The 45,577-nt window shown below is 39.5% G+C and carries 38 protein-coding genes and 1 pseudogene; 24 read left to right on the top strand and 15 right to left on the bottom strand.

All coding sequences use genetic code 11. The features are described from left to right. The first annotated feature begins 401 nt into the window (after positions 1-401). Together ACO1XM_RS18185 and ACO1XM_RS18180 are read left to right on the top strand one after the other, a co-directional pair. Entirely contained in the window at positions 402-1,793 is a 1,392-nt protein-coding gene (locus ACO1XM_RS18185; protein WP_486231634.1) for an alpha-amylase family glycosyl hydrolase, read from the top strand. A gap of 237 nt (positions 1,794-2,030) precedes the next feature. After that, positions 2,031-2,495 carry a GNAT family N-acetyltransferase gene (locus ACO1XM_RS18180; RefSeq protein WP_486231632.1) on the top strand — a complete coding sequence of 155 codons (465 nt, stop codon included), beginning with the start codon at positions 2,031-2,033 and terminating at the stop codon, positions 2,493-2,495. A 90-nt stretch (positions 2,496-2,585) separates the two neighbouring features. Here ACO1XM_RS18180 and ACO1XM_RS18175 read toward each other — a convergent pair whose 3' ends face one another. Then, positions 2,586-2,987 carry a hypothetical protein gene (locus ACO1XM_RS18175; protein WP_486231630.1) on the bottom strand — a complete coding sequence of 134 codons (402 nt, stop codon included), beginning with the start codon at positions 2,985-2,987 and terminating at the stop codon, positions 2,586-2,588. Positions 2,988-3,454: 467 nt separating this feature from the next. On the opposite strand from ACO1XM_RS18175, the gene ACO1XM_RS18170 reads away from it, so the two are divergent. After that, positions 3,455-4,069: an FISUMP domain-containing protein gene (locus ACO1XM_RS18170; protein ID WP_486231628.1), complete on the top strand. Its 615-nt coding sequence runs from the start codon at positions 3,455-3,457 to the stop codon at positions 4,067-4,069. Between the two features lie 118 nt (positions 4,070-4,187). Here the strand turns inward: ACO1XM_RS18170 and ACO1XM_RS18165 are convergent, their stop codons facing one another. Then, entirely contained in the window at positions 4,188-5,897 is a 1,710-nt protein-coding gene (locus ACO1XM_RS18165) for a hypothetical protein (RefSeq protein WP_486231626.1), read from the bottom strand. Between the two features lie 270 nt (positions 5,898-6,167). Then, positions 6,168-6,674: a GNAT family N-acetyltransferase gene (locus ACO1XM_RS18160; protein ID WP_486231624.1), complete on the bottom strand. Its 507-nt coding sequence runs from the start codon at positions 6,672-6,674 to the stop codon at positions 6,168-6,170. Positions 6,675-6,912: 238 nt separating this feature from the next. Here ACO1XM_RS18160 and ACO1XM_RS18155 point away from each other — a divergent pair, with 238 nt between their 5' ends. Beyond that, on the top strand, positions 6,913-7,308 hold the full coding sequence (locus ACO1XM_RS18155) for a DoxX family protein (protein ID WP_486231622.1): 396 nt from the start codon (positions 6,913-6,915) through the stop codon (positions 7,306-7,308). A 111-nt stretch (positions 7,309-7,419) separates the two neighbouring features. Here ACO1XM_RS18155 and mdh read toward each other — a convergent pair whose 3' ends face one another. Beyond that, the gene (mdh, locus tag ACO1XM_RS18150) at positions 7,420-8,349 is read right to left on the bottom strand and encodes a malate dehydrogenase (protein WP_486231620.1); all 930 of its coding nucleotides are present in this window, start codon (positions 8,347-8,349) and stop codon (positions 7,420-7,422) included. 123 nt (positions 8,350-8,472) lie between these two features. Then, entirely contained in the window at positions 8,473-9,798 is a 1,326-nt protein-coding gene (gene tilS / locus ACO1XM_RS18145) for a tRNA lysidine(34) synthetase TilS (RefSeq protein WP_486231618.1), read from the bottom strand. 49 nt (positions 9,799-9,847) lie between these two features. Between tilS and ACO1XM_RS18140 the strand changes: the two genes are divergently transcribed. The 7 genes from ACO1XM_RS18140 to porD all read left to right on the top strand — a co-directional run bounded on the left by ACO1XM_RS18140 (position 9,848) and on the right by porD (position 17,380). Then, positions 9,848-11,422: an OstA-like protein gene (locus tag ACO1XM_RS18140; RefSeq protein WP_486231616.1), complete on the top strand. Its 1,575-nt coding sequence runs from the start codon at positions 9,848-9,850 to the stop codon at positions 11,420-11,422. An 80-nt stretch (positions 11,423-11,502) separates the two neighbouring features. Then, positions 11,503-13,008, top strand: coding sequence for a M20/M25/M40 family metallo-hydrolase (locus ACO1XM_RS18135; RefSeq protein WP_486231614.1), 1,506 nt, complete (start codon positions 11,503-11,505; stop codon positions 13,006-13,008). A gap of 137 nt (positions 13,009-13,145) precedes the next feature. Beyond that, positions 13,146-13,838, top strand: coding sequence for a T9SS type A sorting domain-containing protein (locus ACO1XM_RS18130; protein WP_486231612.1), 693 nt, complete (start codon positions 13,146-13,148; stop codon positions 13,836-13,838). A 192-nt stretch (positions 13,839-14,030) separates the two neighbouring features. Continuing rightward, positions 14,031-14,843: an outer membrane protein assembly factor BamD gene (locus tag ACO1XM_RS18125; protein WP_486231610.1), complete on the top strand. Its 813-nt coding sequence runs from the start codon at positions 14,031-14,033 to the stop codon at positions 14,841-14,843. 4 nt (positions 14,844-14,847) lie between these two features. After that, on the top strand, positions 14,848-15,171 hold the full coding sequence (locus ACO1XM_RS18120; RefSeq protein ID WP_486231608.1) for a DNA-directed RNA polymerase subunit omega: 324 nt from the start codon (positions 14,848-14,850) through the stop codon (positions 15,169-15,171). A gap of 87 nt (positions 15,172-15,258) precedes the next feature. Then, positions 15,259-16,458: a bifunctional phosphopantothenoylcysteine decarboxylase/phosphopantothenate--cysteine ligase CoaBC gene (gene coaBC / locus ACO1XM_RS18115; protein ID WP_486231606.1), complete on the top strand. Its 1,200-nt coding sequence runs from the start codon at positions 15,259-15,261 to the stop codon at positions 16,456-16,458. After that, positions 16,451-17,380, top strand: a complete 930-nt coding sequence (gene porD / locus ACO1XM_RS18110) for a type IX secretion system protein PorD (protein ID WP_486231604.1) — start codon at positions 16,451-16,453, stop codon at positions 17,378-17,380. Before coaBC ends, porD begins: the two co-directional genes overlap by 8 nt. Positions 17,381-17,543: 163 nt before the next feature. On the opposite strand, the gene rseP is transcribed toward porD, so the two are convergent. The 4 genes from rseP to ACO1XM_RS18090 form a co-directional block, all read right to left on the bottom strand. After that, a complete protein-coding gene (gene rseP, locus ACO1XM_RS18105) occupies positions 17,544-18,863 on the bottom strand; it encodes an RIP metalloprotease RseP (protein ID WP_486231602.1) in 1,320 nt (439 codons plus the stop codon). 14 nt (positions 18,864-18,877) lie between these two features. Beyond that, positions 18,878-20,047 (bottom strand): 1-deoxy-D-xylulose-5-phosphate reductoisomerase, encoded by a 1,170-nt coding sequence (locus ACO1XM_RS18100; RefSeq protein ID WP_486231600.1) that lies wholly within the window; start codon positions 20,045-20,047, stop codon positions 18,878-18,880. Between the two features lie 559 nt (positions 20,048-20,606). After that, positions 20,607-21,605, bottom strand: coding sequence for a glycosyltransferase family 2 protein (locus ACO1XM_RS18095; protein WP_486231598.1), 999 nt, complete (start codon positions 21,603-21,605; stop codon positions 20,607-20,609). A gap of 32 nt (positions 21,606-21,637) precedes the next feature. Further along, positions 21,638-23,134 carry a GH3 auxin-responsive promoter family protein gene (locus ACO1XM_RS18090; protein ID WP_486231640.1) on the bottom strand — a complete coding sequence of 499 codons (1,497 nt, stop codon included), beginning with the start codon at positions 23,132-23,134 and terminating at the stop codon, positions 21,638-21,640. 112 nt (positions 23,135-23,246) lie between these two features. On the opposite strand from ACO1XM_RS18090, the gene ACO1XM_RS18085 reads away from it, so the two are divergent. Then, positions 23,247-24,701 carry a S1C family serine protease gene (locus ACO1XM_RS18085; protein WP_486231596.1) on the top strand — a complete coding sequence of 485 codons (1,455 nt, stop codon included), beginning with the start codon at positions 23,247-23,249 and terminating at the stop codon, positions 24,699-24,701. Positions 24,702-24,758: 57 nt separating this feature from the next. On the opposite strand, the gene ACO1XM_RS18080 is transcribed toward ACO1XM_RS18085, so the two are convergent. The 5 genes from ACO1XM_RS18080 to dnaA all read right to left on the bottom strand — a co-directional run bounded on the left by ACO1XM_RS18080 (position 24,759) and on the right by dnaA (position 31,665). After that, positions 24,759-26,111, bottom strand: coding sequence for an outer membrane beta-barrel protein (locus ACO1XM_RS18080; protein ID WP_486231594.1), 1,353 nt, complete (start codon positions 26,109-26,111; stop codon positions 24,759-24,761). Between the two features lie 34 nt (positions 26,112-26,145). Continuing rightward, entirely contained in the window at positions 26,146-28,083 is a 1,938-nt protein-coding gene (locus ACO1XM_RS18075; protein ID WP_486231592.1) for a KUP/HAK/KT family potassium transporter, read from the bottom strand. 24 nt (positions 28,084-28,107) lie between these two features. Continuing rightward, a complete protein-coding gene (locus ACO1XM_RS18070) occupies positions 28,108-28,791 on the bottom strand; it encodes a response regulator (RefSeq protein ID WP_486231590.1) in 684 nt (227 codons plus the stop codon). Then, positions 28,784-29,866 (bottom strand): sensor histidine kinase, encoded by a 1,083-nt coding sequence (locus ACO1XM_RS18065; RefSeq protein ID WP_486231587.1) that lies wholly within the window; start codon positions 29,864-29,866, stop codon positions 28,784-28,786. Before ACO1XM_RS18065 ends, ACO1XM_RS18070 begins: the two co-directional genes overlap by 8 nt. 383 nt (positions 29,867-30,249) lie before the next feature. Further along, entirely contained in the window at positions 30,250-31,665 is a 1,416-nt protein-coding gene (gene dnaA / locus ACO1XM_RS18060; protein WP_486231638.1) for a chromosomal replication initiator protein DnaA, read from the bottom strand. A gap of 194 nt (positions 31,666-31,859) precedes the next feature. Here dnaA and ACO1XM_RS18055 point away from each other — a divergent pair. From ACO1XM_RS18055 to ACO1XM_RS18040, 4 genes and pseudogenes are all read left to right on the top strand, one after another. Next, a pseudogene (locus tag ACO1XM_RS18055) lies at positions 31,860-32,909 on the top strand (methylmalonyl-CoA mutase family protein); the annotation flags it as partial. Continuing rightward, a complete protein-coding gene (gene scpA, locus ACO1XM_RS18050; protein ID WP_486231636.1) occupies positions 32,892-35,039 on the top strand; it encodes a methylmalonyl-CoA mutase in 2,148 nt (715 codons plus the stop codon). The pseudogene ACO1XM_RS18055 and the gene scpA, both read left to right, overlap by 18 nt. 80 nt (positions 35,040-35,119) lie before the next feature. Next, complete coding sequence (locus ACO1XM_RS18045) at positions 35,120-35,521, top strand: tellurite resistance TerB family protein (RefSeq protein WP_486231585.1); 402 nt, start codon at positions 35,120-35,122, stop codon at positions 35,519-35,521. 214 nt (positions 35,522-35,735) lie between these two features. Then, positions 35,736-36,944, top strand: coding sequence for a leucine-rich repeat domain-containing protein (locus ACO1XM_RS18040; RefSeq protein WP_486231583.1), 1,209 nt, complete (start codon positions 35,736-35,738; stop codon positions 36,942-36,944). A gap of 955 nt (positions 36,945-37,899) precedes the next feature. Here the strand turns inward: ACO1XM_RS18040 and ACO1XM_RS18035 are convergent. Continuing rightward, a complete protein-coding gene (locus ACO1XM_RS18035; RefSeq protein WP_486231581.1) occupies positions 37,900-38,193 on the bottom strand; it encodes a hypothetical protein in 294 nt (97 codons plus the stop codon). Positions 38,194-38,538: 345 nt separating this feature from the next. On the opposite strand from ACO1XM_RS18035, the gene ACO1XM_RS18030 reads away from it, so the two are divergent. From ACO1XM_RS18030 to ACO1XM_RS17995, 8 genes are all read left to right on the top strand, one after another. Then, positions 38,539-38,997 (top strand): hypothetical protein, encoded by a 459-nt coding sequence (locus tag ACO1XM_RS18030; RefSeq protein ID WP_486231579.1) that lies wholly within the window; start codon positions 38,539-38,541, stop codon positions 38,995-38,997. 2 nt (positions 38,998-38,999) lie between these two features. Further along, positions 39,000-39,149 (top strand): hypothetical protein, encoded by a 150-nt coding sequence (locus tag ACO1XM_RS18025; protein ID WP_486231577.1) that lies wholly within the window; start codon positions 39,000-39,002, stop codon positions 39,147-39,149. 161 nt (positions 39,150-39,310) lie between these two features. Then, positions 39,311-40,198, top strand: coding sequence for an Abi-alpha family protein (locus ACO1XM_RS18020; RefSeq protein WP_486231575.1), 888 nt, complete (start codon positions 39,311-39,313; stop codon positions 40,196-40,198). Positions 40,199-41,259: 1,061 nt separating this feature from the next. Further along, positions 41,260-42,279, top strand: coding sequence for a DUF5655 domain-containing protein (locus ACO1XM_RS18015; protein ID WP_486231573.1), 1,020 nt, complete (start codon positions 41,260-41,262; stop codon positions 42,277-42,279). 83 nt (positions 42,280-42,362) lie between these two features. Continuing rightward, entirely contained in the window at positions 42,363-42,995 is a 633-nt protein-coding gene (locus ACO1XM_RS18010) for a DKNYY domain-containing protein (RefSeq protein WP_486231571.1), read from the top strand. 301 nt (positions 42,996-43,296) lie between these two features. Beyond that, positions 43,297-43,815 (top strand): hypothetical protein, encoded by a 519-nt coding sequence (locus tag ACO1XM_RS18005; RefSeq protein WP_486231569.1) that lies wholly within the window; start codon positions 43,297-43,299, stop codon positions 43,813-43,815. 304 nt (positions 43,816-44,119) lie between these two features. Then, entirely contained in the window at positions 44,120-44,755 is a 636-nt protein-coding gene (locus tag ACO1XM_RS18000; protein ID WP_486231567.1) for a hypothetical protein, read from the top strand. A gap of 113 nt (positions 44,756-44,868) precedes the next feature. Next, on the top strand, positions 44,869-45,300 hold the full coding sequence (locus tag ACO1XM_RS17995) for a DUF1493 family protein (protein ID WP_486231565.1): 432 nt from the start codon (positions 44,869-44,871) through the stop codon (positions 45,298-45,300). The last annotated feature ends 277 nt before the right edge of the window (positions 45,301-45,577 follow it).

Here is a 45,577-nt window from a genome sequence, read left to right as displayed (position 1 = left end):
CGAAGATAGCATAATGCCTTGTCTGAGCATGCTGTGATGAAGCATGGGAAATTCAAATTTAACTATAAGAACATTTTTTTGATTTCTTCAATCAACGAATTAACACATCAGCACATCAACTCAGATTGCTTCGTCATGCCAACACATACCCCCATCCCAATTCCTTGCAATAAGGCGAATATTTTATTTACTTTTTGATTAAGGAATTAAAAACAGCTTTTATAGGAAATCACTGTGCCTTCGTATACGCTGAATGGATAGTCATTTCTAATTCATCGGCTCTAGAATTGTAAGCCTAAAAAGTTTATATTCGTAAAAGTCTCTGTATTATCAAGCCTCAAAAAAAATCTGTACAAGGGCTTCTCCTGCAACATTGATAAGTCTTAAATAAATGAAACAACATGAATAAAGCCTTAAACCTTCTCTGCATCTTGGTTTTACTTTTCGCTTGTAAGCCCCAGGCGAATCATGATCAGGAACAAGCTACTGACGATGCTTACCAGCCAGCAGCCTATGTAAAACTCATTCATCCGGAGTGGAGTAAGAATGCCAGCATCTATCAACTCAACACAAGGCAATTCTCGCAAGAAGGTACTTTTAAAGCTGCTCAACAACAACTGCCACGCCTCAAAGAATTGGGCGTGGATATTATCTGGTTAATGCCTATACATGCCATTGGTGAGAAAAACAGAAAGGGTAGTTTGGGTAGTCCCTATGCCGTAAAAGATTATTACAGTGTTAATCCTGAATTTGGAAACCTGCAAGACCTGAAAGATTTTGTAAATGAAGCACACAAGCTGAACATGCATGTAATACTGGATTGGGTTGCTAACCATACTGCCTGGGATAATGTGTTAGTCGCGGAACATCCGGAGTGGTACGATAAAGATTATAAGGGTAATTACAGGCCTACTCCGTGGTGGGATTGGGATGATATTATTGACCTGGACTACAACCAACCCGGATTAAGAAAATATATGACGGATGCCATGAAGTATTGGGTGAAGGAAGCAGACATCGATGGCTATCGTTGCGATGTAGCCGGTTTTGTTCCGCTTGATTTCTGGAATAATGTACGCAAGGAGTTAGATTCCATTAAACCTGTTTTTATGTTGGCCGAATGGGAAACACGCGACTTGCATGCCGAAGCTTTTGACATGACTTACGCGTGGAGCTGGAACGAAACCATGCATAAGATTTGTAAAGGTCAGGCAGATGTAAATGGTTTGTATATCTACTACTCCTGGAATGAATGTTCATTTCCAAAAAATAGCATGAGAATGACTTTTGTAAGCAACCACGATAAAAATGCCTGGGAAGGTACGATGTGGGAACAATTTGGAGAGGGTCTTGAGGCAGCCATTGTATTATCGGTAGTGGGAGAAGGTATGCCCTTAATTTACAACGGACAGGAAGCAGGAGAACCAAAGCGCTTAGCCTTTTTTGAAAAAGATACCATTCAATGGCAAGCGCATGCCATCGGAGCACTCTATCAAAAACTTTTTGCCTTGATGAAAAGTAATACAGCCTTGTGGCATGCACAATGGGGAGCTACTATGATAAAAGTTCCGAACAATGCAGAGAAACAAGTATTCAGCTTTGTTCGACAAAACGAGCAGGATAAAGTATTTGCCGTATTTAATTTTTCAAGTGAGAAAAAAACTGTTGTATTTAAAGAAACCCTATTTCATGGCAACTACCTGGATTTTGCCAGTAACAAGGCTATTGAACTGAATGAAAAAATAACAATCGATTTAGAACCCTGGGCATATAAAGTTTATATAAAGCCCTGACATCAAATGCTGTTGCATCAGCAGCGATGTAGGAGATGATAAAAGTGATGTTGTATCAGCAATCTACACCTGGTTTCAGTTGTCATTTGATTATCCTTAGTAAAAAGAACAATTAAAAATTTTCTTAATACATTCTTCGCAAAGAGAAACTCTATGTTAATCAGGTTTTAAATATAAAGCAGAAAGTAAGTATTACCTTTACTGCTACGAAGTCAAGAGTATCACAAATAAAAATCATTGTTAAAAGATATAAAAATAAGGAAACTGGAAAAACAGGATGAAATTCCTTACGATCTCTTATTGCTTGCAGATCCCTCTAAAAAGAATATTGATAAGTACATTATTGAAGCAGACATCTATACCATTGAAAAGGAAAAACAGACTATTGCCTGTTATGCACTTTGCAAGGTGGACAGTGAAACTGTAGAGATTAAAAATATTGCCGTTGCTTCTCATGAGCAAGGAAAGGGCATTGGCGCATGCCTGCTACAGCATGCCATCGATCAGGCTAAAGTAAATCGATTTAAAAGAATAATTATTGGTACCGGTAACTCGAGTACCGCACAACTCCACTTATATGAAAAAGTCGGTTTCAGCATTTATTCTATCCTGAAAGATTTTTTTATAATGAATTACGATGAAGCCATCTTTGAAAATGGTATTGCATGCACAGACATGATTATGCTCGAGAAGAAACTTTGAAGCAGGTAAGAAACAAACTCTAAGGATGTACATTTTAAATAAAAAAGCTATGGTGACCCATAGCTTTTACTTGATGCTTTCTTTGTCTTGCTATTTAATATAAACAAGCGTGTAGCCAGGTTCACTTAATTTCAAAGTGGTGCTGCTCAACGTTTCGATTGTGTAGGTAATTTCTTCATCTGTACCTTTATCCAAAATTATCTGACTCTCGTCCGAGGCAAACTCCCAATCGCCCGTATAGGGTACGTTGTTAAATACATTGCCCAGCTTTGCTGAATAAGTGCCGTTTTGTAAAAATGTATACCTGGCACCTGCATTAAATGCATTGGTAAATTCAACTGTAATCTCATCTTCTGATTCGCAAGTTGAAAACTTCCATTCATGTGCGGTTAATAAAGCCTTGTTGCTGTTAAGCACTTCATCATCACCGCAGGCACTCAGCAATGTAAGGCAGGCCATGAATAAATACGTAAGCATGTTCGTTTTTTTCATACTATTGGTTTTTTTAAGGGTTTAATTTATGTGAAGATATCATCATTGCTTGCCAAAACAATTATTGCGCCAATTGTAAACTATTACTGCATCAACATAGAGACAATATAGTGAACTTTATTCTTTTCAATCAGATCTTTACAAAATAAAAACAGGTGTTGGCAAAGTAAATGCTTTATCTAATAAAGGAATGGAGGGCACTTTGTTTTAAGATAAAGGATCCGAAATCATCTATTCATTTATACATACTCTCACATCAAGCCTATACAATATCTTCCCGAATGAATGTTTCAACAAACTAGTCTGGATGATCTTAAGCAAAAAAGTTTGATGCAACATTTAATCGTGCAGCAAAACAGCAAAATCTTAAAATTCTGACGTTTGGTTTTTACCAACAATTTTTAGCACATGCAACTTAAAAAGAATAGCAGCGTTAGAACGTCATGTTCACTATAACTAATTAGATAATGCAACGCCCCGCTAAATCCCTCTTATTTCTTATCCTTGTCATTCTATTTGCTGCTTGTAACGATGATGACAACACTGCTCCTACCCCTAATCGCGTGACTATCCAAGGTAAAAATTATGAAACGGTAAGCTTTGGCGATCAAACCTGGACAGCCGCTAACTATGCAGGTACTGGTGGTCTGAATTTTGATGCCAATAATTCTAAACCTGAATATGGTAAGTATTATACCAAAGCTGAAGCTGAGGCGATCGTACTGCCTGAAGGATGGCGCTTACCCACCGTAGAAGACTTTGAAAAGCTGGCGGAATTTCATGGCATAACCATACCCAGCAATGGCACTGAAACTGAAAAGATAAAAGCGCTTACTTCAACAGACAATTGGAACAATGTGGCTGGCACCAATAGTTCTAAAATGAATATATACCCAACCGGTTATATTTTCGGCACTGGTCCGGCTATTGATGGTGATGTAGCTGAGTTCTGGACAACAAATGGTTTTTCACTAAGCATTCAGGAAGCCGGAATCAATCTCTCCAATTTAAGAATGGTGGTGTATGATAGCAACAATAGTCCGGATTACAGATTTACAGTAAGATTCGTGCGCGACAACTAAAGCATACTATGGTTTATACTTTCATTATAATCTAGTGTTGTTTAGTTAAACTTCTTTATTAGTCTCACCTCCAGCCCCCTCCTTCTTAGCGGACTGGAGGCTTAACTAAAAATTCCATTTATAATCCGAAACTATAGGCGTAACTCACATTGGCAGTCAATTCTGTAAAAGCTTTTTGTTCAGCTTGCGCATTTGCTTTTCTTTCAATGATGGCCGAACTAATGCTCAGCACATGTTTCTTCTTTACTGTAAATGCTCCGCTTGTTTTAAAATTCAGCACACTATTGCTGTAATCATCTTCGGTGATGGTCTGATTATAGGCAGCTGAAAGCATGAGCCTGAATTTTTTATCAAAAAAAGTACGAGACGAAGTCAGTACCGGACCGAAAGTTCTTGAGGCCAGGCTTGATCCTGCATTAATCGAGACATTCAGAGAAAGACTCATAAGCAAATGCTGAGGCACCACATTTAAGGAGTAAGCAATATTGGTATTGTAAAAAGTTGTTGCTCCATTTTGCTGAATACCGCCTTGTTTATCGGCAGCTGTCTGATACATAAGGTTGGCGTTCAAGCTTTGCTTATGGTTATTATTGTTTCCCAATGAGTACAGAAAAGAAAGATTGGCATTTTGTGATAACTGTGTAAAGTTCAGCGTGTCGAGGTTGTCGTAAGGACTTAATTGGTTGATCTCAACAAACTGAGAACGAATATTGGTAAACGATTGAAAAGAAGAATACGTGGCTGATACTGTTAGCTGTTGCGATGGAGTAAAATTAACCCCAACTGATCCCACCATTCTTCTAAAACTACTCAACTTCTCCTGATCGAGGTTATCGCGTTGGGTGCCCACGCTGGCATTCAACTGCATTTTGCTTTTCAATAAAGCGGATGTGAGATTAATAGTAATATTTTCCAGATCGTTATTAAAAAAATAAGCACCATGTGTTCTATACCCAGGATCAATTCGCTCGAAACCCAAACCTATGCTGTGTCCTGATAATTGATAGATGAAGGAAGCTTTAAAAGCCTGGTAATAGGAAGTGGATGCTCGTGAAGTGAATAAAAATTCCGGTCTCGATAAAATATGATCATGCTGGGCAAGCGTATCCCTGAGGTCGCGTGTCAAGGCACTGGCAGCCAACTCTGTTTGCAATAAAAATTGCTTTAGTATGGTAGTACCTAGGGTTAAACTGGCTACCAGGTTTTCTTCAGGAAAAATATGTAAGCTGTCGGGTAATGAGCCAATCGAGTTTAAGTCATCGGATGAATGGAAAAGAATTAGGTCTACGGAATTGTTTCTGTCCTTATAGCTTCCTTTAAAACCTGTGCCTTTACGCTCGAAAGCCGGGGTTGCACTGAGCTGCGTAGTGTCTTGTGCTATTGCCTTTAAAAATCTTCCATGCAAAGCATGCAACGTCCAGCTACCCTCCGGCACGATGTCCAAACCTGCACCTAAAAAAATGTGTCCACTCACCGTATAGGGTGAAAAAGTCATACTTGTATAGCCTAGGTGTGCAGTAATAAATTTATAGCTGGGATTAATACTATACTGATTAAAAGGTTGCTGAAAAGAAGTGTTTTGATTTGACAGAGAAAAACTAAGGGGAATGCTCCAACCATATATTGCTAAATTCAAACTGGCGTTTGCAAAATAAGTATAGGGTACTCTTCTGGATTCTATACCGCGTACTCCATAAAAAAGCTGACTGAGGGATGCAGCCCCGTTAATGGTCAGCGGCTTCTCATTTCCGATAGCATCCAGTTTTTGTGATCTGACAATGCTTATCGAAAAAATTTGCAGAAGCAGAAAGAGAATAAACCTTTGCATGTTGCATTCCAACGAGTTATGATGGCTGGATAACAAAATTAGGACAGCACAGCATTTCAACAAGCGAGCATGATCAGTCGCAATTGTTCATTCACAGTATTGTTCGGTCTAGAATAAAATAGAAAAACCTGTTAATGAAGCTAAATACAAGATTGCATCTAGGAAGGAAGCTTTCAAGCTGTATATGAACTGATCTTTTGGAAATAACAATTGATCTGTAAGCGATGAAAATACTTTTTCAACAATTGTCTGTTAATCAATAATGTAAAATCAATTACTATACAGCTCTAGTATTTCATTTGTTGTAGGCGAAGTTATCTTCTGCTCAAATGAAAGGCCTAATTTCTTTAACAGTTTAATGGATCGCTCATTATCCGGCTGAACAATCGCGCATAATTTTTTAACATGCCAGTATATTTCGGCATGTTGCTTTAGTGCCGCGGCCATTTCAAATGCATAACCTTTACCCATTACTTCAGGTAAAAAGGCAAAACCAATATCTGGATGATCCAGGTAATCTCTTTTTAGCAAGCCACACATACCAAGCGCTTTATCACCATCCTTTAAAGCAACCAAAGAGAGCCCATAGCCCAATTGTTTGTAACTGGTAAGGGGGCCGTTTTGCAAATACGCTTCAGCTTGTTTAATGTCCCTGACATTTCTATCTCCAATGTATTGCAACCAACCGGCACTATTTAATAATGCAACAATAAATGCTGCATCCGTTAATTCAAGTTGTCTGAGGTATAGTCTCTCTGTTTCCAGTATCTGTTTCATGCTGATGGTCTGACCCTAAAAAAATGGAATAAGTTTTACAACCTAATGCTTTTTTAAACGAAAAGATAATTACACGACAAAATCTATACTTACTTCTACGCCTTGCTCCAACCAATGAGATAACAAAGACCACAGCCAAGAATTGACGCAATTGCACCTGCAAAATGTCTTGAATGCACTACAGAAAGAATTACTAAGTAGCTGACTTTTGTAAAGTATTAATTAAACAATATTAAATATGAAAACAGAAAATTTACCATCGAAAAAAGCACATAGAATTGGTTGGGGATTAAGTGTATTTGCCATACTATTTCTGGTATTTGACATAGTCGGCAAATTCTTAAAACCGGAAGCAGTAATTAAAGGAACTGTAGAACTGGGTTATCCTGAAACGATTATTACCAGCCTGGGTGTTATTCTTTTAGTTTGCACACTGCTGTATACTTTACCACGCACAGCCTTTTTTGGCGCCTTACTCTTAACAGGTTATTTAGGTGGTGCTATTGCCACACATGTGCGTATTGGCAATCCACTTTTCAGTCATGTACTCTTCCCTATTTATGTAGCATTATTTATCTGGATAGGTTTATACTTGCGTAGTGCAAAATTAAGAGACCTGGTTAATTTGAAATAATCATAAAAAGGGAAAGCGACTGGTGTGAACAATAATTTCAAATTTCAAATAAATAAAAATGCCGTCCTGATTACTCAAGGCGGCATTTTCATTTTTATAGAAGGATCAGGATTATCCCAGCTTATCCAGCACATCCATTACTTCGCGTACAGCCTTGCGGCTTGCTTCCATCAATACCTTTTCATCGGCATTCAGGTCTAACTCAATTACTTTTTCCACACCATTTTTACCCAATACTACAGGCACACCCAAATAGCAATCGTTAATTCCGTACTCGCCTTCAAGCTTGATACATACCGGGAATATCCTGCGCTGATCTTTCACAATGGCTTCTACCATTTGCGCTGCAGCAGAACCTGGTGCATACCAGGCTGAAGTACCCATCAACTTCACCAACTCACCACCACCTACTTTGGTTCTTTCCAGAATTGCGTTCAGTTTGTCTTTGTCGATCAACTCTGTTACAGGTATACCTGCCACTGTTGTGTAACGCGGCAGTGGCACCATGGTATCACCATGTCCACCCAATAACATAGCCTGAATATCTTTTGGCGAAATATTTAATGCCTCAGCTAAAAAAGCACGGTAGCGGGCCGTATCTAAAATACCAGCCATACCAATTACACGTGTACGCGGCAATTTTGAAGTTAAGTGTGCCTGATAAGTCATTACATCCAATGGGTTAGAAACCACGATGATGATGGCATTCGGTGAATACTTAACAACATTTTCAGTTACCGATTTAACAATACCAGCATTGGTATTAATCAAATCATCGCGGCTCATACCTGGTTTACGTGGCAAGCCTGAAGTAATTACGACTACATCAGAATTAGCCGACTTTGAATAATCATTGGTAGTACCAATGGTGCGGGAATCGTAAAGATCGATCGGTGCCTTTTGCCAGATGTCAAGCGCCTTACCTTCGGCAAAGCCTTCTTTAATATCAACAAGCACAATTTCATTTGCCACCTCGCGATAAGCCAGCACGTCCGCACAAGTTGCGCCAACATTACCAGCGCCAACCACAGTTATTTTCATATTAATTTAAGATTTAAGTTATTGAAAGTCATGCTGTTAGACTCGATTTGAACGCACCAATCAAGCTGCTTTGTCCGAATGAGCGCGTGAATTTATCAATCGCTTGCGCAAAGAAAAAGGATATTAAGTAAAATATGGACGTAAGGTTAAAATGAGCACTGCTTTGGTTTGCTCCGTAAGCTTATAACGCTCATCAAGTCTGAGGCCAGCTACCCATATAATCTCTTCATTGGAAGTTAAAACGGTTACGTTAGCCTTATCCACCAAAGATACCTTGGCATCAATCAGCAGGTCGCTTACTTTTTTTCGCCCCTTCATGCCCAATGGATAAAATACATCACCCGCTTGCCAGCACCGCCATGTAAGCGGAAATTGTAAAGTGGCAATGTCAAGCACCGCAACATGAGAATCATCCACTGGCTTTTGAGCAACGCCTTCGGCCAGCTGCAGATGCCAATTACCCAGGTAGGCATCGGTCTGCCCTTTTTCAATCTGCACCTCACCCATTTCCACAAGTCTTGGGCTGATCAGCAACTTTGTACGGTCTATGGTCAATTGACAAGTTGAAGACAGAAATATTTTCCCTGTTTGTTCGTGCAGTCCTTGCATCACTTCTTCACACACATCAAAATTAAAACCAAATGGTTCAACAACTTTATACAGGATAATGGCTGCTTCATCCAGGTTATCAAAACCCTTCTTGTCAATGCTTATTACCTTGTTTTCTGAAGTAACGTACTGATTTTTCCACTGCTGAAATGCGTAGTTTAAAAAAGATAATTCTCCTTGTAATTTGCGTTGCCCGCGTTGCAGACTAGACTCTAAAGAAGGATTAAGCTCCCTTAATTTTGGTATGACTTGGTGACGAATAAAATTTCTTTTATACACATCGCTTTCATTGCTGCTATCGTTTCGCCACACCAACGCATTCTCCTGAGCGAAGTCCTCCAACTGGTTTCGTGTAGCAAATAGTAAGGGTCTGATTACCTTTCCATTTTGTGCCGCAATACCGCAAAGCCCCGCAAGAGAGGCCGCATTTGTCCAGTTAAACAAAACTGTTTCAATAGAATCATTCAAGTGATGTGCAGTAGCGATCCAGGTGTAATCGTGCTTTTCCGCCAATGCTGCAAACCAGTTGTAGCGCAACTCCCGTGCAGCCATTTGCACTGAAATACCTTTTTCTTTTGCATAGTCTTTGGTTGAAAAATGTATTATGAAAAAGGGGATCCCCTTCAGTTGACAGACATTTTTAACCAGTGCTTCATCGCCATCAGACTCCTCACCGCGCAATTGAAAATTAACATGGGCAACACCCACACTAAAACCACCCTGGCGGAAAAGCTCCAGCATAGCCATAGAATCTAAACCGCCACTTACCGCCAGCAATACTTTTGCAGGAGCCTCAATATTGAGTTTGTCGGAAAGATGGCTTATAAATTGCTTTAACACGACTGCAAATTACAACCTTAACAATTTACATTGTAGCTTGCGGCAAAATATGAATGCAGTTAGCACACAACTTCTCAGATTTTCGCCCTGCCTGAGTTTATCACGGACTTTGGGGGCACTTATTCTCTTCATTTTTGTATTTGCTTTCAGTGATCAGGCTTTTGCCCAGCGAAACAGGGGCAAAAAAGTAGATATCAAAAATTCCGATAGGCTTTTGGGGGGTCAGACAGCAGGGGGAGAAAAATTTAAGCGACTAGTTGGTAATGTTGTTTTGATCCAAAATAAAACTACGATCTATTGCGATTCCGCCCATTTATTTGACAAAACAAATACGGTAGAAGCTTTTGGCAAGATTAAAATTACCGAGGGCGATTCTGTAACCGTAACAGGCAATTCTCTTATTTACGAAGGCAACAGGCGCCTCGCTAAACTCCGTGGCAATGTTATATTCACGAAATTAGAAACCGCCACCCTCTACACCGATTTTCTTGATTATGATCGAACAAAAAATACAGCTTATTATTTTAACAATGGCAAACTGGTAGACAGCACCAACGTACTTACCAGCAATAAGGGTTACTATAATGTAAACAGCAACCTCTCTTCCTTCAAAAAATCTGTGGTGGTAACTAACCCCGATTATACGATGAGTGCTGACAGCTTACAATATAATTCAGCCACTAAAATAATTTATTTCGTTAGCCCTACTACCGTTATCGATAAAGACAGCGCCACTTTTGTGTATGACAAGGGTAGTTACAATACGCTGCAGAAAAAATCAGATCTGCAACAGGGCGTAGGTGAAAACGAAGATTATACTATTTCCGGAAAAAGTTATAGTCTTGACGACCTCAATAAAGTATATCGCATCAGGGGTGATGTGATTATGACCTCCAAAGAAAACAATTTGATTATTTATGGTCAGGCATCGGATGCCTATAAACTGAAAAACATTTCCAAGGTGTATGATCGCGCGTACCTGGCCAAAATTACGGATGAAGGTGATACCCTTTTTATGACTGCCGATACCCTCGTGTCCATCGACAGCAAAGACGCCAAGCAAAAAAGAATACTCGCCTATAACAATGTGCGGATTTTTAAAAATGATCTTCAGGGTATTGCGGATTCAGTAGAATACCGTGTTTCCGACTCCACTATTATCTTCTATAAAAAACCGATTTTATGGACTACAGAAAATCAATTATCTGCAGATTCCATCAGCATGCTGATTGCAAATAATACAATCAGCAAAATCTTCCTTAACACCAATGCTTTTGTTATTGCGGAAGACACTATTCTGCACGACTTCAATCAGATTAAAGGAAAGAAAATGATTGCCGATTTTCAAGATCAGAAACTGCACCGTGTTTATGTGAATGGTAATGCAGAGAATATCTATTTCGCACTCGATGAAAAAGATAACTCCATGATGGGTATGAATAAAATCATCTGTAGCCGTATTCTCATTCGCTTTAAAGATGGTAAAGTGGACACCTTCAGTTCTTATGTAAAACCGGAAGCTCAGTTCATTCCTCCTCACGAACTACAGGATGGCGACAAGCGCTTGCGTGGATTTCTCTGGCAAATCGAAAAGCGACCGCTTAAAAAGGACGTGATTCGCTGATCATTTTAAATGCATATACCCCCGACTGCGGGTGCTTTTTGATTGCAGGATGATTAACTTTATCCTACAAGCCTAACACCATGAAGCAAATTGTTCTTTCATCATTATTATTATTGGTCATCCCAGCTACCGCGCAGGAAAATACCCTGGATAAACTGGCAAAGAAAAATGCCCTGGCTTCGCTCCCTGAATTTTATGAATTGCTGAGCATACCCAATGTAGCCAGTCAGCACCAGGATATTGAAAGAAACGTAGTGTGGTGCGAAAGTGCTTTTGCTAAAAGGGGGTTTACCACACAAAGACTGAACACTTCAACGGTACCCCTATTACTGGCCGAGCGAAAAGTAAAGAAACCCGCTAAAACAGTACTTATCTATTTGCAGATTGACGGCCAACCCGTAAACCCTGCGTTGTGGGATCAGGAAAGTCCGTGGAAACCAGTATTGAAAGAGCAGGACAGTATGGGTAAATGGAATATTATCGCTGATGAAAAACTGAAGGGCAATATCAACAGCGACTGGCGCATATTTGCCCGATCCACCTCCGATGCCAAAGGTCCAGCCGCTGCTTTCCTTGCATCGTTAGATGCCTTAAAAGAGTTAAAGCAAGAACCGAATTACAATATTAAAGTCATCATGGACTTTGAGGAAGAGTTAGGCTCCCCTCGCTTGCCTGCAGCTGTTACTACCTATAAAAATGAATTAAGTGCCGACTGGTTTATCATTTTCGATGGTCCTCGCCATGTCAGCAATCAACCAACACTCACCTTTGGTGCACGAGGTATTTGCGAAATTACCTTAACCACCTTTGGTCCTCGCGCCCACATGCATAGTGGCAATTATGGAAACTACGCACCTAATCCTGCCTTGCGTTTGTCGCAGTTATTGGCCTCTATGAAAGATGAAGAGGGCAGAGTAACCATACCCGGTTTTTATGATGGCATTGTATTAACGGATGAAGAGAAACGCACACTCAGGCAAGTACCCGACAACGAAGAAGAACTGAAACAATTTCTGGGCATAGCCAAACCCGACCAGGTGGCTCCTACCTTTCAGGAAGCCATGCAATACCCTACTTTAAATATTCGAGGCCTTGATGCACTTTATATTGGCGAAAAAGCAAGAACATTAATACCCGCCTGGGCAACTGCAGAAATTGATATCCGCCTGGTGCCTTCCAGTAATCCTGAAAGGTTAATAGAATTGGTGCGTCAACATGTTATCAGTAAAGGCTACCACGTAGTGGCTACTGAACCCACAGAAGAAGAGCGCATGAAGTATCCTAAAATTGCTGCCATCCAATCCTCGATCTCTTATGGTGCCTTTCAAACACCTTTTGATTCTGAACTTGGAGTATGGTTAGACAAGGCTATGAAAAAAGCATTTCAAAAAGCACCTATCAAAATCCGGACGGCTGGTGGCTCAATTCCCATTTCTCCTTTTGTGGTTACGCTGGGGATTCCTGCTGTTGCAGTACCCACAGTAAATGCCGATAATAATCAGCATGCAGAGAATGAAAATATCAGGCTGGGCAATTACATCGATGCAGTAAAAACATTTGTCTGCATACTGACCGAGAAAATATAGTACTACGTATTTCTACCTAAAATAAGGGAGTGAAAACGCTAACAATACTTAATTATTGCATTTTTTTCTAAAAACTTCATTTTTTTCTATGAATTAAAATTAAAACAGGGTAAATTTCTTACATCACTTCAAGCAGTATGAAAGTATACCTCCTCCTTCTATCGGTACTACTTTCCTGGGCCAATGCTCAGGCGCAGCAGTTTGATGTCATCCTCTCGTCTGAAACACTCAAAGCAGGCATAGGAGAAACCGTACAAGGTAGCCTTCGCATACGTAACAACGATAACAAAGTACTTCATCTCCTTATCAGAAAATCGCAATCAAACATGGGTAGTACCCAGCTTGTGCAAATTTGCCTGAACGGAAACTGTGCTGAAGAACTTAATCTACGCCTGGAGGCAGGTCAAAGCACCAACGATTTGCTTATCACCTTCGATGCAGGACTTGCTGCTGGCATTAGTTCTGCACGTTATGTCGTGATTAATAAAAATAATCAAAATGAAGCAGTTGAGTTCGATGTGAATTTTTCAGTTGAAGAGTTTGCCGAGCGCAAATCCATTTACGATTCGCACTTTATCACCATCACCGATGCATACCCAAACCCTGCAGTTGAATCCGCTCAGGTAGATTATAAAATTCATAAAACACAACCAAGTTATAACATCATACTCCGAAATCTGCTAGGTAATGTGGTAGGCGATTACCAACTATCCGCTGTAGAAACAAAACTAAAAATGCGCACCGATGATTTGAACGCTGGCATTTACTTTTTCACCCTGTATGTAGATGGAGAAGGTGTACTGACACGCAAAATCATGGTGAAAAAATAGGCCTTTATAAATAGTTCTGCCACAAACCACCAATTACACAAATCAGCTCTGATGAATGCCCCGGATGGTATGTAATTCCTGGTTTTTAAAGGCTTCACAGATACACAGCACAATTTAATTAACACCAACCACACCATTTCTACAAAAATTCCGTTTTTGTCCTATCTGTCAGGATAGTATATTTGCAGGCTTATGCTAAAGGTATTTCAGGTAAAACTGGTTTTTTTGGTTCTTTTAGTCGCTTTCGGCTGTAGTAAATTCAGGAAAATCGAAAAAAGCGAGGATTGGCGCGTAAAATACGAGGCCGCTACCAGCTATTACGAAAAGAAAGATTACTACAGGGCTTCCGTCCTTTTCGACCAAATATTACCCATTGTACGGGGTTTGCCTGAGGGCGAGCGCGTTCAGTTCTATCTGGGCTATTGCCAGTATTACGACAAAAACTACCTTTTTGCTGCTGAATACTTCAAGACCTTCTACGAAACATATGGAAGAAGTGCTTCAGCCGAAGAAGCTCGCTATATGTATGCATATTCGCTGTATTTATCTTCCCCTGGATCTACCTTAGATCAGACTGAGAGCATAAACGCCATGGCGGCCATGCAGGATTTCTTAAATCGCTTTCAAACCAGTACTTACCGTGATAAGGCTACAGAAGTAATCATGGCCATACAAGTAAAACTGGAGAAAAAAGGCTTTGAAAATGCTAAGCATTATTACAGGGTTCGTCAATACAAAGCAGCCATCACATCGTTGGAGAACTTCACTAAAAATTTCCCGGACAGTAAATTCCTTGAAGAAGCTTATTTTCTGGTTATTGATTCCCAATTTCAACTGGCTGAACAAAGTATTACTTCTAAGCAAAAAGAACGCTACGAAAGTGTAGTAGAGAACTATAAGAATTTCATAGACAAGTATCCATCCAGCGAGCGCCTGCGCGAAGCTGAAAAAATGTATACTGAGAGTCTTGAACAACTAAATCGATTAAAAAAAATTAACATCTAATACTATGGCTACAAATCCGTCTATCATTACCCGCGATATGGAAAAGCTGATCGAACCCACTAACAATGTGTACGAATCAGTGGTGATTATTTCAAAACGCTCACGCCAGATTGCCAGCAACATTAAAGAAGAATTGAATAATAAACTGGCTGAGTTTGCTACTACAGTTGATAACCTGGAAGAGGTTTTTGAAAACCGCGAACAGATTGAGATTTCAAAGTTTTATGAGCGTATGCCTAAGCCAACGTCTACAGCCATTGAAGAATTCTTCGAAGGTAAGTTAAATCACCGCATTCGTGGTGAAGCTGAAGAGCGTCAGGATATATAAGCTAATCAATGCTATAAACCAGAAAAGGTTCAGGATGTGCCGTACTCACGACATGTTTTGAACCTTTCTTTTTTTACCTTTATTGTCATGCTTCAAGGAAAAAAAATTTTATTAGGTGTTAGCGCCAGCATTGCTGCCTACAAAGCTGCTGTATTGGTTCGATTGCTTGTAAAAGAGGGAGCCGAAATAAAAGTGATCATGACGCAAGCTGCTACTGATTTCATTACGCCTCTCACGCTTGCCACCTTATCTAAAAATCCGGTATTGATAGATTTTACAAAAGATAAGACAGGCGAATGGAATAATCACGTTGAGCTTGGGCTTTGGGCAGATGTAATGCTAATGGCACCAGCCAGTGCCAATACCATTGCGAAGATGGCCAACGGCTTGTGCGACAATCTCCTGCTGGCGACCTATCTTTCTGCACGTTGTCCGGTAATGATTGCACCCGCCATGGACCTGGATATGTTAGTACATGGTGCCACTACTAACAACATGGCTACACTCCGTAGTTTTGGCAATCACTTTATTGAGCCAGGCTATGGTGAACTCGCCAGTGGTTTAGTCGGCAATGGAAGAATGGCGGAACCTGAAGAAATTGTTGCTAAACTCAAGACACATTTTTCGGGAGGCAAACTTACAGGTAAGAAAGCACTGGTAACGGCAGGCCCTACATACGAAGCAATAGATCCTGTTCGTTTTATAGGAAATCATTCGAGCGGTAAAATGGGATTTGCTATTGCTGAAAGTCTGGCCAACGAAGGTGCCGAAGTAACCTTGGTAAGTGGCCCGACACATCAACACCTGACAAATCCGAATATTAAATTAATTGCAGTTACGGCTGCACAAGAGATGTACGAAGCCTGCGCTGGCGTTTTTGCCGAACAAGACATAACGGTGCTCTCTGCAGCGGTTGCTGATTACAAACCCTTGGTACAGGCCGATCAGAAAATAAAGAAGAAAGAAGGTGGTTTGAACATTGAACTAACGCAAACCATAGACATTGCTGCCACCTTGGGCAAACAGAAAAAAAAGGGGCAGTTGCTTATCGGTTTTGCCTTAGAAACAGAGCAGGAAAAAAGTAATGCCCTGAAAAAACTTGAGTCGAAAAACTTTGACCTGATTGTACTGAACTCACTTAACGACAAAGGTGCTGGTTTCGGTCATGATACGAATAAGATTACCATCATTAACCGGAAGCAGGAAGAACAACATTTTGAATTAAAAGATAAAAAAGCAGTTGCCAAAGACATTGTAAAAGCCATTAGCCACTTACTCCATGCTTGAAAAAAAGCACATGTTTAGATTAATCTGCAAGTACGTTCTTGCCTTGCTCATGTTATTATCCGTGCAGGTGGTGCATGCGCAGGAATTAAACTGTCTGGTTACTATCAATCCCGGACCCCGCGTACAGATTTCAGATATGAATGTGTTCAAAGACATGAAGAATGCCTTTCAGCAATTTATGAACACACGTAAATGGACGAATGATGCATACCGTACGCATGAAAAAATAGCTTGCTCCATTCTTATCAACATTAACGAAATGCCTTCTATTGGCATATTCAAAGCCTCCGTGCAAATACAATCTGCAAGACCGGTTTATAATACAAACTATTCAAGCTTGTTGTTGAACTTCGCTGACCGCGATTGGGAATTTGAATATGTGGAATCGCAGCCGCTTGAATTTAATGACAATGGTTATACCAGTAATCTTACTTCTATGCTTGCTTTCTACGCCTACATCATACTAGGCATGGACTATGATTCTTTTAGCGATTTGGGAGGCACCACTTACTTTCAACGAGCACAGGCTGTTGTTAATAATGCACAATCAGCCAACCGCCCGGGGTGGCAGGCCTTGGGTGGTAACAGAAATCGCTATTGGTTGTCGGAGAATTTATTAAACGGACAATTAACAGATTTACGCAAAGCAATGTATGCCTATCATCGATTGGGTATGGATAGTTTTGATAAAACACCAGATCAAAGTCGCGAGGTTATTTTAAAATGCCTGAAAGACGTTAAACGCGTACGGGATATCAATCCCTCCTCTTTGCTGGTTATATCTTTTTTTGATGCCAAGGCCAAAGAGCTTAGTAACATCTTCTCTGATGGCAACCTGCAGATACGCAGGCAAGCGTATGACCTGATTACGGCCATGGATCCTATTAACAAAGGATCGTATGGAAAAATTATCGGGAATTGATCTTAAAAAAACTGATAGGTCATCATCCACGCAGCTCAGGTTTTCAGATAGTGTTCTGCATTTCTACACCACATCACTCACCATGACCAGGCCTTTGTGCTGCCATAGAAGTTTTCGGTGATGGCCATCTCAACAATGAAACGCACATCACCGAATCAGATTTCTATTGGAACAGCTTGATAATGTCGTTTGCAAAAATGAATACCATTAAGCCCAGTAAGAAGATCATACCAGCCTTCTGCGCTATTTCCAAGAACTTATCAGAAGGCTTACGACCAGATACCATCTCGTAGGTAAGAAACACCACATGACCACCATCAAGCGCTGGTATCGGCAGTAAATTCATAAAGGCCAGTACCATAGAAAGCAAGCCAGTCATTCTCCAGAATCTTTCCCAGTCCCAATCACCACCATAGGCTTGCGCAATACCAATGGGCCCTGACATTGATTTACGGAAGGAGAGCTCACCGCTGAATAATTTTCTGAATGCTTTCAGCTGTGTGAATACAATTCCAAAAGCACGTTCAGTACCAAGTACAACTGACGCACCGAAACCATACTTGGTTGATCCTTCTTCAAAGTCAAAACCTTTAGGATAAAACCCGATTGCTTTGTTAGCGCCTACGTATTCGTTAAACGAAAGTATTTCAGCACCGCGCTTGATCGTAAAGCTGATTGTATCTTGTTTAAGGGCTTTATTCTTATCAATATCGTCATAATAGATAACCGGTTGTCCGTTAAGGTCAACAAAACGATCGCCAATTTGAAGACCCAGGCGCTCTGCCAGGGTATTCTTTTCAATTTTTCCGATAACTGGTGCAAACCTTGGTAAGGCAAAACTCAGAATCTTACCTTTCTCATTAAAGTTCTCAATGAAGTTGGTCGGTATGGCTATATCCAGGATCTCACCATTGCGATCAATGGTATAGTAGGCATTGTTGGTAAGCAAGGTGTTTGGATTGGCGATGTCTTCAAATTTCTCAAACTCCTTACCATTAATCTTGATGATCTTGTCTCCTGTTTTAAGACCGATTTCTTGTCCTAATTCCCGCGCTTCAATACCGCCATTGGCATTTACAGATGCATTAGGGATAAAGCTGTCGCCAATAAGCCAGGTAAGTAAAATAAAAATGATAATACCCATTACTACATTTACGATAATGCCACCGAGCATTACAATAAGACGTTGCCAGGCTGGTTTGCTGCGAAACTCCCAGGGTTCCGGATCTTTCTTCATTTTCTCCAGATCGAGTGATTCGTCAATCATACCTGAAATTTTTACATAGCCACCCAATGGAATGGCACTGAGGGCATATTCAGTTCCTCCTTTTGTAAAAGACCATATTTTTGGAGGAAAGCCTATAGAGAATTGCTCTACGCGCATTCCGAAATATTTAGCGGCCAACAAGTGCCCCATTTCGTGTACTGCTACTAAAATTGAAAGACTCAAAAGAATCTGAGCCGTCATGATCACTCCTTCCATTATTTCTTAATCTGTTAGTTCTTCTTGTTAATAATTTCCAATGCCAACCTTCTCGTTTCTTTATCTGTCTCAATGTAGTCATTCAGGTTTGGCTTGGCCACAAACTGGACTTTTGCCATACATTGCTCCACTACATCCGACATTTGAAGAAAACCCACCTTATCCTTTAAAAATTCCGCAACAGCTATTTCGTTGGCGGCATTAAGCACACAGGGCATGTTCCCTCCTTTTTGCAGGGCCTCAAAAGCCAATGCAAGATTACGAAAAGTTTCCATATCCGGCTTTTCGAAGGTCAGCGATGGATACTTTGCAAAATCAAATCTTGGGAAATTGCTTTTAAAACGATCGGGGTAGGTCATGGCAAACTGTATAGGCAAACGCATATCTGGCAAGCCAAGTTGCGCCTTTATAGAACTGTCTTCGAATTGTACCAGCGAATGAACAATTGATTGTGGGTGCACGACTACCTCCACCTGATCGGCATGCAGGTTAAACAACCACTTTGCTTCAATTACCTCCAGGCCCTTATTCATAAGAGAGGCCGAGTCAATCGTAACTTTCGCGCCCATGGTCCAGTTCGGGTGTTTCAAAGCCTGCGCTTTTGTTACTGCTAAAAGTTCTTCGCGTTTTTTCCCTCTGAAAGGGCCGCCAGATGCTGTTAGTATAATTTTTTCGATTTTGTTATGAAACTCACCCACTATGCACTGAAATATAGCGGAGTGCTCAGAGTCAACCGGGTAAATATTAACACCTTTCTCTCTTGCGAGTTGTGTAATCAACTCACCTGCTACTACCAAGGTTTCTTTATTGGCTAAAGCAATGGTTTTACCTGCTTCAATAGCCTTCATCGTTGGCAATAAACCTGAATAACCTACCAAGGCAGTCAATACAAGGTCTATGCTATCCATTTGCACTACGGATGCCAATGCGTTTTCGCCCGCATAAACTTTTATATCCAAAGGGAGCAAGGCTTCCTTGACTTGCGCATAGTGCTCATCATTGACGATAACCACCGCATTAGGTTTAAACTTAATGGCTTGTTCAATTAATAGTCCGGCATTGTTTTGTGCCGTTAATACTTCTACCTGGAAATATTCAGCATGCTGAGCGACTACTTCCAGCGCTTGCGTTCCTATTGAACCCGTAGAGCCGAGTATGGCAATATGTTTTTTAGTTTCGGCCATGAAAATGAAATAATGTACTAGATAAGAAAAACAACGCGGAAGGAAAAATGATCGCGTTAAGGGGGAAATATTCTTCGAAAGGATGTATAAACGGAATGCTGGTAATGCTTTTTTGTAAAATCTGGATTGGCTATAAAAAACAAAGGCCGACTAATGCCGGCCTTTGTTTTATGAGAAGAGAATTACTTCTTCTTCTTAGCTGCTTTCTTTGCTGTCTTCTTAGCAGCCTTCTTTACTGTTTTCTTAGCTGCCTTCTTTGCAGTTTTCTTTGCAGCTTTCTTCGCTTTCTTTGCCATAGCGTTTAAAAATTTTGGTTAAACATTTATTTAATACAATACAAAGAAGAAACTTTTTTTTTAATCATCAAAATTTTTCTTGATTTTCTGAAATATTAGTTTTTATAATGACGCCACTTAAAGACTTACTTGAACTCATCAGTGGTGTTCAAGTATTGAAAGTTGTGTAGTAAAATCAATCATTGGCATACAACTTTTCAACACTTCAAAACTCAATTAACGATTCGCTAAATAATGTTGCGCTAGTCTGTTTATGCTCAATTTTATTTGAATACAGCGCGATAATGCACTTTTTTGAATGACCTACGTAAATAAAAAAGTGCGATACGCATGCTGATTAATAAAAAACTGGCTACAGTTTTTATGTGAAAGGGTTTGATTGCTATCGCATCTGCAATAGCACTAAATGCTAAAGAATATTGTCCCCAATAGAGGTAAAAAAAAGATTGATGACGAAGCCAAAGTGCACTGTCTTGAGCATATTCTCGCTCTATTTTCATCATAAAATCATCGGCACGCGCAACATCCCCCAATTCCAGACAATCTTTTCCCATTTTTTTTCTGCTGATGGAGAGTTGGGCGATCAGTTTATATATGTTGATGGATCTGTATGTAACCTTGCTCCGCGTTAATGATGTTGGTACGATGCGATAACAGTACAACAGCTCATTCAGGTTAGTTGCTGCGTGCATATCCAGTATGCGAGAAGCTAAATCAGCATCTTCCATGCAATTCTCGAAGTAAGGTCTGTACAGTACGGGGAAATCTTGCAACAATGCCTTCTTCATTAACATCGTACCACCCATAAAAGCTGATTGCACCAGCGACCGCTGTCTTAATTGCGCAAGGTCTGTTACCAGATGAACGGCTCTGATGAAGTAACCTTCTTCATCCATGGCTATATAAGCAGTACCGCACATCATCAGTGCAGCATCGCTTTTTAGTTTATCAATTTGTTTTTCCAGTCTTTGGGGGTGCGATACATCGTCTGCATCGGTAATGGTAAAAAATGGACTTTCCACTTCCCTCACTTTTGTATTTACACTATGTAGTTTTCCCTGGTTGACTGGATTTCGAAAAATACTTATCCGCCCATCTTTAGCTGCCAGTTCAGTGGCAATGGCAAAAGTCTCGTCTGTTGATCCATCATCTATTATCCATAGCCCGAAGTCGGCATAGGTTTGATTGAGCAAACTTTCAATGGCTTCTCGGATATAAAGTGACGCATTATAGGCGGGCATTAAAATGGTAAGCTCAGCCATGTAATGATGGTAAAATCAATTCAGTTTCCGGGTCAAAGTATAAATTTTGTAAGCGCATCCGCAATTTTCCGATCGTTAGAGAGTCTCGGTACTTTATTTTGTCCACCCAGTTTCCCTTCTGACTTCATGTAGTCAATAAAACTATTTTTCCTGACGGCACTCATCTTAAGTGTTCTCAGAATATTGCCGCTGATCAGATCATCGTAATAAACATTGAGTTTGCGCAGGTTACTGTCTAACTCCAATCTGAAAGCCTCCAGGTCATGCGGGTTATTCGAAAACTCTATAAACCATTCGTGGTGTGGTAAACCATCGTTAGGTGTTACCTGAGGGGCAACGGTAAACTCTACCAGCTCTGTTTCAGGAAACTTCTCTATGGTAAATTTCATGGCTTTCTCCACCTCCTCACCTATTACGTGCTCACCAAAAGCAGAAATAAAATGCTTGATCCGACCCGTTACAATCAATCGATACGGATTCTTTGATACAAATTTTACCGTATCGCCAATGGAATATCCCCATAATCCGGCATTGCTATTAATAATCAGGGCATAGTTCTTTCCTAATTCTACCTCTTCAATGGAAAGACGCGTAGGGTTCTCGTTGAAATATTCTTCTGTTGGAATAAATTCATAGAACATACCATTATTTAACAATAACAATAAGCCCTCTGCGAATTGAGAATCCTGGTAGGCAATAAAGCCTTCGGATGCCGGATAGGTTTCGATTGAATCTATTTTCTTACCAATGGAATCGAAAAGTTTTGCACGGTAGGGTTCAAAATTCACACCACCGTAGACGAATACGGAAAAATTCGGGAAGACATCTTTAATTTTTTTCCCGGTTCTTGCCTGTATGCGATCGAAATACATTTGCGCCCAGGGTGGTATGCCCGAGATTAAAGTCATGTTTGCCTGCAACGTTTCGTCAATAATGCGTTCCAGTTTCTCTTCCCAGTCTTCAATACAATTGGTTTTGTAACTCGGTTTTTGATTGGTGCGCAAATAACCTGGCACCAAATGATTGGAGATACCAGACAGGCGTCCGGTTTTTACACCGGCAGTTTCGTCTAACTCAGGGCTGCCGGAAAGAAAAATGAGGTTACCATCTAAGAAATCTGCATTACCAGTTTCATGCACATAGGCCAGCGTTGAATTGCGTGCACTATTAAAATGGCTGTACTTAGATTCGTTAGATATGGGAATATATTTGGTTCCCGATGTTGTACCGGAGGTTTTAGCAAAGTAAGCGGGTACACCTTTCCATAAAATGTCAGGTTTACCTTCCAACATTTTTTCTACATAAGGTTTCAAAGCCTCATAATCGCGAACAGGCACCTGCTTTTTAAAATCAGCATACGTTTTTATATCCTGAAAGCCGTGATCTCTGCCAAACAAGGTGTTGCCGCCCTCCTGTACAAGCATATCCATCATTTTCTGTTGGTATAAACCTGGTTGTGACGACCATTTTTTTGTTTGACTGGCGATATATGCCGCCAGTGGTTTTGCTAAAACTGAACGAATACCCATACCGCAAGTTAGTTTGAAAAAATCAAGTTTAGAAAACGCCATATTTTGAGATTTCTACAACTTTTTTAGGTTTGCGAACATCTTTTACCTTGCTTTCGTTATAAGTCTACGTATGAAAACTATTTTGAAGACTGTATTAATTGCTTTCGTAGCCGGATTGGCTGGTGCTTTTACCTTTTATAAATACAAGATTGAACCAGCATTAGAAAATAATTCACAGGTCATTCACCAACTAACAAGTGATAACTCAGTGGCCGATGAGGCTGGCGTTAACCAGCGCGAACCACTTACCTTGGCCGATAATTTTAACACCAACACCAGTCTGCCTCCGGTAGATTTTAGTGAGGCAGCCACCAAGGCCATTCCAAGTGTGGTATACATTAATAGTATTTCGAAGGGTGTGGCAACCTCATGGGATTGGTTTTTTGGGGGCACTACATCTCAAACACAGGTAAGTAGTGGTTCGGGTGTAATCTTCACTGCCGATGGCTACATTGTTACCAACAACCACGTAGTAGCTTCTGCAGAGCGCATTGAAGTTATCTATAACAAAAGAAATTATGTTGCTGAACTGGTGGGCACAGATCCATCAACCGATCTGGCTGTGCTTAAAATAGAAGAAAGTAATTTGCCCGCCATCACGTTAGGTAATGCTAAAAATGTACAGGTTGGTGAGTGGGTCATTGCCGTAGGTAATCCTTTTTCTCTTTCTTCCACGGTAACAGCTGGTATTGTCAGCGCCAAGGGAAGGCGTATCGGTATACTGGAAGATAAATTTCCGATTGAATCATTTATTCAAACAGATGCAGCAATTAACCCGGGAAACTCTGGGGGTGCACTTGTTAATAAAAGTGGTGAGCTTGTCGGGATTAACACCGCCATTTTATCGCGCACAGGCTCTTACACCGGATATGCTTTTGCTGTACCGGTAGACATTGCTAAAAAAGTAGTGGATGATCTGATCAAGTTCGGTATTGTGCAAAAAGCCTTGATGGGTGGAAATGTAATTGAATATGACTATGCCACAGCCAAAAAGTATGATCTTAAAACAGACGTAAAACAATTTAACGGTGTGGTACTGGAAAAAATGGAGCGTGAAGGGCCAGCAGCCAACGCAGGATTGAAACCGGGTGATATCATTACCAAAGTAAATGGCGCAGATATTAACAGTAAGAGTGCCTTTGAAGAAACTCTCGCCTATCTCTATCCTGGCGATAAAATTACGGTGACTTATCTGCGTGGCAACAAATCTGAAACCGCCAACATTACTTTAGTGAATAAAAATGGTGGCACAGAAACCATCAAAAGAAAAATATACAGTTCTTCAACATTGGGTGCCAACCTGGAAGCGGGTGATTATGGTGTAAAGATTTTTAAACTCAAGCCGGGCGGCATGCTGGATCAGATTGGTATAACTGAAAACTTTACTATTTACTCCATCAACCGCCAGCGCGTGGAGAATCCTGAAGAGGTGATAGAGTTTTTTGAGAAGTTTAAAGGTGATGGTTATTTGTATGGCATCAATAGCAACAAACAGCAATTGCAATTGAGATTCAGGTTGCGCTAACTTTCGTCAGATACGAACAATAGAAGGGCCTGCTTATTGTAAGTAGGCCCTTCTGTTTTAAAACCGCATGAGTAGGGCAAGAATAATTCTATTCTCGGACTTAACCAGGTCCGGGCGCCAATTCGGGTCTAAGGTGTTAGTTGTATATCCTGTTTGTGAAGTAACTCCACCCCTACCGGCAAAATAGGGCACACTGGATTCGCGGTGTACAAACTCAATTCTTACGGTAGCATTTTGTGTTGCCAGCAAATCAAGGTTTGTTGAACAATCCCATCCGGAAAATTGATCGCCTGGATTGGCACTAAAAGGAAAGGCGCCACTTGTTTGTGCAGGATTAGTAGGATTGGGTAATGGACTTGCCTGACCTGTTGGATAAAGTACTAAATACCTTCCCGGGTTTTTCATCCACCCGCCTCCGATTGTCCAGGCCAATTTATTTTCAGCAAACCAGATTCTGTTGTAAAACATGACACTCAAAAAATATTGCGCGGGCTTAGCAGGATCGTCATTATTAAAACCGCTTACACCTCCGCCTTTTTCAAATCCAAGATCGGTGGTTAATGAAAAGGCCATCTTGGTAATACCCTTGCCGGTTTCTTTATTAAAATAGCGTAGTAAAAAACTATTGTCTGAATGCACGCGCTTACGCTCGGGAATACCAGCTGCATCAGTTCCATAATAATTGTTGGTTACAAGTTTTACTTTACTGTTGGTCGACATCCACATGATACTCCCTCCTACTCCGGGTAGGGTATTGAATTTACCATAGCTCTGCCAGCCGTTGATGATCCAGGGTTCAATCTTTAAATTTTTCGTAGGAAAGATTTGAATGCGAATGCCATTAAAAAACCACGGAGTATTATCAGAGGTGAAAGAAGCCTGATACTCCCAGTTCTCTGCCTGATAATAGGAGTTCAGTCCTATGTAAGACATGAACATACCAGCATCGATGTTTATGCCATACCATTTGTCAATGTGGTAACCTGCATACGCTTCACTTAAATACCGATACACATTCGCCAAATCGTGCTGACCTCGGTAAACACTCAAATCATTTCGGGGAACAACTGTGGAGCGCGTACCAAACTGCGTCATTACCCTGGCCCTGGTCTGCTTATAGGAAAAATCACCACCAAAGTGTACCGCAGAAAGCTGCACTTCGTTATGCCGCGTTAAGGCTGTAGAACCCACCACTGTATTATCAACAGGATTATTAAATGAGTAGGTATAATTGATGTCCAGTAAAATTGAAGGTGTAAAATATTTATTCCCATTGAAGATAGAAGAATCGCGTCTATCTCCCCCGTTGTGCCAAGTCTGATCTATGCCCTGAAAGGGCACTTTTTCCTGTGCATGAGCTGATTGAAAGCAATAAAAAAGTACGAGTATGATGCTTGATTTGATTTTCATGGTCAATGTTTCAAAGATCTGTTGGTTGCTAATCTCATTTAATTCTTGTCAGCTCAATGTCTTGTGCGCGATGGTAAACAAGTGGAATCTGCTCTACCACTACATCACTTTTATCTAATCCAAAAGCCATTTCATCGCGTTGCCCCAGGTGTTTCAGCATGAAGTAAGAATTCAGCAGCACACCTTCTTTGAGGGTAAATTCGTTTTCTACCGACAAGAATTTTTCAATGACCACGAACTTAAAATCCGGTTCAGGATTGTATTTGCTTGATCCATCCGGACGGATATGGAGGTTCAGCTCTTTATTGGCCACCAACTCCTGTACAATTTTTTTGAAGAAGAGTTCAGATCGGGGTTGCACCCTGAAACCAACATGAATGGTGACTTTGATGATCTTATCATCCACCAGTTCGGTTACCTCATAATCGAGTGTGTATGGCTCATCGGTGCGGTGGATATGTAAAAACCAATACACATCAGCACGTTTGGGATTTTTAGAAAAAATAGACTTTACAATTTTTTCTTCTACCTGCTCGCGATGGTTTGCTTTCGTGAGGTAAATAAGATGTGTAGCAAATTTGGGAATGGAGTCGTCTTGACTTAATTCTTTAATCAGGTCAGTGTATTTACCCAATTCAACAAAGCGCACAAGTTTGTTGTTTATTTTTCGGGCATAGTACCAAACGTACATCACCAGGAAAATAAATAGCTCAAAAAATAAAAACATCCATCTTTCTTTAATCTTGGCCACATTGGTAATGAAAAAAGAAAGCTCAACCACACTGAATAACAATACAATACTGATCACCAGTATAACATTCCATTTCTTTTTGTAGATAAGAAAGTAAGCGAGTAGTATAGTCGTCATCATCATGGCCACTGTAATTGAAAAGCCATAGGCAGCCTCCATGTGTGTTGAACTCTGGAAATAAAGTATCATGGTTACGCAACCAATCCATAAAATGGTGTTAACGCTGGGAATATAAATCTGCCCCTTTAAATCTGTTGGTTGTCTTACGGCTACCCTTGGCCAGAAATTCAAACTCATGGCTTCGCTGATGAGTGTATAAGAGCCGCTGATTAATGCCTGCGAAGCAATGATGGTGGCCGCTGTAGCAATGATAATGCCCGGGAGCAAAAACCAGTGAGGCATCATTTCAAAGAATGGATTTCTGCCATCAAGCGTTGAGGCACCTTCGTTTAATAACCAGGCAGCCTGCCCCAAATAATTTGTCATCAAACATATTTTAACAAAAATCCATGTAATGCGAATATTCTTTCTACCGCAATGCCCCAGGTCTGAGTACAAAGCCTCTGCTCCTGTTGTTGCTAGAAATACAGCACCCAATAACCAAAAGCCTTGGGGATACAGCACCAGCAAACGGTATGCATACATGGGGTTTAATGACTTGATAACATCAGAAAACTGAAGTACCTGACTCAGTCCGATGGTGAACAACATCGTAAACCAAACCATCATGACTGGCCCGAAGAAAGTACCGACACGTTGTGTGCCGAAGCGCTGAAAGAAAAAGAGTAAGGACAAGATAACAACGACAATCGGTACAGTCGGTAGATCTGGAATAATCAATTCAAGACCTTCGACAGCTGAGGCCACCGATATGGGTGGTGTGATAATTCCATCAGCCAACAAGGTTGTAGCACCTAAGATGGTTGGAATAACCAAGCCTTTTCCATAACGTCTTACTAATGCGTATAAGGAAAAGACCCCACCTTCACCCTGGTTGTCGGCCATCAAGGTAAGGATGATGTACTTGACGGTAGTCTGTAAAACCAAGGTCCAGAAAATACAAGACACACCTCCCAGCACCAGTGTTTCATCAATGGTACGATCACCCACGATGGCTTTCAATACATATAGAGGACTCGTACCGATATCTCCATAGATAATACCTAAGGCGATTAGCAAAGAGGCAATAGTGATCCTGTTCGAATGATTATTCGATTTCATTTTTTTAATTAGTATGGTGAATGATTATTTTCCTACGAAGCGATATCCTACACCTGATTCAGTCAGGATGTGAACAGGTCTGTTCGGATCTCTTTCAATTTTCTTTCTAAGCTGTGCTATAAACACACGTAAGTACTGTGATTCATTTTTGTATGAAGGGCCCCATACCTGGTGCAGTAAATAATTATGGGTAAGTACCTTGCCTTCATTCTTTGCCAACAAGGCAAGTAAAGTATATTCCGTTGCGGTCAGTTTAACATTTACGTCATTCAGTTTAACAACTCTTGCAGCAAAGTCAATCGCTAAGTCGCCAAAGCTGGCCGTGGCTACATTTTCATCCATGTTTGCAATGCGCAAAGCAGATCGGATGCGTGCCACCAACTCACCAGTACGAAAAGGTTTCACCAGATAATCGTTGGCACCGTTGTCGAGTGCTTTCACAATATCTTCTTCATCGCTTTGCACAGAGAGAATAATAATCGGGTTGGTAAACCACTCGCGAAGATGTTTCAGTACCTCGTGTCCATGTGTGTCGGGCAAACCCAAATCCAGCAGCACAAGGTCCGGTGGATGATTCGCTACAGCCACCAAGCCGTCTTTAGCATTACTGGCTTCTGTCACTCTGAAATCAAAAGAGGTAAGCGTGATGCTGAGCAATTTTCTGATTTGCGCTTCATCATCAATGACTAAAATGGAAGCGTTATTCATTTTTCAAGTTGTTTAAATACGACACTTCAGTAGGAATTTCTATCGTAAACAATGCACCGCTCAAGGGAAGGTTCTTCAAGGTAATGGTGCCACCATGCGCCTCTACAAAACCTTTTACAATGGATAAACCCAGGCCAGTACCACCCGCGTGCGTATCTTGCAAGCGATAAAATTTATTGAATACTTTATCAATAGAGGCTTCCGGAAATCCTTTACCATTATCAGCCAGGGTTATAACCAGCTTGTCTTCTTCACAGGCAGCCTGGATAATAATATTGGTTCCCTCCGGGGTATGATGTATTGCATTGCTGATCAGGTTATGCAGGACTTGTTCCATTAAACCAAAATCCACTTTAAAGAGCGGGATCGTATCTGGTATATAAACCTTGATAGGATGCGTTGTCAGCGAAGTCTCAAATGGTTGAAGCGTAGTGTAAATCAATTCGCGCACATCACACCAATCTTTTTTAAGTTTTAAACTGCCCGACTCGAGGCGAGACATGTTCAACAGATTTTCTACCTGCCGATTTAAGCGCATGGAGGCTGTGGCTATTTCTGTCAAGAGCGTTTTTCGGTTTTCTTCAGAGAGTTTGTGTGAATCCGATAAGAGATTATCTGTTGATCCCAAAATGGTTGTAATGGGTGTTCTCAATTCATGCGAAAGCGAATTGAATAAGGTAGTGTATAACCTGGCCTCCATTTCTTTCTCTTCTTTCTTTAATACTTGTTGTTGCATCTCCCTTATTTTAAAAGTGAGTACCGCGTGAATCAAGGCAATAACAAAGTACATCAGTAATAACAGACTGTCTTCGGTCGAGCCTACTGTAAAGGTGAAACGGGGTGGAATAAATAAAAAGTCAAAACACAAGGCACTCAGGATGGCCGCCAATAATAAGGGAACAATATCCAGAAACATGGCTAAGACAGAAACCGCTACCAAGAGCATAAAGGCTACTACGCGATAGCCAATAAAATCGTGCAAAAGCAATCCGAGTGCAGCTACACTGCTAATGGCCAATACACTGATGAGGTATTGGTTTTGTTTGGGTGTTTTTTGCTGGAGTAATTTTTTCACGACTTGAGTGACATGACGTGACAAAAGTAGGTGCTGCTTTATAAATAAAACATAAAACAGGAGGCAAAGGGTATAAAGATTTTATAAAGATTGCTCATCCGCGTCTTTACCTAAAATCCGTCTGACCGCTGTTTGTTTTCGCTTCCAGCGGTCTAACGGATAGTCCATTTTATAAAATTCGGCTGTTTTTGAATTCAGTAGTATGTAAACCGATTCAGATTAAAAGGATTTACGAAATAATGCCAATGGCTTTTCTAAATCTGCAGGTAAGCAATTTTCAGCAGCGTTTATACAGTTACAAGATATTCAGCTGATAGCACTCCATTATTTTCAAAAAACGAATAACGAACAACCAACAACGACCAACCAACAACTAGCAACGACTAAACCCGCATCTTCAAACGCTTGCCTAATTCTTCCACTGTATTTTTAAAATTAGCATCAGTCTTCATCATGTCTTCTACTGACTCCAGGGCATGAATTACTGTGCTGTGATCGCGGCCGCCAAAATTGCTACCGATCAATGACAGGGTTAGTTGTGTATAGCGCTTGCAGAAATACATGGCCACCTGACGCGGAATAACAATCTCGCGTTTCTTCACCTTACCTTTCATTGCTTCAAGATCAACTTTGAAATGGTCAGCTACTGTTTTCTGTATAAAGTCTACGCTAACATCGCTCTGAATTTCTTTGATGATATTCTTCAGTACTTCTTTCGCGAGATCCAGGTCAATGTCTTTCTTTAATAAAGTAGCATGGAATATTAACGAGTTGAGTACCCCTTCCATATCGCGAAGGTTAGTATCAACACTATACGCTAAATATTCAGCCACTTCTGTTGGCATATCGATACCATCCGCCTGCATCTTGCGGTGCACAATGGCTAACTTCGTTTCAAAATCAGGTTCTTGTAAATCTGCCGTCAGCCCCCATTTAAATCGGGAGAGTAATCTTTCCTGAAATCCTTTCAAGTCGCGTGGCGGGCAATCGCTGGTCATGATAATTTGCTTGCCTGTCTGGTGCAACTGATTGAAAATATGGAAAAACATTTCCTGTGTTTTTTCGCGACCCGCTAAAAACTGTACGTCATCCAGAATCAGTACATCTACCTGCAAATAAAAATTCTGAAACTCCTGCATTTTATGATTTTGCAGTGCATTCAGGAATTGACTGGTAAAATCATTCTGATCTACATAAAGCACAACCTTATTGGGCAGGTTATTTTTTATTTCGTTACCTATGGATTGCACCAGGTGCGTTTTACCCACACCTACTCCACCATAAAGCATGAGTGGATTAAAGGAAGTAACGCCAGGTTTTTTGGCTACCGCCAAACCGGCAGAGCGCGCTAAACGGTTACAATCACCTTCTACAAAGTTATCGAAGCTATAATTTGGGTTAAGACGGGAATTGATGGTTTGCGGGTTGAGCGCTTTAAAAGTAAAGGGTGAATAATCGTCTGCACCAATACCATTTAAGGCAGATTTGCGGTTGGCAGATCCATTCGGATAATTTACCGCCACTGCAGGATTTTGCTGATTGCCACTGTCTACAATAACCGAATACTCCAAACGCCCAGTTGGGCCCAGTACAGTATGCACCGCTTTTTTTAACACAGGCACATAGTGTTCCTCCAGCCATTCGTAAAAAAACTGCGAGGGAACCTGAATCGTGAGCACGTCCGCATCGACCCTCACCGGTTTTATGGGTTTAAACCACGTCCCGAAGTTCTCATCCCCTACATCCGGACGAATAATATCGAGACAGTCATTCCATACCGTTGCGGAGTCTACTTCTATCATGCTCGTTTATTAAGGTTTGTACTTAGAAAATTCCTCTGGGGAAAGGGGAACAAAGATGAAGAAAACACTTATGAAAAATCAAGTGTTCGGACGCTTGATTTTTCAGAATTTTTTTTGCTTATGTAAATACATCGCTCTTCACACATACGATTGCAAAAATCTTCACTAAAATTGCCTTTAAATTATGCTTTATGGCAGAAAAAAGGGCAATTGATCAGATATCATCTACGTTTTCACCAGTTACAGCTAAAGATTGGGCACAAATCGCAGAAAAAGAAATAGAAAATAAAAATCCCTGGGAAACTTTAGCCTGGACTGATCAAGATCATCTTCTTTTCAAACCTTATTACGATGCGGCTGTAAAAGATCAGTTTGTTTTCGCATTGGCTCCTGCAAAAAACTCGTTTTATGGCGCACGCACCTGGTATGCCATGCCACTGGTATGTGTAGATGATGCCAAAAAAGCGAATGAAAGTGCAATGTTGCACCTCAGCAATGGTGCTGACGGTATTTTATTCGATTTACAAGGAAAAGACATTGCGCTGAATACTTTACTTAAGGATATTCAGTGGGCTTACTGCGCTATTTCTTTTAAAAATATCAGTAAAAATTTCTCGAAAACACTGATTGATTATATCCAAGCAGAAAAGCTGGAGAAGAAAAATCTTACTGGTTGCCTCTTTTCAACCGAAATAAGTGAAGAAACAATTGCATTTTTTCATGAAACACCTTTTCAGCCCCTTGGCCTCTGGTTAGAGGCTGATGAAAAGAATATAGATACACTCAGCAAGGCCTTGTTGCAGCTAGATGCCGTTTTTAAAAATCCCCATTTGAGAAAACTGGATGCCATTGCGATTTCAATCAATGCAAACACCAATTTCTTTCACAGCATCGCAACGAGTAAAGCACTGCGTATACTTATTAATAGTTACGCGCAAGCACAAAATATTGCATTAAAAGCAATTCATATTCACGGACGATCGGAAGTGTGGGCAAAAGAATCTTTTCAGCCGCATGGTAATATGTTAAAAAGCACTACTGCCGCATTAGCGGCTATAGTGGGTGGTTGCGACAGTCTTACTGTTTATGCAGAAGATGAAAGCAGCAGCATGATGCAAAGGGTGGCGCGCAACGTCTCCAGTATTTTACGAGAAGAATCGCACATCAATAAAGTAGCTGATGCAACCGTAGGCTCGTACTTTGTTGATAGTCTTATACAACAATTGGTAGAGGAAACAAGTGCCAGACTACAGGCAGCGGGGCTGAAATTTGAAATTTCAAATTTCAAATTTCAAATTTCAAAGATCGAACACCCCGCGTGGAATAGTCCGGAGACTATTGCTGTAAAACCTTTTTATACCAAAGAAGACCTTGCCACTTTGCCACACTTACAATTTACGGCCGGCATCCCGCCCTTCTTACGCGGGCCTTATGCCAGCATGTATACACAAAAGGCCTGGACCATACGTCAGTATGCAGGTTTCTCTACAGCCAAAGATTCAAACGCATTCTACAGAAGAAATTTAGCAGCCGGACAAAGAGGTTTATCCGTTGCTTTTGATCTGGCAACCCACCGGGGTTACGACAGCGACCATCCGCGCGTAACCGGTGATGTAGGTAAAGCAGGCGTGGCCATTGATTCTGTGCTGGATATGAAAATATTATTCGATCAGATTCCGCTGGATAAGATGTCTGTATCGATGACGATGAATGGTGCCGTATTGCCCATCATGGCCTTTTATATTGTTGCGGCCGAAGAGCAAGGCGTAAAACCAGAACAACTAACCGGTACTATACAAAATGATATTCTCAAAGAATTCATGGTGCGTAATACCTACATCTATCCGCCCGCTTCTTCCATGCGCATAGTAGCCGATATTTTTGAATACACTTCGCGTAACATGCCGAAGTTTAATTCGATCAGCATCAGTGGTTATCACATGCACGAAGCCGGTGCACCAGCACACATTGAATTAGCATACACCCTGGCAGATGGATTAGAATATATTCGTGCGGGTATTAAAGCCGGTATCGCCATCGATGATTTTGCACCACGTTTATCTTTCTTCTGGGGCATAGGCATGAATTTTTTCATGGAGATTGCCAAGATGAGAGCTGGTCGTTTGCTCTGGGCCAAAATTGTACAGCAGTTCAATCCGAAGAAAGACAAGAGCATGGCCTTGCGCACACACTGCCAGACTTCCGGATGGAGTTTAACAGAGCAGGATCCTTACAACAACGTAACACGCACTACCATTGAAGCCTTAGCCGCTGTATTAGGGCACACACAATCGCTCCACACCAATTCATTGGATGAGGCCATTGCCTTACCTACCGATTTCTCCGCACGCATTGCACGTAACACACAATTGTATTTAGAAAAAGAAACCAACGTAACGAAGGTAGTCGATCCCCTGGGTGGTTCTTATTACGTAGAAAGTTTAACAGCCGAGTTAGTCGATAAGGCCTGGGCATTGATAGAAGAAGTAGAGGCATTAGGTGGCATGACCAAGGCTATTGAAAGCGGTATTCCAAAAATGCGCATTGAACAGGCGGCAGCAGCAAAACAGGCACGCATAGATTCAGGAAGGGATGTGATTGTAGGGGTGAACCGTTTTCAAACAGATGAAAAACCAGACTTCGATATTTTAGAAGTGGACAATACAGCTGTACGCAAAGAGCAAGTAGATCGATTGATACAACTCAAGGGCGAGCGTGATAACGAAGCTGTACAAGTAGCACTGCAAGCGATCAGCAATGCAGCCGCAAAGGGCACAGGCAACTTACTGGCACTTGCCGTGGATGCAGCGCGTAAGCGTGCTACCCTCGGTGAAATATCAGATGCGATGGAGAAAGCTTTTGGCAGATACAAAGCGAGCATCAAATCAATATCGGGTGTATATTCGGGAGAAATGAAAAACAACAAGGCTTTTGACGAAGTGCGCAAACTCAGCGATGCCTTTGCAAAAATGGAAGGAAGAAGGCCGCGCATTCTAGTTGCCAAGATGGGACAAGACGGTCATGACCGGGGTGCTAAAGTAATTGCCACCAGTTTTGCCGATTTAGGTTTTGATGTAGACATCGGTCCCCTATTCCAAACACCGGAAGAAGTAGCCATGCAGGCAGCAGAAAACGATGTACACATTGTGGGTGCTTCGAGTTTGGCGGGTGGACACAAAACGCTGATTCCTGAATTAGTGCAGGCTTTGAAAAAAATCGGCAGAGAAGATATTATGGTGGTAGCCGGTGGTGTTATCCCCGCACAGGATTATGATTATTTATTTGAAAGAGGCATTGCTTTCGTGTTCGGGCCAGGTACAGTCATTACGGATTCAGCGAAAGGAATTCTCGAACGCTTAATAAAATCCTAATTATTGATGTGTAATTCTTCGTGGCCTATGCAGGATAGGCTGCGAAGAATTACTATGTTTTACCCTTATCATCTATTGCCTTGGATAATCACGCTCAAAAAATATCACACCTCAAAACACTCTATCACCTTGCATGTGCTGATGGTGTTTATTCAGAAGTTGAAGCCATCTACATTAAAAATGTAGCTGTTAAGTTGGGCATTGACCCACAGGTTTTACACGACTTTGACCAGGAAGAACCTGACCTGGTGCTGCCTGATACCCAATACAAAATTTATTCTTTGTTTCATCGCCTTGTTTTGATCGTTATGATTGACAGCGTGGCGCATGAAAATGAAAAGCAATATTGCTTTAATCTTGGCATTAAAATGGGGCTTCATCCGAATGCCATTGATGAAATTATTGATCATGCCGCGCTACACGGCTCCTTTAAAACCAAGCCTGCAGACCTTATTCAAATCTTTAAAAAATACATGAGTTAAGACCTGGGGCGAACAATCGAGTGCTTAGTTGGATACTTCTTTCCAAGCATCGTCTCCGAAAGGGATGATGATTTTTTTAACTACTTTTATAATTCGGCCAAAGAAGAACAGGTAAAATAAAAGTGCATGTCTTCAATATTATAAAGGGATAACAAAACATGATCTGTTTTTTTTAAAGTATATTGGACAACCTCTTAAAACATAAAAGACCTGAATGAAATCAGTCGCATCACTTTTTTTATTACTCTGCTTCCAGATCAATTCATTTTCCCAAAATAATGATTTTAAAGCTATTCTTAAATTTCAGAGAAAGTATAAAACATATTCTGTAAAAGACATCTCAACAAATAATCGTGATAGTATTGTCATCCTTAGTCTTAGTAACCAGAACCTAAATAGACTTCCCAAGGAAGTTTACAGATTAAAAAATCTACAATTCTTAGACATCTCAAAAAATAATATTAAGAGAATTCCTTATAGAATTAAGAAGCTGAAAAGTCTGAAAATACTCTTTGTTAGCAAAAATAAAATAAAGAAAATTCCATATAGGATAACTAAGTTAGATTCACTTCTAATATTAAGTTCCTCTAACAATAAGCTAAAAAAGATTTCAGGTAATATTGGCCACTTAAAAGAATTAATTGCTGTAGATTTTTCTTATAACAATTTAAAAAACTTGCCAAGTTCTCTGTCGAGCATTCAAAATTTAGAAAAATTACATCTACAGAACAATAAATTCAGTTCACTAAAAATTAATTTTCATAATCTTACTAAACTTGAATACTTAGGTGTATCATCAAATGTATTAACAGCATTACCGGAATCTATTGGTAAAGCCTCAAGTCTAAAATTACTAGAATCCTGGAATAACAAATTGAAAGATTTACCTGCCTCTTTCTCAGAATTACATTCACTGGAGATACTGGTTCTCCACGAAAATCAATTTGAAAAAATACCTGAATCGCTTCTTAGCTTGGATCGCTTACGTGAAGTCAGTTTCTTTCAAAATAAAATAAAAATGATCCCAGAGGGTATTGCCAAGATGCAGTATTTAAATGTATTAAATCTGGAGCGTAATCAGATTAAAGAATTACCTAATTCCTTGAAGCAATTAAAGTATCTTAAATTTCTCATATTAACCGAGAATAAATTCAGTGATTTCCCAGAGGTGGCTACTCAAATAAAAAGTCTTGTGTCTCTGGATTTGGCAAGTAATCAGATTTCCAATATTCCGGCAAGCATTAATAAATTGGAAAATCTCTCAATATTTAAGTTACAAAATAATCAGATAAGATCTATTCCAGAAACTTTATTTGAATTATCAGAGTTACAGTACCTGTATCTTGATAAAGAGAATTTTTCAGAGCATGATCAAAAGGAAATTAGAGCAAGATTAAGTGGTAAATATGTATACTTTGATTAAATATTGCTTAAACTAATAAGTCTTTAGATAACTAAGATTTATCTCAAATTATCTTTCTCTTTTCCTTTCAATCATCGTCTCCGCAGGGACGATGATTTATTTAACCTCTCTTTTATTTCGTGAGAAGCTATAAGACAATTTGGTTTTATGAAACTTAGGATGTTAAAATTACACTTTCGCCCAATCATCGTCTCCGAAGGGGCGATGATTTATTCTGCCCAATCATCGTCTCCGAAGGGACGATGATTTATTTAACCTCTCTTTCATTTTGTGAGAAGTTATAAGACAATCTGGTTTTATGAAACTTAGGATGTGAAAATTACACTCCACACTCATTACAATCACCGGGTTTTGCTCCAAGGCCGCATGGCCCCGCATACTCATTCAACGCTGTATGCTATCCCTGCTTGCGCTAAAGCTTCAGCGAAGACAAGCACACATTCCCTGCCAAACCAAAGATAGCATAAGGCGTTGCCTGAGCATGCTGTAAGAAGCATAGGAAATTCAAATGCCAAACTTCTTTTCAATCAGTACTAGCGAAGATGTGATGACTTTTCGCCCAATCATCGTCTCCGAAGGGACGATGATTTTTTTCGTCCAAGCATCGTCTCCGAAGGGACGATGATTTTTATCTGTTTGCTACCACGGATTGCATTTCTTTAGAATGCTCAATAGACTATCATAATCTCTCTTCTCAATTTATATGGCAATGTCGTTTAGTTAAGCCTTTTTATTGGCCTCACCTCCAGTCCCCTCCAAAGGAGAGGATGACTAAGGAAGCTTAACTAAACGACATTGAAGTACAAATCCACAAGTACATAGCGTGTTTGATTATTCGTGCCTCACAGAAATTTTATCGCGCGTGTATAGGAAACTCAGCAATCCTTTAACCTGACACTGAGCAGGTGTATAAAAAAAGGACTGCCGATTAAACGGCAGTCCTTCAACAACAAGTTTAACATTCCTCCCCTATTCGGTCAAAGCCTTCCCACAGCAGCTTTACATCGAACAAAGCACTTTTCTCATCTTCATCCACAATAACATCGGTGTGATACAGTGCCAAATCATGTATGAGTTTTAGTGACTTTGATAAGTCATTGACTCCATGAAAGAGCACAAAATCAATAAATTCTGCCTGCGATGGTGTTAACAATACCTTGACTTTTTTTGATGCGTTTCGCACAGCATTTTTTGTGTGGACTGAATAATCATCCAAGCCGACACCTTGACCATTTTTTAGAGTTTGCATGTTGAAATGGGTTAAGATGGATAAAAGAGGAGAGGTCACTGCAAACTCTATCAAAGCGTACTTTGACTGGTCTCGGGACTTGCACCCGTATGCCTCTCCAGGACCTTTGTTTAAACCTGATGTGTGGGAATAGTACCATGAAATATTGATAGAGTTTGCAAGGCAAATATACGATTTTTTTACCACGGAAAAGACAGGGAAGATTGGCGTAGGTCCAAAAGTGATTAGACGGAGCTCAAAAAAATAAGAACAATTGTATATATTTACTTATAAGGCGGCTGTGTGCAGTGGTTGAGGGAGTGATTGAATATAGCCGGAGGTTGACGGCAATTCATTCATTGAGACATGAGCAAGGAAATATTTGAGAAAGTTGAGACACGCGGAGAACTTATTCTTTCAAGACAAATTGAAAGTTATAGAGCAATTCAAAACCGAGCTGGACTTTTATTGGGTACGTTGACAGTTTATATATCCTTTTATCCTTCGTTAATCAAAGATTTCAGCTGCGGACTTCAAATTATAGGAGTTGCTTCATTCATAGTTTGTTCAGTTTCAATATTGCTTACACTTATGGTTATAAAACATAAAAAATTGCAAGAGGGACTAGGTGAGCATTTATTCGAGAAATTGTTAAACAAGAAGTACGAAAACTACATGACTCAATCCATTTCAGCATTAAAAACATCAATTGAGATTAATGACAAGAAATTGAAAAAAATGAATAGTAACTTCAATAAAAGTTTATACATCTTTATAACTTCATTGCTGTTAGGTGTCTTGACTATCATACTAAATTATATTTGACTATGAGCAAGAAAGACGACAAAAAAAAGGAAGACAAAAAGGAGGAAAAGAAAATCACACTATCGACAACTCCTAAGAGTTATCTGAGACATATTGTTGGACTTGATACAAGAGACAGGGACAAAAAGAAGGACGATGATGAAAAGAAATGAGGAGAAAATTAACAGCCGCCAACAAAAGCTATAACCAATGGCAGGTGATGAGTAAGTATAAAGTTTTATCTTCGTTCAACGTTTAGTTTCGTGGGACAGGACTCGGCTTCGGAAAGGCACCACTCAGAAACACAAACGGCAGCAATTTTATTCGGACAAATATGAGTGATAACAAGATAGACATTACTTCGACAGCGATTGAGAAAGGTTTTGACACCGCTAAAGGCTTCCTGAATAAATTAATTATGCCGACAGTTGAAGAAGTTGGCTTATTGTTTAAAGACAGATTGACATTGTGGCGTTTCAAAAATCAAATCAAAATGTTGACAAAAGCTGAGGAGTTCTGCAGAAAAAATAAAATTGATCCTAAAAAGATCTCCTTGAAAGTAGTTTGCCCATTACTTGACTATTCAAGCTTAGAAGAAGATGAAGTACTCCAAGATAAATGGGCAATTTTACTATCAAACATGGTTGACTCCGACCAAAATATTGAAAATCATGTTTTTCCATATATTCTAAGTCAAATTTCCACCAATGAATTTTTAGCACTAGAGACAACTGTAATACTAAAAGAAGAAAGAATAAAAAAATGCAAAGGCGACCTAGATGAATTTAGAAAAGGGAAACCCGAAAAGGAGAAACAACTCCAAGAAATCATACTTCAAAAAGAAAAGGAAATTGAAATTAAAAAATTAAATAAAGAACAATACTGGGAAATTTCACAGGAGAAATGGAAAATTGAAACTGAATTAAGAGGATTAAATAATGAAGAAAATAAGATAAACGTGAAAATGAGTGAGCCTCAATTTATAAGTGGGGAACTCAGGGAATATGAGATATCCAATTTAATCCGACTTGGATTAATTAAGCTTATACAAAAAAATTATGGATGGGTTAACTCTCATAAAATTAGGAACGACCCTCATAGCGAATATTTGAATCTTGAAGATGCAACGGTTGAAATTGCGACAGACTTTGAAGACTACATTTTAACAGAACTTGGAGAACTATTTATTAAAGCCTGCACAGAGAAGAGTAAGTTAAAATAAAACTGCTGCGAAAAATAGCTACATTCCCTGCCGGATTACAGTTTGCCAATTACCAACAAACCACTAAATTCGCTTTGTAACCTTGGAAACAATCGTGCTTCAATATGCAGCATTACATGTAGCCCAGTGTTGACACTAATGCGCTGAAAAATAATGAGTACACTGAAGGGCAAATTAAAAAAAGATTTACAATCAGGGCCCGTTGACAAGACGGACCTGATAGTAATTTTGACTCACCTTTTATTTTGTATACTTATTTGGTTCATTTATCAAAGTCAACTTCTAGATAAAGAATTCATAAAGAATTTTGCTAGTGGATATCTTTTTATACTCCCGTTCATATTAATCGCCTTCTTTTTTAGAAAACTTAGAAAGATCAGATTCTATTTAATATGGTTGACAATTAGCCTTATTCAAATATACATTTATTCAAAAATAAAAGATAATCCAGATTTTGTATTTCCACGAGGGACAGCGTTTGACGGGCTAACCGGTCTATTACCCACGTTAGTAATGTTCCAACTTCTTAGACAGATATTTTATTCAATCAAAGGCAAAGAAATGATAATTTCAATGCAAAAAGGTAGAATGACATTGTATGAGAAAGAAGACAAAAGAAACATTACCTGGTTAGATGTCACCTTTAGCTTTATATTGGGGTTAACAGCAGTCTTATCTGGACCACTATTGACATCTTGGGAAAATTAGACAAATGAGAGATGGAATAGAATTGCACTCTAGTGATGTGCCCTGGTGGCAACAATAGTGCCGTTGCACAACTACCTCGAAAATAGAAAAAGAAGAAATTATCACCAAAATCTAAATGTGGCTAGAATCAGTGGATAGCTATACGTTTTTTTTCTCTTTCACAGTATGACTTGAAGAGCATGAAGGATTGTCGCAATAAACTATGATTACAGTTCTGTAGATTAAAATTTAATGTCAATTATATATATTTACTTTATAAGGCGCTATGTACAGTGTTGGGTTAATGTGTGAATAAGTCGGACGTTGTGCACAACCTTTTCTAAAACATACAGACAACTTAAGACAGAAATAAATTGAGACTATTTACCAACAACAAGACCTACAACCAATTTCAGTTTGACAAAGAACTAGACTTTGAAAGAGAAGTTGTCTTGAATTCAAAATTGTTCTTCGGGACAAATTCGATCTACATTGATGCAAAGAGAAAAATTGAAACCAAAAGCCTAGGAAACTCAATACCGGACGGATTTCTATTTGATCTCTCAGACAAAGACAACCCAGAATTTTACATTGTGGAAGTCGAACTCGCAAAACACGATTTTTACAATCATATCTTTCCACAAATCACAAAGTTTTTTGGATTCTATAAAAACCCTAAGAGTCAAGCTGACTTGATTGAAAAGATATTCTCATTTATTAACAATGACAGTGAATTAAAAAAGGAGTTCAAAAAGTATCTTGGAGATAAAGAGATCTATAAATTCTTAAAAGACACAATTGAAAGAAGTCAAAATATCCTACTAGTTATTGATGGAGACAAAAAAGAACTTCCAGAAATAATGGACACTTACTCCGACACATGGGGAAAAATGGTCAAACTGATTTTGATTAAGAAATTTTCAAATGGGAATGATTCCATTTATTCAATGCACCCTGACTTTGAGAATATAGAATTTGCTGAGATTGAAGACGAAACAATATCAGAAACGGAAGACGTAGAATACACAGAAGAATACCATTTAGAGGGAGTTTCTGAAACAGTAAGGAGGATTTACAATGAGTTGAAAACTCATATTTTAAACGTAAGCACTGGGACAATTTTTAACCCTCAGAAATACTATATTTCAATTAGACGTGAGAGGAATATTGCTTTCTTCATAATTAATAGAAAAAAGTTACGACTGGTGGTAATGCAATCTGAAGTTGAAACCAGAAAGGAATTAAAATTTCATTCAATAAAGACTTTAACTGAAGGAGTTCAAAAATTCTGGAATGGACCAAGTTGTGCAATCATTCTTGAGACAACAGACAATTTAAATGAGATAAAAACTCTTCTGACAAAATTGGTGACAAAAATTTCGACTTTAAATTAATATTGGAGAAAAAAAGGCAGCTGCCAACAACGGCTTAAAGCATTGGCACTAATCCGTGCTGAGAAAAATTAAGTTTCAAAATAATGGTGGACAGATTAATAATACTATTGACAATTTTGGGACTTTTTGGTTTGACAATATTTGAAACTACTGACAAATGGGTAGAATTAAAAGACGACCAAAAGGTTGACGACTATTACCGTAAAGACGACCAAATATTTTGTGGAGAGGTTGCATGCAAAGTTAAACCAATGCAGGGGATTGACATTGCAACCTTTAGAGTTAAACCAGGTTCCAATTACGCTAAGGACAAGACAAACGTTTATTATCCGCTTGAAGTTATGTGCATTGACTATACAGACTGCGGAGTCTGTTATTGTACGAAATTCATTGTAACTAACGCTGACCCTAAAACATTTGACTATTTGGATAAAGACTATGCCATTGACGATAATACAGTCTTTTTTAGAGGAGAGGAAATCAAAATGGCTGACTCAAAAACATTTAAAGTTATTAAAGGTGGAGAATTCTTTTACTTTGCTGTTGATAATAAAGCAGTGTACCGACACAATCAAATATTTAAAGAAGCTGACCCAAAAACATTTTACTACGACAGCTTGAATTCCGCTAACAACGAATGGACGTATATAATTGGAGACAAGAGCGGGAAATGGAAATTTACACCACCAGGACAAATCGAAAGATTTACGAATTGAATCTAGAGTAGGCGCACTACTGCCAGCAATAGTGATTGTTGTACAAGTACCTTAAAAAAGAAAAAGAAAAATTATCACCAAAATATAAATGTTGATCCAATTGGTGGATAACAATACGTTTTTTCCAAAGTATGACTTAAAGCGCTTGAAGGATTGTTGCTATGAATTGCGGTTACAGTGCTGTAGATTAAAATTTAGTGGCAATTACATATAATAAGGAGGCTATGTGCAGTGTTGGGGTTAAGGTGCGGATGTAGTTGAACATTAGTGGTAATTATTTTCAGACAATAAAGACTTCGAATTGAAAAACTTGATAATAATATTTATTCCAATTGTTGTCATTGGACTAGTCCTGACCTTTAGTAAAGGTAAAATTGTAGATATTCTTTCTAAGCCGACTACTATTTACGCTGGACTAATTTTATGGACAGTATTAGGATTCGTTTTCGTTTTGGACAACTCCATGGCTTGGGGGTGTAACGGGGGACTAGAGAGAACATTTTCCCTCGAAAATATATTTTACAGTGGACTATCAGTATTATTCATCACTATTGGGTTTTTCTCGTCTCATAAAAAAGGAGCAGCAATACTTTTTGTAGAATTAGCATATTGGACAATCAAACTAATGACAGTCAAAGGAGGTTATGTAGTTGGACTTGGTGGTGCACCAGACGAAAATATATTAATATTTGACTCAGTTGCTTTAATATTGAGAATAAATTTAATTCAGAGTAGATATAACTTCGGATTGGCTAGAAAGATTTACTTATTACCAATCTCTTTTTTCGTAATGACATTAAAAATTCTCTTGTTAAAGTAAGACAGAGTAGAAAATAAAGATCACCAGCAATAGTGATTGTTGTACAACTACCTTGAAAAAAGAAAAATAAGAAACTATCACCAAAATCTAACTGTGGATAAAATTGGTGGATAACTATATTTTTTTTCTGCCAAAGTATGACTTGAAGAGCGTGAAGGATTGTCGTAATGAACTGTGATTAATGTGCTGTAGATTAAAATTGAGCAACAATTATATATATTTACCCTATAAGGCGGCTATGTGCAGTGTTGGGGTTGATGTGTAGAGATAGTCGGATGTGTGCGCAAGCTTTTAAATAAGGTTTATGACTACTAAAATTACTGGAACAATTGGGATTTGTATAACTCTATTTTTTATAATTAGCTATGTTTCACTGTTCATTTACAATCCACAGACACTTGAAGAGGTCGACAAGGTGCCGAGCATAGCTTCATTTAATATATATGGAATGAATGGACGATGGATAATTGCTTATTTAAATTATTTAACGATTGGACTTCTCAATTTAGCCTTTGTCTTCGGACTCTTCAAAATCTCAAAGAATGAGTTGCCTATAATTATTGGTAAAATTCTAATTCTAATTTCTGGAATTATATGGACCAGTTTTGGAGTCTTATCATGGGATGCATACTCAGACACTGGCATTCATACTATAATGATAAGAGTGATAATACTTCTTACAGTGACTCCGCTCGGACTAATTTTTTTGGCAACTGAAATGGAGAAAGTAATGAAAGACAAATTTTCAAAATATTACACATTAGCCTCAGGACTTCTAATCCTACTACTTGGAATATTGAGTGTGTTTGTATTTAACGATCAGACATGGATAAGAATAAATGTTTCAATAGCAATTTACTTTTTATGGTTTGGTGTCTTTGGACTTAGATTGGTGCAAAAAACCAGCGCACATCAGCATGTTTCTGCCAAGGTTCAGTGACGAGTTGGTTTTAAGTTTTATCTTCGTTCAACGTTTAGTTACGTGGGACAGGACGGACTTCGTAAAGACACTACTGCAGAAACACAAACATTGGTGGCTAAATATTTGAGACAATGAAACAAGTGATAAATATAAAATTTAAGGACTTGAGAGACACAAGTGTTAGAATGCAAGCGCTTGTGAAGAAAACATTGGGGGCAGACTCAAATTCAAGAACGTCTTTTGACAATTTAGGTGTGATAGGACTTGACTGGGATTCTTTTTTAGACGAGTATCAGAAGGAATTTGGTATTGAACTCAAGGGCCTGAATTATTCAGATTATTTCCAAGAGGAAGTTCCGACATTAAGAGATGTTTTGCTCTTCCCTTTTCGTCTCGTTAAATTGATAATTTTGACGATTGTTGGACGAAGAGACTTAATAAAACAAAAACCGCAGCTGACAGTTGGAGACTTGATACTGTCAGTTCATGCTGGGCGGTTTGCAAAACGAGAGCACACAGAAATTAGAGTGGTGAAAATATACACCCCACAACAAAATGCATAATCAATGGCGGGGCTCAGTGTAAATTTGTAGCCTAGTTTTCGAAGAACGTTTTTTGCTATGAAGCACTTCGAATTCCCATCACTATTTATGCACCATCGTTGAGGGCTATATTTTTAGAGAAATGAAGACAAATTTTAAAATATTGGCGGATAAGTTTTCAATCCTAAACGAACAGGACAATAAGGACTTCATTTCCTTCTATAAAAATAACGAGCTGGAAATTGAGGCCTTAAAAGACATTGAGACTAAGGAGGAACTTTATTTAACCGCTGTTATT

This window comes from Chryseotalea sp. (assembly GCF_057350905.1).
This window is presented reverse-complemented; position numbering and strand designations above follow the sequence as displayed.

Bases quoted from the DNA above. Each gene is read 5' to 3' on its own strand.
- ACO1XM_RS18040 (WP_486231583.1), top strand. From the start codon at position 35,736: ATGAAATCAGTCGCATCACTTTTTTTATTACTCTGCTTCCAGATCAAT.
- rseP (WP_486231602.1), bottom strand. From the start codon at position 18,863: ATGGAAGGAGTGATCATGACGGCTCAGATTCTTTTGAGTCTTTCAATT.
- ACO1XM_RS18155 (WP_486231622.1), top strand. From the start codon at position 6,913: ATGAAAACAGAAAATTTACCATCGAAAAAAGCACATAGAATTGGTTGG.
- ACO1XM_RS18075 (WP_486231592.1), bottom strand. From the start codon at position 28,083: ATGAAATCGAATAATCATTCGAACAGGATCACTATTGCCTCTTTGCTA.
- ACO1XM_RS18095 (WP_486231598.1), bottom strand. From the start codon at position 21,605: ATGGCTGAGCTTACCATTTTAATGCCCGCCTATAATGCGTCACTTTAT.
- ACO1XM_RS18175 (WP_486231630.1), bottom strand. From the start codon at position 2,987: ATGAAAAAAACGAACATGCTTACGTATTTATTCATGGCCTGCCTTACA.
- ACO1XM_RS18100 (WP_486231600.1), bottom strand. From the start codon at position 20,047: ATGGCCGAAACTAAAAAACATATTGCCATACTCGGCTCTACGGGTTCA.
- ACO1XM_RS18185 (WP_486231634.1), top strand. From the start codon at position 402: ATGAATAAAGCCTTAAACCTTCTCTGCATCTTGGTTTTACTTTTCGCT.
- ACO1XM_RS18080 (WP_486231594.1), bottom strand. From the start codon at position 26,111: ATGAAAATCAAATCAAGCATCATACTCGTACTTTTTTATTGCTTTCAA.
- ACO1XM_RS18090 (WP_486231640.1), bottom strand. From the start codon at position 23,134: ATGGGTATTCGTTCAGTTTTAGCAAAACCACTGGCGGCATATATCGCC.
- ACO1XM_RS18025 (WP_486231577.1), top strand. From the start codon at position 39,000: ATGAGCAAGAAAGACGACAAAAAAAAGGAAGACAAAAAGGAGGAAAAG.
- ACO1XM_RS18125 (WP_486231610.1), top strand. From the start codon at position 14,031: ATGCTAAAGGTATTTCAGGTAAAACTGGTTTTTTTGGTTCTTTTAGTC.
- porD (WP_486231604.1), top strand. From the start codon at position 16,451: ATGCTTGAAAAAAAGCACATGTTTAGATTAATCTGCAAGTACGTTCTT.
- ACO1XM_RS18020 (WP_486231575.1), top strand. From the start codon at position 39,311: ATGAGTGATAACAAGATAGACATTACTTCGACAGCGATTGAGAAAGGT.
- ACO1XM_RS18160 (WP_486231624.1), bottom strand. From the start codon at position 6,674: ATGAAACAGATACTGGAAACAGAGAGACTATACCTCAGACAACTTGAA.
- ACO1XM_RS18010 (WP_486231571.1), top strand. From the start codon at position 42,363: ATGGTGGACAGATTAATAATACTATTGACAATTTTGGGACTTTTTGGT.
- coaBC (WP_486231606.1), top strand. From the start codon at position 15,259: ATGCTTCAAGGAAAAAAAATTTTATTAGGTGTTAGCGCCAGCATTGCT.
- ACO1XM_RS18000 (WP_486231567.1), top strand. From the start codon at position 44,120: ATGACTACTAAAATTACTGGAACAATTGGGATTTGTATAACTCTATTT.
- ACO1XM_RS18135 (WP_486231614.1), top strand. From the start codon at position 11,503: ATGAAGCAAATTGTTCTTTCATCATTATTATTATTGGTCATCCCAGCT.
- ACO1XM_RS18035 (WP_486231581.1), bottom strand. From the start codon at position 38,193: ATGCAAACTCTAAAAAATGGTCAAGGTGTCGGCTTGGATGATTATTCA.
- ACO1XM_RS18165 (WP_486231626.1), bottom strand. From the start codon at position 5,897: ATGCAAAGGTTTATTCTCTTTCTGCTTCTGCAAATTTTTTCGATAAGC.
- mdh (WP_486231620.1), bottom strand. From the start codon at position 8,349: ATGAAAATAACTGTGGTTGGCGCTGGTAATGTTGGCGCAACTTGTGCG.
- ACO1XM_RS18070 (WP_486231590.1), bottom strand. From the start codon at position 28,791: ATGAATAACGCTTCCATTTTAGTCATTGATGATGAAGCGCAAATCAGA.
- ACO1XM_RS18030 (WP_486231579.1), top strand. From the start codon at position 38,539: ATGAGCAAGGAAATATTTGAGAAAGTTGAGACACGCGGAGAACTTATT.
- ACO1XM_RS18130 (WP_486231612.1), top strand. From the start codon at position 13,146: ATGAAAGTATACCTCCTCCTTCTATCGGTACTACTTTCCTGGGCCAAT.
- ACO1XM_RS18120 (WP_486231608.1), top strand. From the start codon at position 14,848: ATGGCTACAAATCCGTCTATCATTACCCGCGATATGGAAAAGCTGATC.
- ACO1XM_RS18085 (WP_486231596.1), top strand. From the start codon at position 23,247: ATGAAAACTATTTTGAAGACTGTATTAATTGCTTTCGTAGCCGGATTG.
- ACO1XM_RS17995 (WP_486231565.1), top strand. From the start codon at position 44,869: ATGAAACAAGTGATAAATATAAAATTTAAGGACTTGAGAGACACAAGT.
- ACO1XM_RS18170 (WP_486231628.1), top strand. From the start codon at position 3,455: ATGCAACGCCCCGCTAAATCCCTCTTATTTCTTATCCTTGTCATTCTA.
- ACO1XM_RS18140 (WP_486231616.1), top strand. From the start codon at position 9,848: ATGAATGCAGTTAGCACACAACTTCTCAGATTTTCGCCCTGCCTGAGT.